The sequence below is a fragment of the Micromonospora sediminimaris genome (genome assembly GCF_016863575.1).
GTDB classification, from domain to species: domain Bacteria; phylum Actinomycetota; class Actinomycetes; order Mycobacteriales; family Micromonosporaceae; genus Micromonospora; species Micromonospora sediminimaris.
The window spans coordinates 56,867-100,911 of record NZ_BOPD01000028.1 but is presented as its reverse complement, the minus strand read 5'-3'; the positions used below and the strand labels follow the sequence as shown (position 1 = coordinate 100,911).

General features: G+C 69.9%; 40 protein-coding genes (1 of these 40 cut by a window edge). 25 read left to right on the top strand and 15 right to left on the bottom strand.

What is annotated here, in order from left to right:
- Positions 1-189 (bottom strand): P-loop nucleotide/nucleoside kinase family protein (locus Vse01_RS22145; RefSeq protein WP_204019260.1); only part of this gene is annotated, 189 nt, incomplete at its 3' end.
- Positions 190-350: 161 nt separating this feature from the next.
- Between Vse01_RS22145 and Vse01_RS22140 the strand changes: the two genes are divergently transcribed.
- From Vse01_RS22140 to Vse01_RS22130, 3 genes are all read left to right on the top strand, one after another.
- Positions 351-878 (top strand): hypothetical protein, encoded by a 528-nt coding sequence (locus tag Vse01_RS22140; RefSeq protein ID WP_139233251.1) that lies wholly within the window; start codon positions 351-353, stop codon positions 876-878.
- Positions 879-1,055: 177 nt separating this feature from the next.
- The gene (locus Vse01_RS22135) at positions 1,056-1,739 is read left to right on the top strand and encodes a response regulator transcription factor (protein WP_275415520.1); all 684 of its coding nucleotides are present in this window, start codon (positions 1,056-1,058) and stop codon (positions 1,737-1,739) included.
- Positions 1,736-3,187, top strand: coding sequence for a HAMP domain-containing sensor histidine kinase (locus tag Vse01_RS22130; protein ID WP_093410921.1), 1,452 nt, complete (start codon positions 1,736-1,738; stop codon positions 3,185-3,187). The genes Vse01_RS22135 and Vse01_RS22130 overlap by 4 nt, the downstream gene beginning before the upstream one ends.
- A 343-nt stretch (positions 3,188-3,530) precedes the next feature.
- On the opposite strand, the gene Vse01_RS22125 is transcribed toward Vse01_RS22130, so the two are convergent.
- The 4 genes from Vse01_RS22125 to Vse01_RS22110 form a co-directional block, all read right to left on the bottom strand.
- The gene (locus tag Vse01_RS22125; protein ID WP_093410923.1) at positions 3,531-4,127 is read right to left on the bottom strand and encodes a DedA family protein; all 597 of its coding nucleotides are present in this window, start codon (positions 4,125-4,127) and stop codon (positions 3,531-3,533) included.
- A complete protein-coding gene (locus tag Vse01_RS22120) occupies positions 4,118-4,765 on the bottom strand; it encodes a DUF998 domain-containing protein (RefSeq protein ID WP_093410925.1) in 648 nt (215 codons plus the stop codon). The genes Vse01_RS22125 and Vse01_RS22120 overlap by 10 nt, the downstream gene beginning before the upstream one ends.
- Entirely contained in the window at positions 4,762-6,522 is a 1,761-nt protein-coding gene (locus tag Vse01_RS22115) for a glycosyltransferase (RefSeq protein WP_139233252.1), read from the bottom strand. Before Vse01_RS22115 ends, Vse01_RS22120 begins: the two co-directional genes overlap by 4 nt.
- A gap of 268 nt (positions 6,523-6,790) precedes the next feature.
- Complete coding sequence (locus Vse01_RS22110; protein ID WP_093410930.1) at positions 6,791-8,206, bottom strand: phosphatase PAP2 family protein; 1,416 nt, start codon at positions 8,204-8,206, stop codon at positions 6,791-6,793.
- A 183-nt stretch (positions 8,207-8,389) separates the two neighbouring features.
- On the opposite strand from Vse01_RS22110, the gene Vse01_RS22105 reads away from it, so the two are divergent.
- Positions 8,390-9,598 carry a monooxygenase gene (locus tag Vse01_RS22105; RefSeq protein WP_093410933.1) on the top strand — a complete coding sequence of 403 codons (1,209 nt, stop codon included), beginning with the start codon at positions 8,390-8,392 and terminating at the stop codon, positions 9,596-9,598.
- Between the two features lie 234 nt (positions 9,599-9,832).
- On the opposite strand, the gene Vse01_RS22100 is transcribed toward Vse01_RS22105, so the two are convergent.
- A complete protein-coding gene (locus tag Vse01_RS22100) occupies positions 9,833-10,498 on the bottom strand; it encodes a response regulator (protein WP_093410935.1) in 666 nt (221 codons plus the stop codon).
- 557 nt (positions 10,499-11,055) lie between these two features.
- On the opposite strand from Vse01_RS22100, the gene Vse01_RS22095 reads away from it, so the two are divergent.
- From Vse01_RS22095 to Vse01_RS22080, 4 genes are all read left to right on the top strand, one after another.
- Positions 11,056-11,766 carry an ABC transporter ATP-binding protein gene (locus Vse01_RS22095; RefSeq protein ID WP_093410938.1) on the top strand — a complete coding sequence of 237 codons (711 nt, stop codon included), beginning with the start codon at positions 11,056-11,058 and terminating at the stop codon, positions 11,764-11,766.
- 53 nt (positions 11,767-11,819) lie between these two features.
- On the top strand, positions 11,820-14,297 hold the full coding sequence (locus tag Vse01_RS22090; RefSeq protein WP_170863631.1) for an FtsX-like permease family protein: 2,478 nt from the start codon (positions 11,820-11,822) through the stop codon (positions 14,295-14,297).
- Positions 14,298-14,337: 40 nt separating this feature from the next.
- The gene (locus Vse01_RS22085; protein WP_093410943.1) at positions 14,338-14,583 is read left to right on the top strand and encodes an SDR family NAD(P)-dependent oxidoreductase; all 246 of its coding nucleotides are present in this window, start codon (positions 14,338-14,340) and stop codon (positions 14,581-14,583) included.
- Positions 14,584-14,822: 239 nt separating this feature from the next.
- On the top strand, positions 14,823-15,206 hold the full coding sequence (locus tag Vse01_RS22080) for a DoxX family protein (protein WP_093410945.1): 384 nt from the start codon (positions 14,823-14,825) through the stop codon (positions 15,204-15,206).
- On the opposite strand, the gene Vse01_RS22075 is transcribed toward Vse01_RS22080, so the two are convergent.
- Positions 15,196-15,483 (bottom strand): hypothetical protein, encoded by a 288-nt coding sequence (locus Vse01_RS22075; RefSeq protein WP_093410948.1) that lies wholly within the window; start codon positions 15,481-15,483, stop codon positions 15,196-15,198. The genes Vse01_RS22080 and Vse01_RS22075 overlap by 11 nt on opposite strands.
- 222 nt (positions 15,484-15,705) lie before the next feature.
- Between Vse01_RS22075 and Vse01_RS22070 the strand changes: the two genes are divergently transcribed.
- Together Vse01_RS22070 and Vse01_RS22065 are read left to right on the top strand one after the other, a co-directional pair.
- A complete protein-coding gene (locus tag Vse01_RS22070) occupies positions 15,706-16,683 on the top strand; it encodes a WD40 repeat domain-containing protein (protein ID WP_093410950.1) in 978 nt (325 codons plus the stop codon).
- Positions 16,680-17,603 (top strand): hypothetical protein, encoded by a 924-nt coding sequence (locus tag Vse01_RS22065; RefSeq protein ID WP_139233253.1) that lies wholly within the window; start codon positions 16,680-16,682, stop codon positions 17,601-17,603. Before Vse01_RS22070 ends, Vse01_RS22065 begins: the two co-directional genes overlap by 4 nt.
- 305 nt (positions 17,604-17,908) lie before the next feature.
- Here the strand turns inward: Vse01_RS22065 and Vse01_RS22060 are convergent, their stop codons facing one another.
- From Vse01_RS22060 to Vse01_RS22050, 3 genes are all read right to left on the bottom strand, one after another.
- A complete protein-coding gene (locus tag Vse01_RS22060) occupies positions 17,909-19,585 on the bottom strand; it encodes a right-handed parallel beta-helix repeat-containing protein (RefSeq protein ID WP_232511469.1) in 1,677 nt (558 codons plus the stop codon).
- A 539-nt stretch (positions 19,586-20,124) separates the two neighbouring features.
- On the bottom strand, positions 20,125-20,874 hold the full coding sequence (locus tag Vse01_RS22055) for an SDR family oxidoreductase (RefSeq protein WP_093410956.1): 750 nt from the start codon (positions 20,872-20,874) through the stop codon (positions 20,125-20,127).
- A complete protein-coding gene (locus Vse01_RS22050; protein WP_093410957.1) occupies positions 20,871-21,836 on the bottom strand; it encodes a helix-turn-helix transcriptional regulator in 966 nt (321 codons plus the stop codon). The genes Vse01_RS22055 and Vse01_RS22050 overlap by 4 nt, the downstream gene beginning before the upstream one ends.
- Positions 21,837-22,081: 245 nt before the next feature.
- Here Vse01_RS22050 and Vse01_RS22045 point away from each other — a divergent pair, with 245 nt between their 5' ends.
- From Vse01_RS22045 to Vse01_RS22025, 5 genes are read left to right on the top strand one after another with little or no spacing between them, the layout of a single operon-like run.
- Positions 22,082-22,621: an RNA polymerase sigma factor gene (locus Vse01_RS22045; RefSeq protein WP_093410959.1), complete on the top strand. Its 540-nt coding sequence runs from the start codon at positions 22,082-22,084 to the stop codon at positions 22,619-22,621.
- Entirely contained in the window at positions 22,618-23,424 is an 807-nt protein-coding gene (locus Vse01_RS22040) for a hypothetical protein (RefSeq protein ID WP_093410962.1), read from the top strand. The genes Vse01_RS22045 and Vse01_RS22040 overlap by 4 nt, the downstream gene beginning before the upstream one ends.
- Before the next feature lie 14 nt (positions 23,425-23,438).
- Positions 23,439-24,245 (top strand): ABC transporter ATP-binding protein, encoded by an 807-nt coding sequence (locus tag Vse01_RS22035; RefSeq protein WP_093410965.1) that lies wholly within the window; start codon positions 23,439-23,441, stop codon positions 24,243-24,245.
- A complete protein-coding gene (locus tag Vse01_RS22030) occupies positions 24,242-25,582 on the top strand; it encodes a hypothetical protein (protein WP_093410967.1) in 1,341 nt (446 codons plus the stop codon). The genes Vse01_RS22035 and Vse01_RS22030 overlap by 4 nt, the downstream gene beginning before the upstream one ends.
- Positions 25,579-26,154: a hypothetical protein gene (locus Vse01_RS22025; protein WP_093410969.1), complete on the top strand. Its 576-nt coding sequence runs from the start codon at positions 25,579-25,581 to the stop codon at positions 26,152-26,154. Before Vse01_RS22030 ends, Vse01_RS22025 begins: the two co-directional genes overlap by 4 nt.
- A gap of 17 nt (positions 26,155-26,171) precedes the next feature.
- Here Vse01_RS22025 and Vse01_RS22020 read toward each other — a convergent pair whose 3' ends face one another.
- On the bottom strand, positions 26,172-26,630 hold the full coding sequence (locus Vse01_RS22020; RefSeq protein ID WP_093410971.1) for a MerR family transcriptional regulator: 459 nt from the start codon (positions 26,628-26,630) through the stop codon (positions 26,172-26,174).
- Between the two features lie 15 nt (positions 26,631-26,645).
- Positions 26,646-27,665, bottom strand: a complete 1,020-nt coding sequence (locus Vse01_RS22015) for an MDR family NADP-dependent oxidoreductase (protein WP_093410973.1) — start codon at positions 27,663-27,665, stop codon at positions 26,646-26,648.
- Between the two features lie 167 nt (positions 27,666-27,832).
- Between Vse01_RS22015 and Vse01_RS22010 the strand changes: the two genes are divergently transcribed.
- The 7 genes from Vse01_RS22010 (at position 27,833) to Vse01_RS21980 (ending at position 36,571) form a co-directional block, all read left to right on the top strand.
- Positions 27,833-29,131: a sensor histidine kinase gene (locus Vse01_RS22010; RefSeq protein ID WP_093410976.1), complete on the top strand. Its 1,299-nt coding sequence runs from the start codon at positions 27,833-27,835 to the stop codon at positions 29,129-29,131.
- On the top strand, positions 29,119-29,781 hold the full coding sequence (locus Vse01_RS22005; protein WP_093410979.1) for a response regulator transcription factor: 663 nt from the start codon (positions 29,119-29,121) through the stop codon (positions 29,779-29,781). Before Vse01_RS22010 ends, Vse01_RS22005 begins: the two co-directional genes overlap by 13 nt.
- Positions 29,782-29,911: 130 nt before the next feature.
- Positions 29,912-30,685 (top strand): ABC transporter ATP-binding protein, encoded by a 774-nt coding sequence (locus tag Vse01_RS22000; protein WP_093410981.1) that lies wholly within the window; start codon positions 29,912-29,914, stop codon positions 30,683-30,685.
- A gap of 3 nt (positions 30,686-30,688) precedes the next feature.
- Complete coding sequence (locus Vse01_RS21995) at positions 30,689-33,226, top strand: ABC transporter permease (RefSeq protein ID WP_093410983.1); 2,538 nt, start codon at positions 30,689-30,691, stop codon at positions 33,224-33,226.
- Between the two features lie 95 nt (positions 33,227-33,321).
- The gene (locus tag Vse01_RS21990) at positions 33,322-34,557 is read left to right on the top strand and encodes a serine hydrolase domain-containing protein (RefSeq protein WP_093410985.1); all 1,236 of its coding nucleotides are present in this window, start codon (positions 33,322-33,324) and stop codon (positions 34,555-34,557) included.
- A gap of 194 nt (positions 34,558-34,751) precedes the next feature.
- Positions 34,752-35,936 (top strand): serine hydrolase domain-containing protein, encoded by a 1,185-nt coding sequence (locus tag Vse01_RS21985; protein ID WP_093410987.1) that lies wholly within the window; start codon positions 34,752-34,754, stop codon positions 35,934-35,936.
- A 173-nt stretch (positions 35,937-36,109) separates the two neighbouring features.
- Positions 36,110-36,571, top strand: a complete 462-nt coding sequence (locus tag Vse01_RS21980) for a hypothetical protein (RefSeq protein ID WP_093410989.1) — start codon at positions 36,110-36,112, stop codon at positions 36,569-36,571.
- Between the two features lie 135 nt (positions 36,572-36,706).
- Here Vse01_RS21980 and Vse01_RS21975 read toward each other — a convergent pair whose 3' ends face one another.
- Positions 36,707-38,509 (bottom strand): carbamoyltransferase family protein, encoded by a 1,803-nt coding sequence (locus tag Vse01_RS21975; protein WP_093410991.1) that lies wholly within the window; start codon positions 38,507-38,509, stop codon positions 36,707-36,709.
- A gap of 238 nt (positions 38,510-38,747) precedes the next feature.
- On the bottom strand, positions 38,748-39,278 hold the full coding sequence (locus Vse01_RS21970; protein ID WP_093410993.1) for a pyridoxamine 5'-phosphate oxidase family protein: 531 nt from the start codon (positions 39,276-39,278) through the stop codon (positions 38,748-38,750).
- A gap of 369 nt (positions 39,279-39,647) precedes the next feature.
- Between Vse01_RS21970 and Vse01_RS21965 the strand changes: the two genes are divergently transcribed.
- The 3 genes from Vse01_RS21965 (at position 39,648) to Vse01_RS21955 (ending at position 41,592) form a co-directional block, all read left to right on the top strand.
- Entirely contained in the window at positions 39,648-40,157 is a 510-nt protein-coding gene (locus tag Vse01_RS21965; RefSeq protein WP_139233254.1) for a hypothetical protein, read from the top strand.
- Between the two features lie 224 nt (positions 40,158-40,381).
- Positions 40,382-40,903 (top strand): signal peptidase I, encoded by a 522-nt coding sequence (lepB, locus tag Vse01_RS21960; RefSeq protein WP_170863632.1) that lies wholly within the window; start codon positions 40,382-40,384, stop codon positions 40,901-40,903.
- A gap of 38 nt (positions 40,904-40,941) precedes the next feature.
- Positions 40,942-41,592: a GNAT family N-acetyltransferase gene (locus tag Vse01_RS21955; protein ID WP_232511470.1), complete on the top strand. Its 651-nt coding sequence runs from the start codon at positions 40,942-40,944 to the stop codon at positions 41,590-41,592.
- A gap of 259 nt (positions 41,593-41,851) precedes the next feature.
- On the opposite strand, the gene Vse01_RS21950 is transcribed toward Vse01_RS21955, so the two are convergent.
- Positions 41,852-44,045: the 3' portion of an ATP-binding protein gene (locus Vse01_RS21950; protein WP_093410999.1), read on the bottom strand. 392 nt of this gene lie beyond the right edge of the window; 2,194 of the gene's 2,586 nt are visible here — the last part of the coding sequence; its start codon lies beyond the right edge, outside the window; it ends in the stop codon at positions 41,852-41,854.

Below are 44,045 nucleotides of genomic sequence, written 5' to 3'. Positions count from 1 at the left end.
GATCTGGAGGAGCCGTCCCTCGATCACGTCCCCGGCCGCTGGCGGGTTCTCGTGCCCGTAGAGGGCCTTCACCCACTCGTCCTTCGTAAGGCGAAGCGCTTTCTGCTCGACCTCGATGCGCCGAGCGGCCGTGGTCTTCCCGGTGCAGGGGAGCCCCACGGTCAGGAACAGTGTCGGTTGCCCCACCATCACCTCCGTACGGACGCCTCATCATTACTGACACCCGCTCATGCCGCGGCGCGGGCGCGCGGATCCGGATCTAGCCGCGGACCGTGCGTCACGTTGAGTGAGGGCGTGGCGGCGCTCGATGCGCGGTCCTGCCGCTGGGCGTACGTCGTATCGTGTTGGTCATGGTCGAGGCCGTTGCGCCGAGGACGGGTAATCGGAGAGGCACGGTCGCCCTCGTGTTGGCGTGCGTGAGTCTGTTTCTGTCGTTGATCGCGTGCGGCGTGGTGGGGCTGTCCGTCGGCGGCGACGGCGTGGACCTGCTGCCAGTGCAGTCCGGGCCGGAGGTCGCCAGCGCGGCTCAGGTGGAAGCCATCGCTCAGGTGACCTTGCCGCCCGGCAGCGTGCTGCTGGTCGCGGTGTACCGCAACGGCCTGGAAACTGAGCTCTCGGCCAAGTTCCGCATACCTCGCACGGCACTCGACGCCTTCGTCGCCACGGCGAATTTCACGACGGCTCTCGCACCAGGGCTTCGGGCGGTCGACGCCACGCACAACGTCGGTGGCGGCAGCACGTGGGACCCCGAAACCGCCACGACCATCGCCGGCCTCGATGAGGAGCAGCCACTTGCAGACGGCACCCGCCGAGCGCTTTTGATCGACCTCGACGCACCCGATGCCGTCACCGTCTACCTGTACGCCAGCCGCGGCTGAACCCCTTCAGGCGTACCGTCCGCCGCAAGCAGCGGACGCCGAACGTCGGCTGCGGATCGGACTTCAGTATTCGTAAGAGCGCCATTCCCCGGCGACGCTCTAATCCTGGCCTCAGCTTGACCGGGGACGATGAGCAGCAAGGCATCGACTGGAAGGGGGCGGGTCGGCGTGCGGATCATGATCGCGGATGATGACGCGGCCATCCGTGAGTCGCTGGAGCGGGTGCTCCAGGTCGAGGGTTACGACACCAGCACCGTCGCCAACGGCCTCGCCGTGCTCGATGAGGTCGGTGGGGCCGGCGGTGACACGTTGGATCTGCTGATCCTCGACGTGATGATGCCCCGCCTCGGCGGGTTGGAGACCTGCCGGCGGTTGCGGGCCGCGGGTCGGGATCTGCCGGTGCTGATGCTGACCGCCCGTGACCAGGTCTCCGACCGGGTCGCGGGGCTGGACGCGGGCGCCGACGACTACCTGCCCAAGCCGTTCGCCACCGAGGAGTTGCTGGCCCGGGTACGGGCCCTGCTGCGCCGGCGCACGCCGGGCGACGGCGAGTCGCAGGTTCTGTCGTTCGCCGATGTCCGGCTCGATCCCGACAGGTTCGAGGCGCTGCGGGGCGGACGGCCGCTGCGCCTGACCCGGACCGAGTTCCTCCTCCTGGAGGTCCTCGTGCGTAACGCGACCCGGGTGTTGACCCGCGACGCGCTGTTCGAGGCGATCTGGGGCTTCGACATGAGCGCCACCGCCAACAACCTCCAGGTGTATGTGAGCTACCTGCGCCGCAAGATGGAGGCCGAAGGTGAGCCACGTTTGATCTACACGCTGCGCGGCCTGGGATACACGTTGCGGGAGACTCCTCCGTGAGCAGGCCCGCGGGCCGGGAACCGCGTCGGCTGACCCGATGGTGGCGTCGACGGTCCCTGCGGACCAGGTTGACGGTGATCGCGGCGACGGCCATCGCCGTCAGCGTGTTCCTGGCCTTCCAGGTGTCCAGTGAGCTGCTGGACTGGCAGCTGCGGGACAGCGCCGAGAATCAGCTGCGCGCCGACTCCCGCGTCCTGGCGGCGACCGCGGAGCGCGCCGGTCTGGGGCAGGTCCCGCTACCGCCGTATCCCGGATCCGGTCCGCTGGTGCGGGTCATCCTGCCCGACGGCTCGACCCGGACGCCGGTCGGTCAACCCGCGCTGCCCCCGGTCAGCGAGGACGCCGGGCGCGTGGCGCAGGGCGGCTTGGTCGACCTGATGGAGTCGAACGACAGCGACGAGGACGGCTACGTCGTCTACACGCTCCGGGCGGGCGACGGCGCGGTCCAGGTGGCCCGCGTCGTCGACGACAGCCCGATCAACCAGTTCGGGTTCGGGATGCTGCTGATCGGGCTGCTCTGCGTGGTCGGCGGCGCCCTTGTCGGGCGGACCGTGGCGCGGACCGGACTGGCACCGATCGACCGGCTGACCGCCGCCGCGGAACGTGTCGCGCACACCCGGGATCTCGACGCCCACATCCCGGATGAGGGCGGTGGGGAGATCCGGCGGCTGATCCAGTCGATCAACGACATGCTCGCCGCGCTTCGCGACTCCCGGCAGGCCCAGCGGCTGCTTGCCGAGGATGCCGCCCACGAGCTCAAGACCCCGCTCACCAGCCTGCGCCTCAACGTCGAGCTGCTTATCCGGCTCGACCGGCGTGGCACGCTGGACAGCGCACTGCCGGCGGAGAGCCGAACCCGGCTGCTCAACGATCTCGGCGGCCAGGTGGTCGAGTTGAGCACCCTTGTCGCCGAGCTGACCGACCTGGCCCGCGGTGACGTCAGCGACGAAAATACCGAGCTGCTCGACCTCGCCGACCTGGTGGTGGCCGCCGCGACCCGGGCGCGTTCCCGCGTGCCCGACATCGAGATAACGCTCGACCTCACCTCCGTGTGGGTGAGCGGCCGTCCCGCCGCGCTCCAGCGGGCGGTGCTCAACCTCATCGACAACGCCGGTAAGTGGTCCCCCGCGGACCAGCCGGTCCAGATCCGGCTCCGTGCCGAGGGCGCGTCGGCGGTGCTCGAGGTCGACGACGCCGGGCCGGGCATCGACGCCGCCGACGTACCTCGGGTGTTCGACCGGTTCTACCGTGCCGACAGCGCCCGGGCGTTGCCAGGATCCGGTCTCGGGCTGTCGATCGTGCAGCGGGTCGTCGACGCCCACGGCGGCCGGGCCACCGTCGCACGCTCCGCACGCGGTGGCGCGCTGCTCCGGGTTGACCTTCCGGCCGCGACCCCGCCCGCCCCGATCGCGCGCCGTACCACGGGGGAGGACAACGCGGTGCGCTGACCCGTCCCCCCGCCCCGGCGGGCGCGGCGTAGGACAAGGGACGGCGGCCCTCGGGCATGGCTCCGCGGGATGGCCGGTCCTATCCGCCCGCCGAGCACCACGAGCACCGCTGAGAACAACGTCAGCAGGGCCAGACGCACCCGACCTCAATCCGACCGAGGGGGTCTGGGCCTGGATGAAACGCGGGCATCACCACCATCGCGTCCACGGCGTCGACCACCTCGCCGACACCGCACTAGTTAGGCCGGTGTGTCGTGGGGTGGTCCGGGTGGGGGGCGGGCAGCTGAGCCCGCCCGCACGTAGGCGTACGACTCGGGTACGACGTACTCGATGCCCGACGACGTCATCCGGCCGCGATCGCCGCTCGGCGGCGGCGCAACACGTAGCGGACCAGTTCGCCGAGCGCGGTGATGGACAGGGCGAGACCGAGGCCGACCGCCAGGCCCAGCATCCGGTTGGATTCGAAGGCGGCGCCGCCGAGGTAGCCGATCAGGCCGGAATAGCCGGCCCAGGTGACGGCGGCGATGGCGGCGAACGGGGCGAAGCGGGCAAGCGGGTAGCCGGTGGCACCGCTGGCGGTCACGATCGCGGTGCGTCCGCCGGGGACGAACCGGCCCGCGATGATCAGGGCGCCGCCCCGGCGGTGCAGGTGCGGGGCGATCCTGTCGGCGGCGCGGATCAGGCGGCCGCCCGGACGGCGCCTGCGCAACAAGCGCCCGATGAGGAAACCGATGTGATCACCGACGAAGGCGCCCAGCGCGGCGAACACGATGATCAGCGGAAGCGACGGGATGCCCGACACGGCGAAGACCGCCGCCGCGATGACGACCGACTCCGACGGCAGGAACGGCAGGAACGCGTCGAGGATGGCCAGCGCGAGGATCGCCAGATAGATGAACGGAGAGGTCATCGCGTTCTCGATCGTAGCCATCAGGTCCATCGGGACCGCTCCTCCCCTTCGAGCACCCAGGCGCAGAGCCCGACTACGGCGAGCACGAGCGCCAGCAGAACCCGTTCGGCCAGGCCCGCGAACGGGAGATGGCCTTGGCCGAGCAGCACCGCCGGCCCGTTCGCCGCCGCGAACGCGACACACGCGGCGAACGCGGACCACCCGGCCGCGCGCAGCCAGCGAACCCGGGCCGGGTCTGTCCCGCGCCCGGCACGCTTGGCGATGAGCAGGGCGAAGAGCGGTGGCAGCGCTGCCATCAGCGCCGCCCCGAAGCGGTGCACCGCGGCGGCGACGTTCGGTTCTGTCCCCGGGAGGTTCGTGGGGAATGCCACCACCGTGACCAGGGACACGCACCACACCGACAGCAGCACGGTGAGGGGCCAGGCCGGTGGCAGCGCGCGCCGGGCGCCGACCAGGAGCCATGCGCCGGCTGCCGCGAGCCCGCACGCCGCCAGGGCCAGCAGGACGGCGCCCGGCGCCGTCCGGATCGATTCGCTGACCATCTGGTCCACCGGGTCGACGTCGCCGACCAGCAGCAGGCCCGCCCCGGCCGCCGTGCCCAGGCCCAGGCTCAGCTGGACGTTGCGATACCAGCGGGAGGTGCCCGCTCGGACGATCGTCGCTGTCATGCGGCGACCTCGGCGGGCGCGGGCGACTCGCGGGCCGGACGCATCCGGTAGAGCTGCTCGAACGCGGACACCGTGTGGGTCTGGTCGTGCTCCTCGGCCACGGCACGAGCCCGGTGCCCCAACTCTTCTGCGTGCTTCGGGTCGCCGAGCACGGTGAGCAGTCGCTCGGAGAGCACGACCACGTCGCCGGGCGGGAACAGGTAGCCGGTCTCCTTGTCCCGGACGAGGTGGGGCAGGGCTGCGGCATCGGCGCCGATCACGGGTCTTCCGCTGGCCATCGCTTCGAGCGTGACCAGGCTCTGCAGCTCGGCGGTGCCCGCGTTGACGAAGACCGCCGACGCCGCGTATGCGGAGGGAAGGTCCTCGTCAGGGATGAAGCCGGTGAACGTGACATGCTCGGCGACGCCTAGTTCCCCGGCGAGCGACCGCAGCGTCCGGTCCTCGGACCCGGTGCCGACCAGAAGCAACTGGACGTCGAGGGAGCGCCGCACCACCGCGAACGCCCGCATCACGACGTCGAGGTTCTTCTCGGCGTCGAGCCGGCCCACGTACGTGATGGTGGGCTTGTGCGCGAGGCTGTAGGCCGATCGGAATTCGGCCGCGGGCGCCTGCTCGCGAAAGCGGGTGAGGTCGATGCCGCACGAGATGGGCAGGACCGGTCCGGACACACCGGAGACGACGGCGAGCGTGGCGGCGTACGGGGTCGGGGCTGTGACGATGTCTGCCTTGGCGAACACCCGGGCGGCGTCGCGCCATGCCCAGTTGTGTGCCCTCGTCCGGCCAGCGTTGCCGATGGGCAGGTAGTGGATCAGGTTCTCGGGCATGAAGTGGTTGGTGGCGATGACGAACAGGCCGCGCTCGTGCGCCGCGTCGACCAGCGCCCGGCACAGCGGGAAGTGGCTCTGCACGTGCACCACGTCGGGCTGGACCTCGTCGAGGATCCGGCGGGCTGCCGCGCGTAGCCCCAGCGGCGGGCAGAACCGAAAACGTGGATGGCCCGGCACTGGCAAGGAACGCACGCGGTGCTCGACGACGCCGTCGCTGGACATGCCGGCATGGTTGCGGGTGTCCGTCGACGGCGCGACCACGTGCACCTCGTGCCGGGCGGTCAGTGCCACGGCAAGGCGCTGGGCGAAGTAGGACGCCCCGTTGACGTGCGGGGCGTAGGTGTCGGCACCGATGAGGATGCGCATGGGACGAACTACCTTTCGTCGGTGGTATCGCTTGATGACGAGGCGGAAGACAGCGACCGGCACGGCGACGGCCGCGGTGAGCAGGAAGATGCCGCCGGGCAGTGCGAGCAGGCCGGACAGTTGGCTGCCGAGCAGTGCACCGAGACCGATCAGCACCAGGCCGCGTACGGCGGCGGCGGCACCCACCCAGGCGGCGAATCTTGGGTACGGGAGCCCGGCGAGCCCGGCCGACACGAACGCCGGGAGGGCGAAGACGTCGACGAGCTTGGCGGTGATCACCAGCCGAGGCAGTGACATCCCGGTCAGCCGGTCGAGCAGCGCCGTCGCCTTGAACCTGCTCAGCAGGGACGCCACCCAGGGCCGCCGGGCCGACCGGCCGATAAGGTAGAGCAGGCTGTCGCCCACCACCTCGGCCAGCGCGACGATCAGCCAGATCGGCCAGAACGCCGCAGCGCCGGCGCCGACCAGGGTGCCCGCGGTGATCGTCGCGGCCGGCCCCTCGATGAGCACGAAGGGACCGAGCACCAGGTAGGGGTGCTCGAGCACGGCCTGTGTCAGATCCATGTCGTGACGCTTCGGCCGAAGGCTGTGCACCGGTCGTTCCTGCGCGAGGCCGAGCGATGTAGCTCCGTGGTAGGGGCTCCGATCACCGGCCGCGGCACCCATCGGCCTGCCAACCGACCGGCCGGCGCTTGCCCGGGCGGCGCTGCGTTGACTGCCATCACTAGCCCCCTACGTGCGGGTTACGTCGCTTGTCTGAGACCTACTGATACCGAGCGAATCTGAGGCGAGCGTTAATGCGGCGCTCAGCCCGGGTGGCCGAACCAGGTGCTCACGTACGCAACTCGACCGGCACCGCCCGCGCGTTCGGCCGTAGCGCCCACCACAGCAGGCCGACCCAGAGCGCGGTCAGGATCGCGGCGCCGAGCAGGTCGGTCGGGTGGTGCATGCCGCGGTACAGCCGGGACAGCGCGACACCGGCCGTTACGACCACCGCGAGCACCACGGCGAACCAGCGCCACCGGCTGCTCACCCGGCCCATGATCAGGACCGCGATCGCCACCGAGATGCACATCGTCGCGGCGATGTGCCCCGAGGGGAACGACGACGTGGGCATCGGGCTGTCGAGCTGCGGCACCGGCGGGCGGTCCCGCTGGACGCTGGCCGCGGTGCACCGGAACAGGGTGAGCTCGCCGACCATGGTGAGCACCACGAACACCACCGGTCGCCACTGCCGCCACACGGCCAACGCGATCAGGCAGAACACCAGCGATATGGCCAGGATGGCGCGGATGTCGCCGGCCTTGCTCCACACCCAGCTCACGTCGTCCAGGGTGGGCGTGCGCGACGTCTGCAGCCACCGGACCACGCCGTCGTCGACACGTCCCAGCCAGGTGCCCTCGGTGTGGTTCTTCACCAGGTAGCCGACGACGTACAGGATGCCGAACGTGAACACCCAGCCGGTCAGGATCTCGGTGGCCTTGACCCACCGGTACGGAACAGGTCGGCCGGAGTCCGGCGCCGGTTCGATCGCCTCGACGGCCTCCGGCTCCAGGCCGTCGTCGAGCGGCACCGGGTGCCCCGTCTCGCGCCGCCACAGCCGGAACGCGTACGCCGTGACGCTCAGCCACAGCGCGCCGAGCAGCCAGCCGGCCAGCACGTCGGTCAGATAGTGCACGCCGAGCGCGATCCGGGTCACCCCGATCGCGACCACGAGCATCGCGACGGCCGCCGTGAACAGCTTCCGGTAGCGCACCGCGGGCAGGAACACGAGCAGCAGCGCGCCGTAGACCACCATCGACCCGAGCGCGTGCCCGCTCGGGAAGCTGTTGCCGAGCCCGATCGCTACCGGTGTCTCGACCACCGGGCGCAACCGGCCGACCAGCGACTTCACCGACGGGTCGAGCAGCAGCGCGCCGGCGGTGGTGGCCAGCAGGTAGACGGCGAGGCGGACCCGCCGGCGCATCAGCAGCAGCGCGGCGACGCCGACGAGCCAGAGCATGACCGGCCGCCCGCCCAGCCGGGTTATCCCGTTGAGCGCGTCCACCAGGTACGACCGGGGCGACACGACCTCGTTGAGCTCCCGGGCAACAGCTTGGTCAACGCTCGTCACCGGCTCCAGGTGCAGCCGGACAAGGAGCACCAGCAGCCCGAACCCGAGCCCGATCGCGACGACCAGCAGCGGCGCCCACCGGTCGGCCAGCCGACCGGGCGGCGCTTTCCCGCATGGCGCCGCGTCGATCGCCATCAATCGCCTCCAGGTACGAGCTGCATCGCTTATCCGATGCGAATTCGTACCGAGCGAATCTGAGGCGACGATTAATAGACGTCCGGGCGGTGAGGTGAAGTGGCACCGTGGTACCGCCTCACTGCGGAGGATGACGACCGCAGTACGACGAAACAGGGCGGAATCGGGCCTAGCTTGGAGGCTATGACGAAGCTTGAAAGTCCACTGAGGAGGGTTGGTGCGGCCACCATGGCGCTGGCGACGGCGCTCGCTGCCGTCGCCTGCGGGTCGGACGCCGACAACGGTGCGGCGCCCGCTGAGGCCGGCTCGCACAGCGCGCACGCGGGCGGGTCGTCAGCTCCCTCGCAGCCGCTGCGCGCTGGCGAGCGGTTCGTCGGCCTGAAGATGGCCGAGGCCTACACGCCTGCGCCGCCGGAGGGGGGCGGCTCGGACGAGTACCGGTGCCAGGTGCTCGATCCGGGCCTGACCGCGACGGCGTTCCTGACCGGGACCCAGTTCATGCCGGAGAACGTCGCCATCGCGCACCACGCCATCGTGTACGCGGTGCCGCCGGGCGGCGCGGCCGCGGTGCGCGAGCACGACGCGAAGACCCCCGGCCTCGGGTGGCAGTGTTTCGGCGGGACCGGCGTGGCCGGCGCTGAGGTAGAAGAAGGGGACGCGGCGTGGGTGGACACCTGGGCACCTGGCGCCACGGAGACGCTGCTCAGCCAGGACGCCGGCTACAAGCTGGAGCCGGGCAGCCTGCTCGTGCTCCAGATCCACTACAACCTGCTCGCGACCGGCGGCAAGCCGGTCGGGTCGGACCGCTCGGCGGTGCGGCTGCGGCTGACGGACGGTACGCCGCAGACCCGGGAACTCGAGACGTGGTCGCTCGACGCGCCGGTCGACCTGCCCTGCGCCGCCGACGAATCGGGTCCGCTGTGTGACCGGGCGGCCTCGATCGCGGACGTGACGAAGCGTTTCGGGGCGGAGGTTGGCGAGATGGCAGACCGTCAGGTGGAGGAGTGCAACCAGGGCGGCGTGCCGAAGCCCGGTGACATCCAGACCTGCGATCACAAGGTGGAGGCGCCGATGACGTTGTTCGCCGGTTTCGGCCACATGCACATGCTCGGGCGGGCCTTGAAGGTCGAACTCAACCCGGGCACGCCGAAGGCCAGGGTGGTGCTGGATGTGCCGCAGTTCGACTTCGACAACCAGCGGCTGATGAGGCTGCCGTCGCCGGTGGAGATCGGTCCGGGGGACACGCTGCGGGTGACCTGTACGCATGACGCGGGGCTGCGGAAACTAGTGCCGCAGCTGAAGAAGCTGCCACCGCGCTACGTGGTGTGGGGCGACGGTACCAGCGACGAGATGTGCATCGGCATCATGGTGGTCTCCCCACGCGAGCCCTGACGAAGCGTCGAACGTGTGTGAGTTCACTGAGGTCACAAGCCGAACAGCTCCGAGCTCACACACGTCCGCACTGAACTCATACGCGTACGGCGTCGTGGCGGTGGGACGGGCGGTGACGTGAGCGGCTGCAGGCTGATCCGGCAGCGGAACTGTCGATCACGCGGAGCGGATCGGCCCGGAGCAGCGCGGCTGGGAACTACGGTCGCGCTTCCGACGGACGCGCGAGATGAAGCGTCAAACCGGGCGGGCGAGTCTCAGGTCGTAGGCGAGGGTGACGGCCTGGATCCGGTCTCGCGCGCCAATCTTGGCTAGGACCCGCCCGACGTGGGTCTTCACGGTCGACTCCGACAGCGTGAACCGTTGCGCGATCTCGCCGTTGGTGAGGCCGTGGCCGATGGCGACGAAGACCTCGCGCTCGCGTTCGGTGAGGGAGTCCAGCCGGGGATCCTGCCGCTGCACGGGCCCGCGGAGTTCATCGTCGATTCGGTCGGCGAACGCGTCGAGCAGCCGCCGAGTCAGCGCCGGCGCGATCACCGCGTCCCCGGCGGCGACGGCCCGGATGCCGGCGAGCAGCTCATCCGGGCGGGTGTCCTTGAGCAGGAAACCGCTCGCCCCGGCCCGCAGCGCGGCGAGCGCGTTCCGGTCCACGTCGAGCGTCAGCACCAGGATCCGCGAACGTCCGCCGGCGGCGACGATGCGCCGGGTGGCCTCGATCCCGTCGCCGTCCGGCATACGGATGTTCATCAGGACCACGTCGGGATGCAGCTCGATGGTCCATCGAACGGCCTCGGCACAGTTCTCGACCTCGCCGACGATCTCGATGTCGGGGGTGTTCTCCAGCAGCATGCGAAACCCGAAGCGTTGCAGCGGCCGGGTCTCCACCACGAGCACAGTGATCATGAATGGCCGCCTTTCCGGGTCGCGTGCACGAAGCAGCCGCCGTCCGGTGCGGGCCGGAGCTGACCGTGCCGCCGGAGGGCGCGGCGCGTTCGGTCATGCCGGCGGGGCCGAGAGCCGCGTCGCCCGGCGATGCCTACTTTCATACCGAGCGAACCTGAGACGACTGTTAGAACCAGTGACGTACGGGGCACGTGCCGCCGACGTCGTACTCCCACATGTCGGGGCGGACCGGGGTGATCTCTCCCTCCGCCACCAACTTGTGCGTGGCGCTGGGCAACTGGTCCGGCCACCCGGCCTGAGCGCCGCATTAACGGTCGCCTCAGGTTCGCTCGGTACCACTAGGCCTCAGACAGCGACGTAACCCGCAGTAGGGGGCTGGTGATGGCAGTCAACCCAGCGCCGCCCGGGCAAGCGCCAGCCGGTCGGTTGGCAGGCCGGTGGGTGCCGTCCCTGACCAACCACCCATCGGAGGTCTCGTGTCGTCACGTCCAGGTTCCACGGTCGTCGATCGGCAGCCCGGCAGCCCGCTGCCAGCCAACGCTGATGACGCTGCGGCCATGCTCGTCGGCGCCGTCAAGCGATACGGCTCCGACCGGTCGGCCGTCGTCGCGCTCGACGATGTCACCATCGCGTTCCCGGCGGGGAAGTTCACGGCCGTGATGGGCCCGTCGGGTTCGGGAAAGTCGACGATGATGCATTGTGCCGCCGGGCTGGATCAACTGACGTCAGGCCGCGCATTCGTCGGCGACACCGATCTGTCGACGCTCAACGATCGCGAGTTGACCAGGCTGCGCCGAGAACGGATCGGGTTCGTGTTCCAGGCATTCAATCTCGTGGCGACGCTCACGGCCGAGGAGAACATCTGCCTGCCGATGACGTTGTCGGGGCGCCGGCCGAGTGTCGCAGTGCTCGATCAGGTCGTGTCGCTGCTGCGCCTGGGTGATCGGATGCATCATCGGCCGGCGGAGCTCTCGGGTGGCCAGCAACAGCGAGTTGCCGTCGCCCGGGCGCTGGTCGCCCAGCCGCAGGTGGTCTTCGCCGACGAGCCCACCGGCAACCTCGACACCCGGTCCGGACAGGAGATCCTCGGATTCCTGCGATCAGCAGTCGATCTGCATCACCAGTCGATCGTGATGGTCACGCACGATCCCAACGCCGCTGCCTGGGCGGACCACGTCGTGTTCGTCGTAGACGGCCGAGTGCACGACGTGATGGATCACCCGTCGGCCGATTCGGTGATCGACGTCATGAAGGGCCTGGGGCGATGAGCCAGATGATGCGGAGTGCGGCTCGAAGCGTGCTCGCGAGTCGGGGTAGGTTCGTGCTGACGGGCACGGCGATCATGCTGTCGGTGGCGTTCCTCGTCGCGACGCTGGTGCTGTCCGACTCGATGCGCGGCCGAGCAGCCGGTGACATCGCCGAAGCGTTGGCCGGGACGGATGCCGTGGTGCAGGGCGTCGTCCTCGGCGCGCCCGGCGGAGGGCCGGGAGATCCGGAAAGGTCGGTTCGGCGCGCACTGGATCCCGACATCACCGAACGCGTGGCTACGGTCGATGGCGTCGACGGCGCCGCCTCGCAATGGATCGGCTTCGCGAAGCTGGTCGTCGACGGATCGTCAGTCGGAACGGGCACGGCGAGCGACGTCGGTCGCAACTGGGTTGCCGACTCGGCGCTCAATCCGTTCCGGCTCACGAGCGGGCGACCACCGATCGAGGTCGGAGATATTGTGATCGACCGATCGCTCGCCGATGACGCACGCTTGGCTCCGGGTGACGTCGTACAGGTCCTGACCACGACGGGGATGCACGACGCGACCATCACCGGTGTCGCGACGTTCGCGTCGGCGGACGCGGCACCGCTGCAGCGAACGGTGTTGTTGCCCGACGGAGCGGTGTCCGCCTGGCTCGACACCGCAGCGCCGACGGAGGTGCTCGTCGACATCGCGGAGGGCGCTGACCGCGCCGAGGTGCTCGACCGATTGTCAGCGCTGACTGATGCCGAGGTCATCGACAGGTCCGACCACGTCCGGACGATGCAGGACGCCGCGACGTCACCGCTGCAGTTCCTGACCGTGTTCCTCCTGGCATTCGCCGTGGTCGCGGTGTTGATCGGTGTGACGATCATCTTCAACACGTTCGCGCTCACCGTCGCCCGCCGCCGGCGGGAATCGGGGCTGCTACGTGCGATCGGTGCGGAACGACGCCAAGTGCTTGGCGGAGTGGTGATCGAGGCGGCCCTCGTCGGGACGATCGCCACGCTCGCCGGCCTCGTGTGCGGGGTCGCGGGAGTGGGCGCGCTGCGCTGGCTCGTCGGGCTCGCCGGGGTCACGTTGCTCACCGGGCCGTCGATCGTGAGCACGACCTCGATCGCGGTCGCCGCGACCGTCGGAATCGGCGCAACGATTCTCTCGGCATGGATCCCGGCTCGCCGCGCGGCGGCGACACCGCCGATCGAGGCGCTACGCGAGAGCGCGGCGGAACCCCGGATCGTGAGCCCGGCGCGAACTGCGAGCGGGCTCGTGCTCGCCGCGGCGGCGATCGCTGGAGGAACTGTGGCTGTGGTGCGCTCGAGCGCGACGTGGGTCATGTTCATCGCTGCAATCGTCCCGGCGCTCGTGCTCTGCGGTCCGGCGATCGTGACCGCCGCAGCACGTGGGAGCGCTCAGGTGGCCCGCCGCGCCGCCGGTGTGTGTGGCTCGATCGCAGCGGGCAACCTGGCTGCCAGCCCCCGCCGATCGGCGTCAACGGCGCTCGCGCTCATGCTCGGCACCGCGATGGTGACGATGTTCGCGATCTTCGCGAGCTCGCTGACGAGCGCAGTCGGGACGGACGTTCGTAAAGGACTGCAGGCCGACCTGGTGGTCACGTCGGCGACCGCCGACTTCCCGACGATCGATCCCACCCTGGCCGGCCGGATCGCGGCGCTGCCCGACGTCGACGCAGTCGCTGCGCTGTCGGTCGCCGAAGGGATCGTGGCAGGTAAGGCCGAGGCGATCGGCGGCATCGACCCGACAGCACTGCCCACCATGTTCGACCTCGACCCGATCGCCGGCGACCTCGCCGAGCTGAGCGAGGGGGGCGTGGCCGTGGTCGGCGACGACCCGACGCTGCTGGGCGGCACCCTCGCGATCGAGTTCGAACGCTCGACACTTGAGGCGCCGATCGTTGCCGTGGTGGCGAGGAGCACCGGCGGTTTCGAAGCCCCTTTGTACTTCGTCGACCGTGCGACGCTCGACGACTCGGTCGGTCGTTTGCTCGACGCTCTGTTGTTCGTCGACCTCGCCGACGGAGTGGTCGCGGACGCCGAGGAAGCGGTGCGGGCCCTGGTCCGAGCCACGCCCGGATCGTTCCTCGAGACCCGGGCAGAACACGTCGACAACAGCGGGAGCGAAATCGCCGCGTTTCGGAACTTCATCGACGGAATGCTCCTCCTCGCTAGCTTCATCGCGCTCCTCGGAGTCGCCAACACCACGGCGCTCGCGATCAACGAACGCTCTGGAGAGCTCGGGCTGCTGCGAGCGGTCGGCGCGACTCGCCGCGAGCTGCGTCGAATCGTGCGGCTCGAGGTGGCACTCCTGTCGTTCGTGGCAGCATCGATCGGTATCGCCGTCGCAGTCGTTCTCGGCTGGGCGCTGATCGACGTCACCGGTGGCACGGAGATCCCATCCGTCGTCGTACCGTGGTCCCGCCTCGCAGTGACGCTCGCCGTTGCGGTCGCAGCCGGAGTCGTCGCCGCGGCGTGGCCCGCGTTCCGGGTCTCCCGGGTACCCGTGCTTGAGCTGGCGGGCCGGGACCGCTGATGCGCAGTCCTGTTCAAGCAGAGAGTGGTTCAGCCACAACATGGCGCTGGATTTGGGCCCGCGCGGGATCACCGTCAACTCGGTGTCACCCGGCATTGTCATGACCCGCAACAGCCGATACCTGGTCGACAATCCGGGACTCGCGGCGCAGCAGACGGCGCGCGTCGCCCTCGGTCGGCTGGGCGAGGCGGACGACGTGGCCAGCATCATCGCCTTCCTCGCCTCCGACGAGGGGCGCTGGGTGACCGGTCAGGTCATCGACGCTTCGGGCGGCACCGCGCTCTGAGATCGACCCGGCTGGATCGTGGTTCGTGGGTGGCGTTGATGGTGCGTGTTGGCGCCCACGCCGGTGCAGTTGTCTGCCTCACACCTCGTCAGAAGGATCAGGCACGCGGTGTCTTGAGGCTGAACCCCTGGAAACGAATGGAGGGCCTGCCCTCTTGGTCACGCATCGGCGATCCCCATCCATCGTGCTGGACGCTTCCAGGGCATCTGCGCCATCTGCACCCAGCAAGGAGAAACCGGATGAACCTGGCTCTTTGGATTGCTGCCGGACTGCTGGCAGCAGTCGCCCTAGCCGGCGGCATCAGCAAGACATTCGTACCCAAGGAGAAACTGGCTGCGCATAGTGGCGGGGAGTGGACCGGACACGCCAGCGTCGTCTTCGTCAAGACTCTCGGGGTCCTCGAACTCCTGGCTGCGGTTGGCCTGATCCTGCCCGCCGTGCTCGACATCGCGCCGTTCATGGTGCCGGTGACCGCCGTCTGCTGGATCTTGCTCATGGTCGGCGCGATGATCACCCATGGCCGCTTTGGTCAGCCCAAGTTGGTAATGCTGAACTTGGTCTATCTTCTGCTTGCAGCCTTCATCGCGTGGGGCCGCTTCGTCCTTGAGCCTTTCACCGGCTGACGAAGACGTGCCGCTGGCCGGGGTGGTGTCCTGTTCGCGGGTGATCCGCAGCACGGGCCGCCCCGGCGGTGGCTTCGGCCGGATCCATCGGCTGCCTCTCGTGGTCGGTCGTCGCGCGCGGGAAGAAATTCAACGGCCGCAAGCGGTTCATCGTCACCGATGCTCTGGCCTGCTGGTCATCGTCCGGGTCCTGGCCGCCTTGTGGCAGGACCGCGACGGCGCCAAGGGTGCGCTGCTCGCCACGTACACCATCGAGCAGCGAACTGTATTCCGTCATGCGGGCGAATCGCCGCCAAAGGATAGAATGCTCGGGCACGACGAGTGGCCATAGTGGATCACTGGAGGCGATCTGGTGCGGTGGCAAACGGCGGCGATGCACGACCCGCGCCTACCGCTCCGGCTGTCCGAGCGGGCCGGCGCGCCGTCAGGCCGGCGTCATTTCCCGGGCGCGGCGCCGTCGGCCTGCCAGGCGCCGGCGCGAGCCTGGTCAACGAGGGCCATGCTCGCCGGACTGGTGAGTCTGCTGCTTGCCGGTTGCACCACTGAGCCGGAGCCGACCCGACTGGACGGCACCGATCAGATCGTCGAGCCGATGGTCAGCGCTGCGGCACCGCCCGGTCCTGAGTTCGACCTGGCCCGTCGGAGTCTCGCCGGCGCCCAGCTCACCCGGGACGGCAAGTATCAGGCTCGGCTGGCCGGTGACTGGGTGGTCGTCTCCACCGCCGACGGTGCCGAGTTCGACCGGTTCGGCACCGGCGCCGAAGACGCCCGGATCAAGATGGACTTCTCTCCCGACGGGCGATACCTCGCGGTCGGACTACCGGACTCGGTGGTCCTCTACGACTTCACCACGAAGAACCCCACGGCGCTGCCCCTGCCGGAGGAGGTAGAGCGGCCGGACGGCGCACCCCAGCCGCGCGCCGGCAGGTTGCGCTTCTCGGCCGACAGCGGCCATCTGGTGGTCGAACTGTTCGATGAACGGAACAACAGTCGCTACTGGCTCCACGATCTGCACAGTCGTCGCGAGATCGTTTCGCCGCTTCCGTCGAGCATCGAGGTTCCGAGTGATCCGCGTGCCATCTTGTATGTGGCTGGGCTGGCCGTGGTCAACGGCGGAAAGCGGGTGGTGATCGCGGGTCAAGAAGGCTTCCTGGTCTGGGCACCATACGAGCAGACATTCCAGTGGCGGCTCTGCGCCTGCGGTAGCACGCTGACCAGCACAGTGGACCGGCAGGCTCGGCACGTGGCATTCCTGACTCTGAACGACGAAGTAGTGCTCTGGGACCCGGGCCCTCCCCAAGAGGTTGGACACTGGAAGGTGCCGGCCGTGCCACTTGGCGCCAAACCGGCAGTGAACCCCGCCGAGATGGAGTTCACCGAAGACGGCGGCTGGCTGCTGGCCGGCCCGGAACACGGCCACGTGTGGTCGGTCCCGGACGGCAAACTGGCGGGTTCGTGGCAGGGGCCTGGGTCGTGAGCGGTGGCAAACCGAAACGGCGGCGCGGCAACAGCGGTCGGGACCGGAAGAAGGCAGTCCGGGGTGGGCGTCCGACAGCGGCCCAGGACAAACCGGGTGGCGATCAGCCGCTACCGCGGCTGCGCCGGGTGCTGGGATCGTTACATCGGGCCTGGTGGTTCGTGCTGGGCACTGCGGTAGCCGCCCTCCTCGGCGCCGTCGCGGGCATCTATGTACCCAGGTGGGTTGACCATCTGGACCCGCAGGTCGTCGCGGTACACGTCGTGGCGAATCCGGCCACCGTGGACACCTGGGGCACTGCTGAGTTCGCCATGGTGCTGCCGAAGGACGTCCGGCCCCCCGATGATCCACCGGTGGGCTGCGCGACGCTGATCGACTGGGCGCGCGCCCTCGGCGCTGTCGATCACAAGGTGAGCCGGGTGCGCGTCGTCGTGCAGGGCGCCAGCGATCAGGGGGTGCTCATCGACAACCTGCGTGCTCGCGTGATCCGGCGCAGCCAAACTCCGGAACCGGCCGGTGTGCAACTGCGCTGCGGCGGCCAGCAGGGAGCCGTCGAACCACGGGACGTCGAGATGGACCTGGACGCTCCCCAGCCGGCCGCACGCTACCGCACCCTGATCGAGGGGCGCAGGCCACTGTTCGGGTTCACCCTCGCCAAGGGCGAGACCGAGGTGTTCGACCTGACCGCGTTCACCACCGGCACGGTGGAGTGGACTATCGAACTCGACCTGGTGGTCGCTGGGAAACGAAAGCGGGTCGAGGTGACCAACCGGGGTCGGAGCTTTGTCACGACCGCAGCGCCCGGACCCCGGACCTACCAGGTACCCCCAGGCGGCGACCACTGGATCGAGTGTGCGCAGACGCCCCGCCGCGCCTGCCCGGAGAGCGGTCCGCCGGCACACTTCAGGTACGACGCCTGACATCTCCTCAGCCTGCAGGAACGGTTCCCTCCCAGGCGAAGACGGTCGGCTGACGCTGACCTTCGTCGGTGCAGCAGTCGTTGCCGTCGCGCCGGACCATCAGTACGAAGCGTCCTCTGTCACTGATCCGCCGCCGGGGCCACGGGAGTTCCGCCTCGTGTCCGTACCCGGCGGCGGGCGTCGCCCGCGCGTCGGGAGAAACCGACGGCGGGGCGCACCCGGTCTACGGACGGCTGTAAGTCCCCGGTGGACCAGAGCCGATGCCGGCGTCGCCTCGGCGGTGACGCCGGCGTCGGCCGCGCTCGTTACGGAGTGACCACTCGGCCGCCGAAGGTCACGACCAGCCGACCGTCGGAGGCGAAGGACCAGCCCAGAGCGCCGGTGTACGACGAACACCGGGTTCCGTTGGTGCCGGACCAGAACTGGTTCGAGCTGTCGGAGTTGCCGATGATCCGGTCGTTCGAGCCGCCGTTGCACGAGGTGTTGTTTCGGAACACCGAGGAGCCGCCGTCGAAGTTGAAGTTGCGCTCGGCGTTGCCGATGTTGGCGTTGTTCGACACCGTCATCGTGCCGGGGTTGCGGTTGTAGGTGAACCCGTGCTTGCCGTTGGCGTAGGCGATGTTGCCGCGGATGGTGTGGTTCACCGCGATGTCCTCGCCGCCGAGCTTGAATCCGTTGCGGTCGCCGTTGCCGGCCTGGCCGCCGTTGCTCAAGGTGCCGTTGTGGTAGGCGAGGGAGGACTCGATGGTCACCGCGCCGATGGCCCCGGTGTCGCTCTTGGTGTAGAGGTCGTAGCCGTCGTCGATGTTGTTGTGTGCCACCGTGTAACGGAAGACGTTGCCGGGACCGACGGTCAGCTTCGGGGCGAAACCGTCGGCATCCTCGCCGTCGGAGTCGACGTTGTCGTGCGACACAGTGCTCACCACGAGGTTGTTGGAGGGCCACTGGTCGCGGGGCGCGTTTGCGATCAGCCGCGAAAGTTGCAGCCCTGAGTCCCGGTTGTGGCGGGTGATCGTACGCTCGATGATGTTGTTGTTGCCGGCCAGCAGGATGCCGTTGTCGCCGGCCCGCTCGACGATGATGCCGCGGATGTGCCAGTACGATCCGCCCACCGCCAGGCCCCGGTTGGCCGGGTCCTCGCTCTGCGCCGAGAAGTTCAGGATCGGGGTCTCACCCGCGTACGCGAAGATGTTCTTGCGTGCGCTCGACGTGCCGTTGTTGCCCTGGGCGATGGTGATGGTCTGCGAGTAGCGGTAGGTGCCGCCGCGCAGGAAGATCGTTCCGCCGGTGGGAATCCGGGTGATCGCGGAAGTGAGCGTCGTCGGGTTCGCAAGCGTGCCGGCCGCGCTGTCGGTGCCGGTCGGCGCCACGTACAGCGTGCCGCTCGACGGCGGGGGCGGGCTGGTCGGTGGGGGCGTGCTCGGTGGCGGGGTGGTCGGCCCGGTCGTCGGCGGCGGGGTCGTCGGCCCGGGCGTGGCACCTGAGGCGTACGTCTCGAACTCGGCGATCCTCGGCGTGCCGCTTGCGCCGGTGATCTCGAAGTTGATCTTTCTCAGCGAGGTGGCGGGGAAGTTGATGACCCCGGCCCCGGCGCCACTGGCCAGGGTGGCGCCGGTGTCGTTGTTGACGAGTCGCCAGGAGCCGACGACACCTACCGCGCCGGCCGCCTCCCGGATGTTCACCGACGCCACGGTGGTGGCGGTGCCCCACTTGACGGAGATGCGACCGGTCGTGCCGGTCGGCGACCAGTAGCTGCCCATGTCGCCGTCGATCACGTTGCCGTAGCTGGTGCCGCTGGCCTTGCTGGAGCCGTCGGCGCCGGCCCCGAGACTGAGGTTCGTCGCGTTGGCGCTCACCGATGCGGCGGCGAATCCGTCGGCCGAGCCGGACGCTCGGGACACCGGCAGCGCTGAGGCAACGGCGGCTGCGGCGGCCACGGCGGTGCCGCCGGCGAGCAGCCTTTGTCGCACGGTAGTTCTCACTGTTCGTCTCCTCGGGGAGTGAGCACGGTGCAAGGCGTCTCCTGCACAGCCCGACACCGCAGGATGGCTACAGGGTCATGTCATCAGCCTGGCTATAGAGCGAAACATCGATGTAATGCCAGGCTAGGAAAGCGCTTGCCGGCATGACAAGCCCAGCGATGTGCAGGTTTGTTGCAGGATTGTGGGCAGCCGCCCGTCCAGCCGAGAAGACACGGGCAGCACGGCAGCGCGAACCGCCTCCACCGCGCACGGCCCGCACGTGCAAACCCGGCTGGAGCAACGGGCAGCCAAGGTACGCGCGAGACTCGCCACGATCGACACCGAACGTTCGACGCGCGCCATGGAGCCTTGAGAGGCTGATGTCCTAGGACGCTCTGCAGGGGGTGAGGCGTCTCATGAAAGCGAGGATCAAGCCCACCCGTGACGCCTTACCGGCAGCCGGCAAGGACTGGTCGGGGCGGTCAGCGGTAGGGCGTTGCAGGGCTCGCCAGCGGGGGAGGCGATGGGCTGGCCGGTCGCCTAGCGGGTCCGGCGGCCGGTCAGCCGTTGCGTAGGACGCGGTAGCCGAGCGTGGGTGAGAGCCGCATGATCGTGCGTAGGAGCTTTGTCCTACCGACGTAGATCTCGTCGCCGCCGCGGCGCATGCCGTCGAGGACCGCAGCCGCCGCCTGACTGGCGCTGATCTTGCCGCGGCCACGCCCGTGCGTCATATCGGTGTCGACGAGGGCCATGACTGCATCGATCACCCGTACGTCCGGGGCTGCGTCCTGGCACTGGTAGCGAAGCGCACGGGTGAAGGTGCGCACACCCGCCTTGGTCGCGCAGTACACCGGTGCCGATTGTTTGGGTGCCAGTGCCAGCCCGGTGGAGACGTTCACGATCGCTGCGGAGGGCTGCCGGCGCAGGTGTGGCAACAGGCCGGTGGACAGCGCGATGACGGCGTCGAGATTGACGGCGACCTCGCGACGCACGGCCGGCCGCAGGGAATGCGGGTCGGCGCCGAGGAAGTCGGTGAGTGTCTGCACACCGGCATTGTTGATCACCACTGAGAGAGCGGGGTGCCGGTCGGTGACCTCGCCGATGAAGGCATCGACCGCGTCGGGGTTTGCCAGGTCGACCGTCCAGGGGTGGACGCGGCCGCGGTGCTCGGCCTCCAGCGCGGCGAGCTGGCCGTAGTCGCGTCCGACAGCCACCACCTGTGCTCCACGTTCGACCAGTTGCCGAGTGAGCTCTCGGCCGATGCCCCTGGCGCCGCCTGTGACAAGAATCGTTCTGCCTGCGAGGTTCATCGCCCCGCCTCCTTTACTCGCGCCAGTTGGTGGTCCCGGTTGCCGAGGTGAGGCTGGGAGGTCGGGCGGGCGAAGGCCGTCCGGTACGCTGCGGGCGTCATGGCGGTCCGGCGTCGGAACTCGCGGGTGAAGTGCGGTTGGTCGGCGTAGCCACAGGCGAAACCGACCACGCCGAGCGAGTGTCCGGCGTTCATCAAGAGGTCGGCGGCGGCCTCGGCGCGCGCGGCGGCGAGCAGCACGGCGAAGCCGCCCTCGGCCTGCAGCCGGCGTTGCAGGCTGCGTGGCGCCATGCCCAGCTCGGCGGCCAGGGCACCCAACGTCCAGCGGTGGGCGAGGTTGCCGGCGAGCAGACGCCGGGCACGGGCTGCCACGTCGGTTCCGGTGAGCGGCCGATCCGCCCTTGCCGTCGGCGCAAGCGACGACCATGCGAAGTGCCAGACCGCAGTGGCGTGACCGGGCGGTGGGGCCGTGAAGACCCCGTCGGCGTACACGACCAGCACCCGGCGTGAATCGAGCGCGACCGTTACCCCGCGCGCACCGATCGCCGCCAGCAACGCTGTCAGCACGCCGAGGATCAGCGCGTCCTCGGCGGGCTCGGGCGGCGCTCCGGGCGGCCCGACGTGCTCGGCGACGAGGTGGGACGGGCCCGCCTCGCGCACCACGACCCGGTGGCGCGAGTGGGTGAAACGCTCCAGCCGGCCCCACCGCGCGAAGAGGTCGTCGGGGGTCCTGGCTGCCGCGAGCGCCAACAGGGCCGGATCCGGCGGCAGCCGCGGCAGGAACAGGCCCACGCGCAGCAGTGGCAGCAGTCCGTGGGCCTGCGCTATGCCGGCCAGGAGCCGGCGTTTCGCATCGAGCGGCATCAGCGCACCACCCGACGGGTACGCCGGGACCGCGATCGCCTCCTCGGCGAGCGCGCGCCGCACCGCTGCGATCAGGACCGCGCTCGCGAACTCGTCCACCGGCTCCTCGTCCCATCTCCCAAACTGTTTCGCGGAAGGCTATGCCGGCAGCGACCGGACGTCTTGAACAATGACGCCAGCCCTGCAACGCGAAGGTCCATCCCCGGGTTGTCGCTGGTGCGGGGGCCTCGACTGCGAATCCACAGACCGCAAAGATCGGGCCGCCGGCACGCCGCCTGGCTTACCAGCAGCCGAGTCGTGAAATCGTCGGCGACGAGAACCTGATCTTGGTGGTCGGCGTCTGTATGGACGTGAGGCAAGACGAAGGGGAGTTGCTGCGGCGGATCGCGCGTGGCGACGGTGCGGCGTTCGACGAACTGTACCGCCGGACGTCTCCGTGGTTGCTCTATCGTCTCCGCCGTCGCTGCGCGGACGACGACCTGATCGCTGATGTCATCCAGGAGACGTATCTCGCGGTGTGGCGGGCCGCCGACTCCTACGCGGGTATGAGTGCCGGTAGCGCGGTCGGCTGGCTGTGGTCGATCGCCGCGCGGCGGCTCGTCGACGGATTTCGGCGACGCGCGAGGGATGCCCAGGCGGTGCCGCTGCCGCTGGCCCTGGAGGACTCGCCGGCGGCGGAGGACGTGGTGTTGGCCGGCGCGATCGGCGACGACATGGGTGATGCGCTGCGCCGGCTGGCACCGGAGCTGCGTCAGGTGCTGCACGCCCTGGTGTTGGACGGACTTTCGGTCCGGGAGACCGCGCTCATGCTCGGCCTTCCGGAGGGAACCGTGAAGACTCGCGCCCGTCGTGCGCGACTGGCACTGCGGGAGGCGTTGTCGTGAACGCACACATCCCGGTCCGGGCATTGGGCCGCTATGCCGCCGGTGATCCGGGCATCGCAGCGGACGTCCTGTGGGCGATGGAGACACACCTGGAGCAGTGTGCCGACTGCCGGAGCCGGCTGGCGGACGCCAGCGACGGTGATTCGATGGCGCTGCTGGCCACCGTCTGGGTGAAGGTGGAAGCTGCGATGTCCGCCGCCGAGCCGGTGACTGTCCGGCGCCGGTGGCTACCTGCGCGGTCCGCCCGGTGGGTGACGCCGGTGCTCGTTCCCTGGCTCGTGACGACGGTGCTGGTGGTGCTGGTCGCGCTCGGGTTCGACCTGGCGGTCGCCGGCCGGGGCGCGACACCGCCGTCGCTGGTGGTGCTCCTGGCGCCGGTCGCGCCGCTCCTCGGGGTCGCCACCGCCTGGACCGGGCGGCTCGATCCGGCCCACGAACTGGTCGTCGCGACCGCCCGGGCCGGCCTCGGGATGGTGCTGCGACGAACCCTGGTCGTGCTCGTGGTGGTGATCCCGGTGCTGACGGTGGCCGGTTGGATGGTCGGCGCATCCCCGGCGCGCTGGTTGATGCCCTGCCTGGCGTTCACGGCGGGTGCGCTGGCGCTCGGCAAGGTGGTCGGTCTGCCGAGGGCGGCGTGGGGCCTGGCGTTGCTCTGGGCCACGGTGGTCGTCGGGCCGAGCATCGTCACCGCCCGGCTGCCGGTACTGCTGAGCGAGGCCGCCCTGCCGGGGTGGGCGGCGCTGACCGTGGTGGTGGCTCTCGTCCTCCTGCCTCGTCGCAGTGGTTACGCGGAGCTCCGATGAGAAGAAGGTACGGAATGAGGAAAGGGATCAGTGCCGCCCTCCTGGCGCCGACGACATACGCGTGGGCGATCCGGGCGGTGGAGCTTCGGGTGCGAGCGGGCAGACGCCTGGCCGTCGATGGCCTCGACCTGTCGATGGGCAACGGTGTGCACGGGCTGCTCGGGCCCAACGGAGCCGGCAAGACGACGCTGATGCGGGCGCTCGCGACCGTGTCGCGCCCAGCCGGCGGCGTGCTCGAACTACTCGGTCACCCCGTGCACGCACGATCCGACCTGCGGACGTTGCGCCGGTCGATCGGCTACCTTCCGCAGGAATTCGGGTTCTACGGCCGGTTCACGGTACGGGAGTTCGTCGAATACCTTGCCTGGCTGAAGGAGGTGCCGGCGCACGACATCCCGGACGCGGTGCAGCGTGCGTTGGAACGTGTGGGCCTGGCCGAGCGTGGCGACTCACGCATGAAGACGCTTTCCGGTGGGATGGTGCGGCGAGCCGGCATCGCGCAGGCGATCGTCAACGATCCGGAGATCCTGCTGCTGGACGAGCCCACGGTAGGTCTCGATCCCGAGCAGCGGCTGGCCTTCCGCTCGCTGCTGCGCGAGCTGGGCGAGCACACCTGTGTCGTCGTCTCCACCCACCTGGTGGAGGACGTGGTCGCTGCCTGCACGAACGTGGTGCTGATGGATGCCGGTCGGCTGGTGTTCCACGGTGGTCCGGCTGATCTGGTGGAACTGGGCCGCGAGGGAGTGGGCGACAGTTCGGCCGAACGCGGGTACACCGAGCTGTTGCGCCGGCACCGCGCGGCGGGGGAGCGCACCGCATGACCGGCCGGATCCTGCGCATCGAGATCCATCGGTCGGTGGCGCCCTGGACGGCCCTGGGTGCCGCGCTGGTCGGCACCGCCCTGCTCTATGTCGCGCTGGACGGTTGGGGGGGACGCTGGATGCTGCTGGCGCTCTGGCAGCGGGAGTATCTGTTCATCCTCTGGCCCATGGCGCTGGGCCTGGGCGCGTGGCAGGCCGGCCGCGACCGCCGCTGCCGCACCGAGGAACTGGTCGCGGCGACCGCCCGTCCGCGGTGGCAGCGGGTGCTGCCGGCAGCCACGGCGATGGCGCTCGCCGGGGCCGCCGGCTACGTCCTGATGTATGTCGGCGGCGCGGTCCAGGTCGCGGCGTATGCGAGCTATCTGCCGGGGCAGTCCATCGTGATAGCCGGTGTCGGTGTGCTGTGGATGGTGTCCGGCGTCTGGCTGGGCATGACCGTCGGGGCGCTCGCCCCGTTCCGCCTTACCCCACCCGTCACCGCCGTCGTGGGTGCCACCGTGGCGCTCGTCGCGATCACCGACCGGGGGTACGCCCACGTGCCGAAGATCGTTCATCTGCTGACGCCGTCACCGTTCGGGTTCTGGGGCGACTTCGTGACGGTGCTGGGCAGAGTCAGCGTCGCCCACACTGTCTGGCTGGTCGGCCTGGCAGCGAGCGCGCTCGCCGGCTTCCTCTGCGCCACCCGGACCGCCCGGATGGTGGCGGCCCTGCCCGCCGTGGTGGCGGCCGTGGTGGCCCTGGCGGTACTTCCCGACGGCCGGCAGCGGCTGCCGGTGCCCGATGCGGCGGCGGTCGCGCTGGTCTGCACCGCCGGACCGGGGCCCGAGGTGTGTGTCACCCGGGTTCACGCCAGCGCTCTGGCGGAGCTGCGGGATCCGGCGCGGCAGGCGCTCGCGACGATGTCGGCGAAGCTCCCGCAGGCACCGACCTCGGTCCACGAAACACCCGAATCCTGGTACGAGAACCAGCCGACCCCGCGACCGAGGGATGTGCTGCTCGTGGAACTCGAGCTCGCGCCCTGGGGTGGCGTGAAGGCAACCCCCGACGAGTTGCGGTGGCGTCTCCTCGACGGGGCGGGCACCCGGCCGTGTGCGTACACCATCGGAAAACCCGACGCGGCCCGGGCGAACCGCGTCGCGCGGCTGGCCGCGGCCGCCTGGCTGGCCGACAGCGCGCCACCGGACGGCCCGGACGGCGACGCGGCAGGTCAGACGTGGCAGACACTTCGCGCGTTTCCGGCGGCGGAGCAGCGGGACCGCGTCGCCGCGCTGCGGAGGGCGGCGCTGGCCTGCACCGAGGTGAATCTGCTCGACCTTCTGGTCGGTGACCACCCATGAGGTGGCTCACGTTGTACCTGCGGTGCCGGGGCGTCCCGGCCGCCGCCGGGGCGGCGGCGGCCGGCGTACTCGTGTTGTGGGGGCTGGGCCAGACGGCCGAGGAGCCGCGACTCAGGCTCGCGGTCGCGTTGTTGTCGACGCTCGTCGCCATCGTCGCGTTCGGGCCCGGGCTCACCGGCGCCGATCCCGCGTTGGAGCGGACGGCGTCCCTGCCGTGGCCGCCGCGCCGCGCCGCGCACATCCTGGCGGTGATGGCCACCGCGACGCTCATCGCCGCGGCGCCGGCGCTGACCGGTGAACCGCTGGCGACGGCGGCGCTGATGATCAGGAACACCACCGGGCTCGGTGGGCTCCTCGCCGTCGGAGCAGTCTGGGGTGCGCAGTGGGCCTGGCTTCTCCCGGTCGGGTGGACACTCGCGGTGATCCTGTCCGGGCCGGCGAGCGGGCACCTGTACCAGGAGATCCTGACCTGGATGCTGCAGCCGGCCGCCACCGCCTCGGCCGCTGCCTGCGCCGCGACCATCGCCGTCGTCGGCGTGGTCACCCACGCCCTTCTCGGGGGCCGCCGGTGAGCACCCGTCCCGGCGGATCACCGAATCGTCCCAGCCCGCCCCGGAGCGCGGCCGTCACTGGTCCGACCGAGGGTGTCTGCCGTCGCAGGCGGCGCTTTCTCGGCCAACTGAGCGTGGCAGACGGACAGCAGTTGCCGCAGTCGGGTCAGTCGGGTGATGTGCCCATCGATGATCTCCAGCCGGCGGCGGAACATTTCACTCGCCTGTGGCAGCCGGATGTGGTCGGGCACGGTGTGTTCGGGCAGAGTGTCGCCGTCGAGCAGATGAAGATGGGCGCTGAGCGTGGCGATGTCGTCAACGGTCAGGCCGAGCGACAGCAACTCGCGGATGATCTTCACTCGGGCCACGTCGGCATTGCTGTAGGTCCGTTGCCCGGTGCGGGTGCGTATCGGTGGTGCCAGCAGTCCCCGCTGTTCGTAGAAGCGTAACGCCCGCGGTGTGGTTCCCGCTGCCGCTGCGGCGTCACCGATACGCATCGTGCCTCCCGAGTGTCAGAGCGCTACGAGGACAGCGCCGACATGCCGTCCCTCGACGACCTCCTGGAACGCTCGGGCGGCCCGGTCGATTCCATGGATGCGGGTATGCGGAAATCGGATGCTGCCAGCCTGTAGCCAGTCGCCGAACCGCTGCGTCCATTCGGCGAGCGCGTCGGGGTGGTCGGCGGCGTTGAACCCGCGCATGCTGGTTCGCTTGAGCACGATGGGCGCGAGGTCCAGTTCCAGCGGCGCGGTCGTGCCAGCGCCCTCGGCGGCGAGTTGCGCCGACAACGCGCCGATCAGGACGATGCGGGCGTGGGGCCGGGCGGCTTGCACCGCAGCCTGAAGCTGTTCGCCGCCGACGGTGTCGAGCGCCACGTCGATGCCGTCCGGAGCGGCGTCGGCGAGCTGCGTGGCGATCGGTTCCGCTCCGCGTACGACGACCGCGTCGTAGCCGAGTTCGGTGGTCAGGACGCGGGCCTTCGCCGGTGAGCCGGTGGTACCGATGACTCTGGCCGCGCCGAGACGACGGGCGATCTGGCTGGCGAGGGAACCGACGGCACCGGCGGCGCCGGTGATGAGCACCGTGTCGCCGGCACGAACGGCGGCGGTGCGGGTCAGCGCCGCGTACGCGGTCCAGCCCTGCGACAGGTGAGCCAGCGGATCCGGTAGCGAGTCTCCGAGCCGCCGGCACTGGTCGACCGGGACGACCGCGTACTCGCGCCAGCCGAGGTCGTGCCCGACCAACTCGCCCGGACGCAGGCCGCTGGAGTCGGGGGCGGCGACGACCTCGCCGATCGCGGCGCCGGGCAGCGGATCGCCTGGTCGCGGACCGGGCAGTCCCGCCGCGGCCGCGCCGATGAGGGTCCGGAGCAGGGCCGCGGAGACCAGGAAGGCACGGTTGCGGACCAGAACCTCGCCGGACGAGCGGGGTGGCACCGGGACCTCAACGATGGTGAAGTCTTCCGGGCGCGGCAGGCCGTCCGGAGTCGTGAGCAACTGAACCTGACGATGGATGGAGGGCAGTGAAGGCACGTGACGCTCCTTGCTCGGTCGGTGGAGCGCGACCGTAAACCCTGACCCATGCGTCAGCTGCAAGTCTCAAGGGCACCCACAGGACTGGTACAGCAGGCTGTACTTTCTGGGCCGCGGCACGCCGGAGCCGACCTTGCGTCGCTATGGTCTCTGCCGGGAGGTACGGGATGCCGCGCAGGGACGCCGCTGGCGCTTCGGCCGCTGCGGGACGACTGGGCCCGCAGCTCTGGCGGGCGGCGCGGCGACACCTGCGTCGCCGCCTACGAATGTCTGTCGACGCCGTCGAACACCTCGTCGGCGGCCTCGGCACGTCGATCCTGGCGCTGGCGGCCGTACTGCTCCTGGTCCTGGTGGCGCTCGCCAGCGTGGTCGGCGTCGGCCTGGCGATGGTCCCGTCGGCGGCGAAGGCGGTCCGGCTCGCCGCCAACCGGGAGCGGGCCCGGCTGTCGCGATGGGACCGCGATCTGCCCCTGCCGCCGGCGGTCCCCACGAGCCTGCGCGACGTCCTGCGCGACCCGTGGTTTCGGCGTGAGTGCGCGTTCGTGGGCATCCACGGCACCGTCGGGTTCGGGCTGGGTGTGCTCGGGTTGTCGCTGCCGATCTCCGCCGTGCAGAACCTGCTGTTTCCGCTCTACTACTGGGTGCTGCCGCCGGAGGCGGGCGGTCCGGGGTTCATCGACTGGCGGATCGACGGGCTCCCCGACGCGCTGCTGGTGGGGTTGATCGGGGTCGGCTGGCTCGCCGCGACCGTGGCGCTCAACCCGCCGCTGGCCGGGCTGCAGGCGCTGCCGGGGCGACGGTTGCTGGCACCCCCGCGCGACGTCGACATGTCGCTGCGGATCGCCGAGCTGACCGCCACCCGGGCGGCCGCGCTGGACGCGCACGCCGTCGAGCTGCGGCGCATCGAGCGGTCCCTGCACGACGGGGCGCAGAACCGGCTGGTCGCGGTCACCGTGCTGCTGGGTGCCGCGCGGCGGGCGATGCTCCGCAATCCGGCGCGGGCGGTGGAGATCCTGGACCGCGCGCACGACTCGGCTGAACTGGCCCTCGCGGAGCTGCGCAGCGTCGTACGCGGGATTCTGCCCCCGGTGCTCGACGACCGTGGGCTCGCCGCCGCGCTCGACGGACTGGCCGCCGGCTGCGGGGTGCCGTGCACGGTGGAGGTCGACGTCCCGGGCCGATGCGCCGCGTCGGTCGAGGCGACGGCGTATTTCGTGGTCGCGGAGGCGTTGACAAACGTCGCCCGGCACAGTGGTGCCGCCTCGGCGGCGGTCACCGTGCGGCGCAGTATCGACCGGCTGTACGTGTCGGTCGTCGACGACGGCCGGGGCGGTGCCGACGAGGGCCACGGCTCGGGCATCGGCGGCATCCGGCGGCGGGTGCAGGGCCACGACGGCCGGTTCACTCTGACCAGCCCACCCGGTGGGCCGACGACCCTACTCGTGGAGCTGCCATGCGGATCGTGATCGCCGAGGACGACGCCCTGCTGCGGGAAGGTCTGTCGCTGCTGCTGCGGGCCGAGGGGCTCGACGTGGTCGCCACCACCGACGCACCGACGACCTTCCTGGCCGCCGTCGACGAGTTCCGGCCGGACGTCGCGATCGTCGACGTCCGGATGCCGCCCACCCACACCGACGAGGGCATCGTGGCCGCCGTCGAGGCCCGGCGTCGTCGACCCGACCTCGCGGTGCTGGTCCTGTCGGCGTACGTCGAGCAGGCGTTCGCCACCGACCTGCTCGCCGGCGGCGCGGTCCGGCTCGGCTACCTGCTGAAGGAGCGGGTCGGCCGGGTCGAGGAGTTCCTCACCGCACTGCACCGGGTCGCCGAAGGCGGTACGGCGATCGACCCGGAGGTGGTCGGCCAGTTGTTCGCCCGCAGTCGTCCCGACAGCACCCTGAGCCGGCTCAGCGCCCGGGAACGCGACGTGCTTGCCCTGATGGCTGAAGGGCTCGGCAACGGGGCGATCGCGCAACGGCTGTTCGTCACCGACGGGGCCGTGCACAAGCACATCCGCAGCATCTTCGGGAAGCTCGGTCTCGCCCCGGACGACCGCGCCGACCGGCGGGTGACGGCGGTGCTGCGCTACCTCGAGGACGCCCAGCGCCGCAGTTGGTGATGCCAGCGCCGCGCGATTGGTACAGCCTGCTGTACCCCGGTTGGCCAGCACGCTAGATCGTCCGGCAACCCATCTGACCATAGCGTTCTCCATGTCATCGTCCTCTGACGACATGGAGAGGTTGGTCCAGATGTCCGTCCGCGTTGGACGCCCCGCCGACCCGGCGGTCCGCGTGATACAGCTCGCCCGTACGTATGGTTCCGGACCGCAGGCCGTCACCGCGCTCGCCGGCGTCGACGCGGAGTTCCACCGCGGCACGTTCACTGCGGTGATGGGGCCGTCCGGTTCCGGCAAGAGCACTCTGCTGCAGACCGCAGCCGGCCTGGACCGGCCCTCCTCCGGGCAGGTGTGGATCGGCGGCCAGGAGCTGTCGCGGCTGTCGGAGACGAAGCTGACCAAGCTGCGGCGCAGCCGGATCGGCTTCGTCTTCCAGGCCTTCAATCTGATCGGCGCGCTGACCGTCGAGGAGAACATCCACCTGCCGCTGCGGCTGTCCGGGGTACGCCCGGACGCCGCCTGGCTGCGTCAGGTGGTCGAGCGGGTCGGGCTCGGCGACCGGTTGCACCACCGCCCGGCCGAGTTGTCCGGCGGGCAGCAGCAGCGGGTGGCGATCGCCCGGGCGCTCGCGATGCGCCCCGAGGTGATCTTCTGTGACGAACCGACCGGCGCGCTGGACACCCAGACCGCCGCCGACGTGCTGGCCCTGCTGCGGTCGGTGGTCGACGACGCGCAGCAGACGGTCATCATGGTGACCCACGATCCGGTGGCGGCCTCGTACGCCGACCGGGTGATGGTCCTGGCCGACGGTCGGATCGTGCGGGACATGCCCCAGCCGGGTGCGGAGCAGATCGCCGAGCAGTTGGCGTGGCTCGGTCGCCGCCAGCTCGTCACCCAGGAGAGCTGAGCCATGCTGATGCTCGCCCTCCGGATGCTGCGCCACCGCATCGGCAGCGCGGTCGCCACCCTCGTCGCGCTCACCTGCGGCGTCATCATCCTCATGTCGATGGGCGTGATGGTCGAGTCCGGGATGCGGTTCACCCCCGCACCCCAGCGGTACGGCGCCGCCGACATCCTGGTCGCGGATCGCGACATGACCATCGAGACCACCGAGTTCGGGGAGACGTCCACGGTCACCGTGGACCTGCCCACCGGCGGAAGCGTGCCGGTCACCCTCGCCGAACGCATCGGGCAGCTGCCCGGTGTGGCGGTCGCCGCCGCCGACCGTTCGATCCAGGCGGTCGTGCCGATCGACGACTCCGCGCAGGGGGCGGTCGCGCACGGTTGGAGCAGCGCCGCGCTCACCCCGTACCGGATCGTCGACGGCAACCAGCCCGACACCACCGACGAAGTCGCCATCGACGGCCGGCTCGCCTCGGCGGCCGGCGCCCAGCTGCGGCCCGGCGACCAGATCACGGTCCTCGCCGCCGGCTCGGTCAACCAGTACCGGATCAGCGGCATCGTGGACCGTACCGCCGCCGGTGACACCCCGTCCGCGCTGTTCTTCACCGACGAGCACGCCGCGGCGCTCAGTGGCAGCCCGGACCGGGCCGGACTGATCGGGATCGTCCTGGCGGCCGGCGCGGACTCGGCGGCCGTGACGGCCGAGGTCGACCGGCTGGCCGCCGACTCCGGCGCGACGGTCTACACGGGCACCGAACGGGCCGGAGTCGAACAGTCCGAGGCGCTCATGGCGGCCGACATGCTGATCCAACTCGGTTCGGTACTCGGTGGCTACGTCGCCGGGCTCGTCCTGTTCGTCGTCGCCGGAACGATCGGCCTGGCGGTCCGCCACCGCCGCCGCGACCTGGCCCTGTTGCGCGCCGTCGCGGCGACCCCGGGACAGGTACGGCTGCTGGTCGTCGCCGAGGTCGCGCAGCTGGCCATCGTCGCGGCGGCGATCGGCATCCCCGCCGGCCTGTGGGCGACCGACTGGGTGCACCGACAGCTCATGGACCGCGGCTTCATCCCACACGGCTTCCCGTTCGACGGCGGGGTGCTCACCGCGGTGGCGGTCAGCGTGGCGACCGTGCTGGTGGCGGTCTCGGCGGCGCTGATCGCGGCCCGTCGCACGCTGCGGATCCGGCCGACCGAGGCGCTCGGTGAGATCGCCGTGGAGCCGGCCCGCAGCAGCCTCCTCCGGCTCTTCGCCGGTCTGATCGCACTCGGCGGCGGCGTCACGTTGACCATGTTCACCACCGCCCTCCGCGGTCAGGCCGGACTCGGCGCGGCGCTGGGCATGCTGTTCGTCTTCGTCCTCGCCGCCGCACTGCTCGCGCCGTGGATCAACCGGTACGCCGCACAGGTACTCGGCCCGGTGCTGCGCGCTGTGTGGGGCGACAGTGGTTACCTGGCGGCGGCCAACCTGCGGGCGAACGCGCAGGGTATGGCGACGGTGCTGACCGCGTTGGTGCTGTCGGTCGGCTTCGGCGGCTCGATCTGGTTCCTGCAGGACAACCTGGACCGGGAGGCCGTCGCCCAGACCCGCGACGGGCTGCTGGCCCAGCACTCGCTGGTGTCGGCGATCGGGCTGCCGGCGAGCGCCGCAGCGGACGCCCGCGAGCTGCCCGGCGTCGTCGCCGCCACACCGATCCGGCGTACCTCGGTGATTGTGCCGGTGATGGGGGGCGTTGAACCCGTCGGCGCCCAGGCGGTCGACCCGGACGGGGCCGACCGGACCATGGACCTGTCGGTCACCGAGGGCAGCCTCGCCGACCTGCGTGGCGACACCGTGGCGCTATCGAACCTGCAGGCCTCCACCCAGGGGGCGGAACTCGGCGACCAGGTCGAGATCTGGCTCGGCGACGGCACCCCGGTGACGCTGCGGCTGGTCGCCATCTACGAACGCGGGCTCGCCTTCGGGGACGTGACCCTCAACCGGGAGACGGTTGACGGCCACGCCTCGACCAACCTCGACGACGAGGTTCTGATCCGCACCGAACCGGGCGACGCCGAGGCCGCCGCCGGGCTTGCCGGCCTGGTCGAGCGGTACCCGGGCAGCGGCCTGGTCGACACCGGGGCCGTCGGCGCCCAGCTCGCCACCGACCTGGCGCTCAGCGCCTGGATGAACAAGCTGGTCATCGGCGTCATGGTCGGCTACGCCGCCCTCGCTGCCGCCAACACCATGATCATGGCCGCGCTGACCCGGGGCCGTGAACTGGCCCTACTGCGCCTGGTCGGTGTCACGACCCGTCAGGTCAAGCGGATGGTGCACGCCGAACAGGTCGGCCTGCTCGGCACGTCGCTGCTCATCGGTGGAGCCATCGCCGCCGTCACGTTGGTCTCGGTGGTCCGGATGATGACCGGACAGCTGATCCCCTACGTCCCGCCGCTCGGCTGGGCCTCGATCATCGGCGGTACCACGCTGCTCGCGCTGGTCACCACCATCGCTCCCATCAGCGCACTCCTGCGGACCCCGCCGGTCAACAGCATCGGCGTCAAGGAGTGACCGTCAGCCAGTCCACCGCAGGCTTCGACGAGTCGTCGTCGGCTCCGTGGATCGGCGCACAGGGCGCCCGATCCGAACACTCACCAGGAGATTCCATGTCACCGCAGCACACGGACAGGTCCGGTAAGGCGATCACCAACGACGATGGCACCGCGACGCCGCGTAAACGGTTCGGCGCCGGCCGTCGCACCGCCGCCGCACTGGCGCTCGTCGCGCTGGTCGGGTTCGCCGGCATCGGCATTCAGTACGCCGACGCCGCGCAGGCCCAGCGCCCGAAGAAGGACACCGTCCAGCGCAGCCTGGACGCGCTGGTCAAGGCCGGCGTCGCGCCCGGGGCGCTGGCCTCGGTACGGGACAGCAAGGGTCGCGTCACCAACTACACCGCCGGCGTCAACGACCCGCGTACCCGGGCGAAGGTGCCCACCGACGGGTACGTACGGATGGCGAGCAACACCAAGATGTTCACCGCCGTCGCCGTCCTGCAGCTCGTCGACGAGGGCAAGGTGCAGCTCGACGAGCCGATCGAGACGTACCTGCCGGGGCTGGTCCGCGGCAAGGGCTTCGACGGACACACCATCACGGTCCGGCACCTGCTGGGTATGACCAGCGGGTTGCCCGAGTACGACCTGCCGGACGTCTCCGTGTGGGGCGACAGGTACTACGAGCCGCGCGACATGCTCGACTCGGCGTTCGCCCACGAGGCGCATGCTCCGGCCCCCGGCGGGCAGGTGCAGTACCGCAACGCCAACTACATCGTGGCCGGTCTGCTGGTGCAGAAGGTCACCGGTCGCCCGATCAGCGAGGTGATCACCAACAAGATCCTGAAGCCGGTCGGGCTGCACGAGACGTACTGGCCGGGTGTCGGTGACAAGACCATCCGCCGGCCGTACGCCAAGGGCTACCTGCCTGACCCGGAGACGATGAAGTGGGTCGACACCACTCAGGTGGACCCCTCCATCGCCTGGGCGGCCGGCCAGATGATCTCCACCCCGAGCGACCTCAACAAGTTCCTGGTGGCGCTGCAGTACGGGAAGCTGATCTCGCCGGCGACCCTGGCCGAGATGCGCGACAGCAAGGTCTTCCACCCCGGTGGCGAGGCTTTCCCGGACCTGGTGTGGCAGTACGGCCTCGGCGCCACCGGGTACGACCTCTCCTGCGGCGGTCGCGCCTGGGGGCACGGCGGCGACATCGACGGATACTCCAGCCGTTCCGCCATCACCGCCGACGGTCGCGCCGTGACCATCGTGGTGACGGCCGGATCGAGCCCGGTCCCCGACGGCGTCTTCCAGGTCCTGGACGCGTTCGACGCCGCCCTGTGCGCCGGCAGGTAGCCGTCGCCGGTCAACCGACCCGATCCCTTCGCCCGACCCGCCACTGACGGGGCGACCCGCCTTGCCGGACCGCCGCCTGGACACCGCCTCGGCTCGACCGAGGACTTCGACACGGGCCTAGCCGGAACGCCTGGCGCACCCGGCCCGGGCGGCGGTCCGGCCGCCATCCGTACCCAGTCAAGGAGCAGCCTGCCATGCCCACTCACCCCACTCGACTCCGCCGGCCCACCCGGTCGCGTCGCCGGGTCGTCGCCATGGCGACGACCGCGGTGATCGCGGCGGGCGGTCTCACGGCCGCCGGCCCGGCCGGCACCGCCTGGGCCGAGACCCGTCCCGACGCCATCGGGCAACGCATCGAGAAGCTCGTCGGTACCGATCGGCACCCGGGGGCGCTGGCCGCCGTCCGGGACCGTCGCGGCCGGAACCAGCACTACACGGCCGGGCTCGCCGATCTGCGCACCGGCGCCAAGGTGCCGAAGAACGGCCGGGTACGCATCGGCAGCGCCAGCAAGATGTTCGCCTCCGTCGTCGTGTTGCAGCTCGTCGGTGAAGGCACACTGGATCTCGACGAGTCGGTCGAGACGTACCTGCCGGGTCTGGTGCGCAGCCCTGGTGTGGACGCCGACGCGATCACGGTCCGCCAACTGTTGCAGCACACCAGCGGGCTGCCCGACTACACCGACACGATGTTCCCGGAAATGATCGACATCCCGCGGTACCAGCACACCTACTTCGAGCCGCGGGACCTGCTCGACATGGCCAACGCCAGGGTAGGCCGGCCGGCCGGCGACTGGGCCTACAGCAACACCAACTACCTGCTGGCCGGCCTGATCGCCCAACGGGTCACCGGCCGGCCGTTCAACGAGCTGGCCACCACCCGGGTCATCGAGCGGATCGGCCTGCGCGACACCTACGCGCCCGGGGTCGGTGAGGAAGGTATCCGCGGCCGGCATCCCAAGGGTTACCAGCTCGACGAAGCCACCGGCGAACTGCTCGACTTCACCCGGATGGACCCGAGCTGGGGATGGGCCGCCGGCCAACTGGTCTCCACTCCGGCCGACCTCAACACGTTCCTGCGGGCCCTGCTGGCCGGCAAACTGCTCAAACCCGCGCAGCTGGCCGAGATGCGGACCACCGTCGCGCTGCATCCGCGATCGGGAGTGGGGTACGGGCTCGGTCTCTTCCGCACCCCGTTGAGTTGCGGCGGGGTGGCATGGGGCCACGGCGGTGACATCCCCGGTTACTCGACCGTCAACGGCGCCACCGACGACGGTCGCGCGGCGACGCTTGTGGTCACCTCGCTCAACGGGTCGGTCACGGACGGCTCCGTCGCCGCCGACCGGGCCGCCCTCGTCGACGCCGCGCTCTGCGCGAAGTGACCGGCATGGCAGGAGTACGACTCTCAGCATCGCCCGATCAGCAGTAGGCCATGCTCATGGGGAGTACCGCAGGACCGGGGTTGCCGGTCAACGCCGGCTGAACCTCTCAGGCGGAGCCGACACTGTGCGACATGGGCGGGTCAGGTGTTGGTCGATGTCAGTACCCTGCCGACATGGGTCGGTTCGCCCGCAACCGCGTCAGAGGCCACACGGTGCGGGGTTTGCCACCCGCCGCGTACGGCGGCTTTGTGCTGGTTTTCGGGGTGGTCCTCATGGTGATGGGGGCCGAGCGAAGCTACGCGTTCGTCGCCGGGGTGCCAGGGCACGTCGCGGTCAGTGATTGCCACTTCGAGTCTGGCGGTAAGCGGGACGGTTGGGCGTGTTCGGGTCCCTTCACCGCAGACGACGGCAGCGTCCGCATCGACCGGGTACACATCCGCCCCTTGCGCTACGACCGGCCCAACGGCGCGATCAGGGCCAAGGTGGCGCGGCCGAGCGCCACCTTGGCCTGGGAGCCGGACCCCTGGTTGCTGCTGCCAGCCGGCGGAGGTCTGGTCCTTTTCATGATCAGCGCCTTCGGTCTGTGGTCGACGCTGCGCCCCGACCGGGGCGGCCCGGAGTTCGCCACCCCCTGACAGGCGGTGGCTCCGGTGGGGAACACGTGCACCCGCCACTGCGTTGACGCCCGCAGCTCTACGGACAGCTCCTCAAGTCGACGTACCGTCACCGCCAGGTCCACGTCCCGTTGCCGGAGGGGCGCCTCATGACGGTCAGGCACCCGCGACACGCTTGGCGACCAGGCGGTTGCCGAGCACGAGGTGGTCGATCTCGGTGCTCAGGAAGCAGTTCAGCGCGTCGGTCGGGCTGCACACGATCGGTTCGCCGGCCACGTTGAAGGACGTGTTGATCAGGCACGGCACGTCGGTAAGCGTGGTGAACCGCTGCAGCAGCGCCGCCAGCCTCGGGGTCTGCTCGGTGGTGACGGTCTGCACCCGGGAGGTGCCGTCGACGTGCACAGCGCCTGGGATGACCTCCCGGAACTCCGGCCGGACCGGGAAGACGAAGGTCATGTAGGGCGACCGGATCTTCCGGCCCATCTCGAAGACTCTCGGCGCGTCGTGCTCCATCACCAGCGGCGCGAACGGCCGGAACGGCTCCCGGTGCTTGACCCGCTTGTTGATGATGTCTTTGATGTCGGGGAAGTTCGGGTTCGCCAGGATGCTGCGGTGCCCGAGGGCCCGGGGCCCGTGCTCGATCCGGCCCTCGAACCAGCCGATCACGACCTTGCCGGTGAGCAGCTGGGCCACCTGGTCGACGACCTCGTCATCGGTCAGCCGGGCGGTCCACTCCACCCGGTCGGCGAACTCACCGAGCGCCCGCTCGACCTCGGCGTCGTCGTACTCCGGACCGAGGTAAGGGGTGACCGACGGCGCGTACTTCACCTCGGCGGTGTTGGCCGGGTGGTTGACCCACGCGAACACCGTCGCGCCGATGGCCACACCGGTGTCACTGGCGCCGAAACTCACCGAGACGTCGGAGAACCGGGAGCCCTCCAGCAGCTCGGTGTTGTTGACGCAGTTGAGCGCCACCCCACCCTCGACCAGCAGGTGATCCAGGTCGGTCCGGGTCTCCAGCGCCGCCACCTGGTGCCGGGTCACCACGGTCACCATCTCCTGGACCGCCGCCGCGACCCGGGACTGGTACTCGATGGTGGCCTCCGCTGGACCGAAGTGCTTCTCGATCAGGGGCTCGAACTGCCGCGGGTTCTCCAGGTCGTTGGGCAGGACCATGGTGTACCGCCCGCCCTCGTGCAGTTCGACGAAGTGCTCCAGGAACGGGTTGGGAGACGGGGGCTCGCCGAACCCGGCCAGGCCCATCACCTTGTATTCATCGTTGTTGGGCACGAATCCCAAGAACCGCGTGACGCAGGAGTAGAGATTGCCCAGCGAGTCATTTGCCGTTACGAACGAGTCCTCGAAGACCCGGATCCGGCCGTCCCGGATCTCCCCGGTCAGCGACGACAGAAGCTCGGCCCGGCCGTCGCTGATCAGGAATGCCGCGTCCTTGACCCCCGCCATGTAGTAGCCCGTCATCGCGTGGGCGAAGTGGTGCGGGACGAATACCACCTTCGCCGGGTCCGGGGTGAAACCGGTACGAGCGGCGAAGTCGGCCAGGATCGCGTCGTGTCCCAGCACCGTGGCGAACACCATGCCGATATGGTTGAGACGAACCAGCTTCTCCATCGGCGGCATCGGGATCGATGCCAGTTCGCCCAGCGTGCTGTCGAAGACCTTGGCGTCGAAGTTCCACGGGATCGCGATCAGGTCGACGTCACCGAAATCGATCCCCGCATGATCCAGGACCCAGCGGATCGAGTTGATCGGGAAGTCTGAGGTCTTCTTCTGCCGATTGAGGCGCTCCTCCTCAACCGCGGCGACCAGCTCGCCGTCCACGAGCAGCGCCGCGCCGGCGTCGTGCCCGAGCAGGTAATGCTTCTCGGTGCCAACTGCGCCATAGTGTTCGGCAAACATCTCCGCACTGCGGGAAAAACCGTTGCACCCCAGAATGATCATCAGCTGGCATCCTTTACTCTGGTGTCACGCTGCGGTTTCGGCTGCGTTGCGTTTAGATCTCCCTATCGGAAGCTATCCGGGTGCCGATCACCGGGCAAGGTGCGTAACACACCAGTGGGCATGCATTCCTCACGGCTGTATTCCGTTTCTGGCTTGAACGGTTCGCCCTTGTCCAGGCGGTAACGAGATCTCCGACGAAGCGGGTCTTGGACGCGCATCGGTGGGCCGGTGCTGTGGGTCAGGGCTGGGACGCCACGGTCAGCTTGGCGATGTCTGGGGCATAGACGGTCATCCAGTGCGGATGCAGCCGGTAGTAGACCACATCGTTGTCCCAGTCGAAGAGGTCGTCGCCGTAGAAGTCCTTCAAGTACGCGAGCACGTCCGGCCAGTCCGTGGCCTGGTCGCCGTTGCGGGGGTTGAGGATCTCCACCTTGCCGTGCGTGAAGACACCGAGGTCCTCACCACGCATATGTGCGGCGCTGACGGCGGGCCGCGCCGCGAGGTGCCGCGCCTTGGCGGCGTCGGGCGCCGTGCCGAAGTACCACTTGCCTCGCAGGAAGTGCCCGTCCACACCGCTGATCCGCGGCTCACCCTTCGCCGTCACGCTCGACAGAGCGAGGGTGCACATGCCGGTGAGGACCTGGGTGAGCTGCTCTGCGTTCAGTGTGCGCGCGGTGTTGATGATCGAGCGGAGGTGGGAGGTGGAGCCAGCGAGGGAGGCGTCAAGAAGAGCTTGGAGCTTTTCGAGATCTTCTGGGGTTTCGCGCATCGAGGTCCTTGTCTCTCCGTATCTATCTGTGCCGAGGTCCGCGCCTGTCACCGGCGCCGACCGATGAACCCATGCTCCACCCAAAACCTGACACCTTGCGTCATATTTCTTCAACCTGGCTTGCGGACACCAGCGGGCCGCACGGCAGCCGGCGCGACATGAATGGCTCCCGCCTGGCGACGCGCACGCTCTGCGGCTGGAAGAGGACGGGATCTCGTCGAGTCTTCTGGAGGTTACGAGACCTGGACCCTGAGGCAGCCGGCCAGTTGCTGTGACGGCGCGTCGCGAGCGCGACTCGCGGCAGAGAAAGACGCTTGATCTTGGCTTGTGGGCTCACGTTCGCCCGACGCGATCGTCATAATCGGCCTCGTGAGAGAGGCGCTGTTCGCGTTGGCAGGCACTGCCTTGGGCATCGTCGGCACTCTGCTCACCGACCTGTGGCGGGCCAGAAAGGCCGACATCCGCGAGCGACGCGAGCGGCTGCGCAATGCGTGCGTCGACTTCACTGCGGCCCTCGTCCGCCTGCGGCAGGCATTCTGGGGGCGAGGCTACGATGCGGAGGGCCGCCGTACGACGATGCGGGAAGCCCACGACGAGGCCCGAGTTCAGTTCGAGCGGTTGAGGCTGAGCACGACCTCGCTCCAGGTGCAAGAGGAAGCCCGGTACGCATTGCGGTACGGCTACGGACTCCTGCGCCAGCTCGAAGGGTTGCCGCCGCGGGAGGACGAGGTCGAGCCGTCGGCGCTGGATCAGCTCGAGGACCACCTGGTCCGGCTGTTCGTGGAGGTCCGTCAGGAACTCGGGGTCCCACGCCCCCACCACGTACTGTCCGAACGCGCCTTCTTCGAGAAGATCTCCCCGACCGCAGCCGTCGATTGATCACAATCGCCGGATTCCCAACCACACTCCGAGGACGTGCCACACCGACCGACTTTCCTCGTGTTGGCGAACGGACACTCACTCCGAAGCCCCGCATGGCCGTCACCGCCACGAGCACGAGCGGACGGCGGCATGACAGCGCATGTGACCGTGGGGCAGCAGTGCCGGGTAGCGCCGCGCCCGGCGGACCGCACGGCGCCGTCGATTCTGGCAGGATCCGTCGGATGCGCAGACTGCTGGTGTTCCTTCTCGTGATGGCTGTTGCCGGCTGCGGCGACGGTGACGCGACCGGGACGGGAGCCACCGAACAGTTCACCCAGGGCGGCGTCAGTATGGAGCCGACGGTCAAGACCGGCCAGGTTGTCACCGCACGGAAAGTAACCGGCACGTATGAGGCACGGCGCGGCGATGTCGTCCTGCTCCGTTCCCCCGGCGGTCTCTGGGGTGACCGTAAGGCGCCGCTGCTCAAACGCGTCGTCGCGGTCGGCGGCGAAACCATCGCCTGCTGCGATACCTCAGGCAGGGTGACGGTCGACGGTAAGCCACTGGCCGAGCCCTATGTTGCTGAGGACGCGTCGCTCGACGAGCCGCCGAACCCGAACTACTGCGGGCCGCGCCGGTTCGCCGCGGTCACCGTGCCGGCCGACTCCGTCTTCGTCATGGGCGACAGCCGCGCCCGGTCGAACGACTCACGGTGTGCCGGGCCGGTGCCGGTGTCGTCGGTCTTCGCCGTAATGGTCGACTGACCAGGGCACACCTGACACTTGCCACGGACGCGCCCGAGGTGGCCGACGCCAAGCGCTCGGACGGCGGCAGATCAGTACACCGGCTTGGACCTGATGGCTTACTTGCCGGTGCTGACCACAATTGCCTGCAGATTGGCAGCGAGCGCCTCAACCGATGGAGAAGCGTGGTGACGTCCTGGTCCGTGGTCGCCGAAGCCTTCGACTCAACCGATGCCTGCGCTCTTCGTCGTGACTACTACGCCGAAGTCGCCGGCCGCTACCTGAGGCGGCCCGTGACTGCCGAGGAGATCGACCATGGGATTGCCGGGGACGGTGCCGAACTGCTCACCCCACCCACGGTTCAGTTCATCGTCGGACGTTATGCGGGGGAGCCGGCCGCTTGTGGTGGATTCTCGATGCTCGACGACGAACGCGCTGAGCTCACCCGCGTCTACGTGCGGCCTGGCTTCCGCGGCCGTGGGGGTGCCCGCCTGCTGCTGACAGCGCTGGAGCACCATGCATACGTGCTGGGTGCAAGGGAGATGGTTCTCAACACCCGCCTCGATCTGATCGAGGCACGGTCGCTCTACATTCGACACGGCTACCTCGAAATCCCGGCGTACTGCACGGGTCCGTACATGGAGATCTGGTACGGCAAGCGTCTCACTCAATCGGCGCTGTTCGAGGGCCTTCCGGCAGCTAGCCGATAGGAGTGACCTCAATTTTGACTGGCGTACGGAGGCACCCTGCCCCATAACCCTCGGCGGCCCGACAGAAGTCAGCGGTGCGACGCGCGTCACTGCCCCGGATGGCCGACGGCAGCCGTACTGGATCGGGATCGAGCCCGACGCACACGAGCCGTCCCGCAGCCCACCGGCCGCGCACCATCTCGTAGAAACCCATCGCACCCTCCAGCGACCAGGCTACCGACAGCGGCGCTGAACCTGACCGACCTCAGGCCCAGCAGGTTCATGTAACCCCGACGCGAGTCGAAGTAGTGTCCACCGGACGCCGCGGCACGCCTGCCGGTCGGTGGTCCCGCAGCCTGCGTCGCCTTGAGCTTCGACTGATCGGACGCGCTCTTCTGCTCGTCGCGCGTTCGTGTCGCCCGCCCCGGGTGATGCGGACGATCTGCTCGCGGACGCACTCCGCGTCGGGGTGACCGAGCTCGTCAAGGATGCGCAGGGCCCGCTGCCAGGTGTGCACGGCACCCGCCCGGTCGCCCGACGAGCGTCGGCTGGCACCGAGCCGGATCAGGCTCTCCGCTTCGTCGTACCGGTCACCGATCTGCACGAACAGGCGCAGCGCCCGGTGGTAACACCGGACCGCTCGACGGTGGCGACCGAGACGGTCGTGGATGAAGCCGAGGCTGTCCCAGGTGTTCGCCTCGCCGTGCCGGTCGTCGGTTTGGCGCAGCAGCACCAATGCCCGCCGGCAGTGTTCGAGCGCCGGCCCGTACTGGCCGAGTTGCGCGTACGCCCAACCGATCCCGTTCTGCGCGCTGGCCTCCCCGGACAGGTGGCCGACGATCCGATACAGATCCGCGGCGCGTTGCGCGTGGTACAGGACCTCGGTGTGCCGACCGAGCCGGTCCAGCATTGCGCAGAACGCCCGATGGGTACGCGCCTGCCCGGCGTGGTCGTCGAGTTCACCGAAGAGCTTCAGCGCTGCGCGGTAGTGACTCTCCGCCCTTTCCTGCTCGCCTGTGCGGGCCAGCACCCGGGCGAGGTCGCGGTGGGCGCTGGCGTGCCCGGACGGGTCGTTCGATCGCCGAGCCGCGGCCAAGGCGGTCTGCTGCGCGTCGACCAGGTCGAACCAGTGGCCCCGGCGTTGCAGGAAGTCGACCAGGGTGCGGGCCAGCCGCCACGCGTGCCCCTCGAACCCGATCCGCGCTGCCTGGGCGACTGCCGCGAGGAGGACGCGATGCTCGGCGGTGAACCAGGCCAGCGCGTGGCGGTGGTCGCTGATCGCCTCGGGCACCACCCCGGGTGGGGTAGCGGCCAAGGGGATCGGATCCCAGCTGGGCTGCAACCGCAGCGCGGCGTTGTGTGCCGAGTGCAGGTAGTGGTCGAGGCCGCGTTGGATCGCCGCGCGGTGGGTCTCGGGTGTCTCGGTGTTCTCGATGAGTTCGGCTGCGTACTCACGTAACAGGTCGTGGGTGCCGAATCTGCCCGGCGCGTGTTCGGTGACGAGGTGGGCGTTGGCCAGTTCCGTCAGCAGCCGGTGCACCTGATCGCGGGGCAGCCCAGCCAGGCTGGCGGCGGCGGGTATCCCGATTTCGGGACCGCAGTGACAGCCGAGGAGCCGGAACAGTCGCGCGGCGGGCGGGGTGAGGCTCTGGTACGACCAGGAGAAGACCGCCTGCACGTCGGTGACGACGTCGCAGGCGTCGAACGCGTCGCGTAGGCGCTGCGTCTGCCGCAGTTCGGCGGCGAGGGTGGCCAGGGGAAACCCCGGGTGTGCCAGTCCCCGGGCGGCGACCACGGCCAGCGCGAGCGGCAACCGCGCGCACCGCTCGATCATGTCGTCGACGGCCCGTGGTTCGACCGTCAACCGGTCGACACCGAGGCGCCGGGCCAGCAGCTGGCGTGACTCCTCGACGGTGAGCAGGTCAACGGTTATCGGTCGGGTTCCCTCGGCGGCAACCAGACCGCTGAGACGGTTGCGGCTGGTCACCAACGCCAGGCAGCCCGGGCTGCCGGGCAGCAGGGGGCGCACCTGGTCGGCGTCGTGGGCGTTGTCCAGCACCACCAGCATCCGCCGGCCGGCGAGAAGGCTTCGGTACAGCCCCACCTGTGCGGACAGTTGGGCGGGGATGCGCTCGGGTGGCACGTCGAGGGCCTCAAGGAACCCCCGGACCGCCTCGGCGGGCGTCGTCATCGCGCCGGCGGGATCGAATCCCCGGAGGTTGACGTAGAGCTGTCCGTCCGGGTACCGCTCGGCGACCCGGTGCGCCCAGTACACCGCAAGGGTCGTCTTGCCGACCCCTGCGGTGCCGGACAGCACGACGCTCGTCGCGACGGGTTCACCGGCGCCACCTGCGTCCGGGACGGCAGACCCGTTGCCGACACCGCCGGCGGCGTCGAGTTGGGCGAGTTGCGCGGTACGGCCGACGAAGCTGGCCAGGGCCGGTGGTAGCTGGTGCGGGACGACGGTCGATCTC

Coding starts and splice junctions, on each gene's coding strand:
- Vse01_RS22140 (WP_139233251.1), top strand. CDS start 351: ATGGTCGAGGCCGTTGCGCCGAGGACGGGTAATCGGAGAGGCACGGTC.
- Vse01_RS22135 (WP_275415520.1), top strand. CDS start 1,056: ATGATCGCGGATGATGACGCGGCCATCCGTGAGTCGCTGGAGCGGGTG.
- Vse01_RS22125 (WP_093410923.1), bottom strand. CDS start 4,127: ATGGACCTGATGGCTACGATCGAGAACGCGATGACCTCTCCGTTCATC.
- Vse01_RS22120 (WP_093410925.1), bottom strand. CDS start 4,765: ATGACAGCGACGATCGTCCGAGCGGGCACCTCCCGCTGGTATCGCAAC.
- Vse01_RS22115 (WP_139233252.1), bottom strand. CDS start 6,522: ATGGATCTGACACAGGCCGTGCTCGAGCACCCCTACCTGGTGCTCGGT.
- Vse01_RS22110 (WP_093410930.1), bottom strand. CDS start 8,206: ATGGCGATCGACGCGGCGCCATGCGGGAAAGCGCCGCCCGGTCGGCTG.
- Vse01_RS22105 (WP_093410933.1), top strand. CDS start 8,390: ATGACGAAGCTTGAAAGTCCACTGAGGAGGGTTGGTGCGGCCACCATG.
- Vse01_RS22100 (WP_093410935.1), bottom strand. CDS start 10,498: ATGATCACTGTGCTCGTGGTGGAGACCCGGCCGCTGCAACGCTTCGGG.
- Vse01_RS22095 (WP_093410938.1), top strand. CDS start 11,056: ATGCTCGTCGGCGCCGTCAAGCGATACGGCTCCGACCGGTCGGCCGTC.
- Vse01_RS22085 (WP_093410943.1), top strand. CDS start 14,338: ATGGCGCTGGATTTGGGCCCGCGCGGGATCACCGTCAACTCGGTGTCA.
- Vse01_RS22080 (WP_093410945.1), top strand. CDS start 14,823: ATGAACCTGGCTCTTTGGATTGCTGCCGGACTGCTGGCAGCAGTCGCC.
- Vse01_RS22075 (WP_093410948.1), bottom strand. CDS start 15,483: ATGACGGAATACAGTTCGCTGCTCGATGGTGTACGTGGCGAGCAGCGC.
- Vse01_RS22070 (WP_093410950.1), top strand. CDS start 15,706: ATGCTCGCCGGACTGGTGAGTCTGCTGCTTGCCGGTTGCACCACTGAG.
- Vse01_RS22055 (WP_093410956.1), bottom strand. CDS start 20,874: ATGAACCTCGCAGGCAGAACGATTCTTGTCACAGGCGGCGCCAGGGGC.
- Vse01_RS22045 (WP_093410959.1), top strand. CDS start 22,082: ATGGACGTGAGGCAAGACGAAGGGGAGTTGCTGCGGCGGATCGCGCGT.
- Vse01_RS22035 (WP_093410965.1), top strand. CDS start 23,439: ATGAGGAAAGGGATCAGTGCCGCCCTCCTGGCGCCGACGACATACGCG.
- Vse01_RS22030 (WP_093410967.1), top strand. CDS start 24,242: ATGACCGGCCGGATCCTGCGCATCGAGATCCATCGGTCGGTGGCGCCC.
- Vse01_RS22025 (WP_093410969.1), top strand. CDS start 25,579: ATGAGGTGGCTCACGTTGTACCTGCGGTGCCGGGGCGTCCCGGCCGCC.
- Vse01_RS22020 (WP_093410971.1), bottom strand. CDS start 26,630: ATGCGTATCGGTGACGCCGCAGCGGCAGCGGGAACCACACCGCGGGCG.
- Vse01_RS22010 (WP_093410976.1), top strand. CDS start 27,833: ATGCCGCGCAGGGACGCCGCTGGCGCTTCGGCCGCTGCGGGACGACTG.
- Vse01_RS22005 (WP_093410979.1), top strand. CDS start 29,119: ATGCGGATCGTGATCGCCGAGGACGACGCCCTGCTGCGGGAAGGTCTG.
- Vse01_RS22000 (WP_093410981.1), top strand. CDS start 29,912: ATGTCCGTCCGCGTTGGACGCCCCGCCGACCCGGCGGTCCGCGTGATA.
- Vse01_RS21995 (WP_093410983.1), top strand. CDS start 30,689: ATGCTGATGCTCGCCCTCCGGATGCTGCGCCACCGCATCGGCAGCGCG.
- Vse01_RS21990 (WP_093410985.1), top strand. CDS start 33,322: ATGTCACCGCAGCACACGGACAGGTCCGGTAAGGCGATCACCAACGAC.
- Vse01_RS21985 (WP_093410987.1), top strand. CDS start 34,752: ATGCCCACTCACCCCACTCGACTCCGCCGGCCCACCCGGTCGCGTCGC.
- Vse01_RS21980 (WP_093410989.1), top strand. CDS start 36,110: ATGGGTCGGTTCGCCCGCAACCGCGTCAGAGGCCACACGGTGCGGGGT.
- Vse01_RS21975 (WP_093410991.1), bottom strand. CDS start 38,509: ATGATCATTCTGGGGTGCAACGGTTTTTCCCGCAGTGCGGAGATGTTT.
- Vse01_RS21970 (WP_093410993.1), bottom strand. CDS start 39,278: ATGCGCGAAACCCCAGAAGATCTCGAAAAGCTCCAAGCTCTTCTTGAC.
- lepB (WP_170863632.1), top strand. CDS start 40,382: ATGCGCAGACTGCTGGTGTTCCTTCTCGTGATGGCTGTTGCCGGCTGC.